Annotated in this window: 49 protein-coding genes and 1 pseudogene (2 of these 50 only partly in view); 27 read left to right on the plus strand and 23 right to left on the minus strand. The window is 71.3% G+C overall.

Features of this window, described 5'->3' with window-relative positions; translation table 11 throughout:
* Positions 1-2,096: the 5' portion of an ALF repeat-containing protein gene (locus tag QQY66_RS30220; RefSeq protein ID WP_301983414.1), read on the minus strand. The gene continues 1,222 nt to the left of window position 1, outside the view; 2,096 of the gene's 3,318 nt are visible here — the first part of the coding sequence; it begins with the start codon at positions 2,094-2,096; its stop codon lies off the left edge, out of view.
* Positions 2,097-2,264: 168 nt separating this feature from the next.
* On the opposite strand from QQY66_RS30220, the gene QQY66_RS30225 reads away from it, so the two are divergent.
* Complete coding sequence (locus QQY66_RS30225) at positions 2,265-2,741, plus strand: hypothetical protein (protein WP_301983415.1); 477 nt, start codon at positions 2,265-2,267, stop codon at positions 2,739-2,741.
* A 37-nt stretch (positions 2,742-2,778) separates the two neighbouring features.
* Positions 2,779-4,887, plus strand: coding sequence for an FG-GAP-like repeat-containing protein (locus QQY66_RS30230; protein WP_301983416.1), 2,109 nt, complete (start codon positions 2,779-2,781; stop codon positions 4,885-4,887).
* 73 nt (positions 4,888-4,960) lie between these two features.
* Here QQY66_RS30230 and QQY66_RS30235 read toward each other — a convergent pair whose 3' ends face one another.
* The 4 genes from QQY66_RS30235 to QQY66_RS30250 form a co-directional block, all read right to left on the minus strand.
* The gene (locus QQY66_RS30235; protein ID WP_301983417.1) at positions 4,961-5,341 is read right to left on the minus strand and encodes a peptidase inhibitor family I36 protein; all 381 of its coding nucleotides are present in this window, start codon (positions 5,339-5,341) and stop codon (positions 4,961-4,963) included.
* A gap of 97 nt (positions 5,342-5,438) precedes the next feature.
* Positions 5,439-7,007, minus strand: a complete 1,569-nt coding sequence (locus QQY66_RS30240; protein ID WP_301983418.1) for a protein kinase — start codon at positions 7,005-7,007, stop codon at positions 5,439-5,441.
* A complete protein-coding gene (locus tag QQY66_RS30245; protein ID WP_301983419.1) occupies positions 7,004-7,750 on the minus strand; it encodes an FHA domain-containing protein in 747 nt (248 codons plus the stop codon). The genes QQY66_RS30240 and QQY66_RS30245 overlap by 4 nt, the downstream gene beginning before the upstream one ends.
* Before the next feature lie 114 nt (positions 7,751-7,864).
* Positions 7,865-8,590 (minus strand): RDD family protein, encoded by a 726-nt coding sequence (locus tag QQY66_RS30250; protein WP_301983421.1) that lies wholly within the window; start codon positions 8,588-8,590, stop codon positions 7,865-7,867.
* A 242-nt stretch (positions 8,591-8,832) separates the two neighbouring features.
* Here QQY66_RS30250 and QQY66_RS30255 point away from each other — a divergent pair, with 242 nt between their 5' ends.
* From QQY66_RS30255 to QQY66_RS30275, 5 genes are all read left to right on the plus strand, one after another.
* Positions 8,833-9,687 carry a bifunctional methylenetetrahydrofolate dehydrogenase/methenyltetrahydrofolate cyclohydrolase gene (locus QQY66_RS30255; RefSeq protein WP_301983422.1) on the plus strand — a complete coding sequence of 285 codons (855 nt, stop codon included), beginning with the start codon at positions 8,833-8,835 and terminating at the stop codon, positions 9,685-9,687.
* A gap of 10 nt (positions 9,688-9,697) precedes the next feature.
* Positions 9,698-10,186 carry a DUF3017 domain-containing protein gene (locus QQY66_RS30260; protein WP_301987546.1) on the plus strand — a complete coding sequence of 163 codons (489 nt, stop codon included), beginning with the start codon at positions 9,698-9,700 and terminating at the stop codon, positions 10,184-10,186.
* Between the two features lie 151 nt (positions 10,187-10,337).
* On the plus strand, positions 10,338-10,787 hold the full coding sequence (locus QQY66_RS30265) for a helix-turn-helix transcriptional regulator (protein ID WP_301983424.1): 450 nt from the start codon (positions 10,338-10,340) through the stop codon (positions 10,785-10,787).
* Between the two features lie 330 nt (positions 10,788-11,117).
* Positions 11,118-12,356, plus strand: a complete 1,239-nt coding sequence (locus tag QQY66_RS30270) for an XRE family transcriptional regulator (protein WP_301983425.1) — start codon at positions 11,118-11,120, stop codon at positions 12,354-12,356.
* Between the two features lie 370 nt (positions 12,357-12,726).
* Entirely contained in the window at positions 12,727-13,716 is a 990-nt protein-coding gene (locus QQY66_RS30275; RefSeq protein ID WP_301983426.1) for a malate dehydrogenase, read from the plus strand.
* A gap of 49 nt (positions 13,717-13,765) precedes the next feature.
* Here QQY66_RS30275 and QQY66_RS30280 read toward each other — a convergent pair whose 3' ends face one another.
* The 6 genes from QQY66_RS30280 to QQY66_RS30305 form a co-directional block, all read right to left on the minus strand.
* The gene (locus tag QQY66_RS30280) at positions 13,766-17,089 is read right to left on the minus strand and encodes an SAV_2336 N-terminal domain-related protein (RefSeq protein WP_301987547.1); all 3,324 of its coding nucleotides are present in this window, start codon (positions 17,087-17,089) and stop codon (positions 13,766-13,768) included.
* A 114-nt stretch (positions 17,090-17,203) separates the two neighbouring features.
* Complete coding sequence (locus QQY66_RS30285) at positions 17,204-18,154, minus strand: MoxR family ATPase (RefSeq protein ID WP_301983427.1); 951 nt, start codon at positions 18,152-18,154, stop codon at positions 17,204-17,206.
* Positions 18,151-20,295, minus strand: coding sequence for a trypsin-like peptidase domain-containing protein (locus tag QQY66_RS30290; RefSeq protein ID WP_301983429.1), 2,145 nt, complete (start codon positions 20,293-20,295; stop codon positions 18,151-18,153). The genes QQY66_RS30285 and QQY66_RS30290 overlap by 4 nt, the downstream gene beginning before the upstream one ends.
* Before the next feature lie 2 nt (positions 20,296-20,297).
* Positions 20,298-20,702: a CU044_2847 family protein gene (locus tag QQY66_RS30295; protein WP_301983430.1), complete on the minus strand. Its 405-nt coding sequence runs from the start codon at positions 20,700-20,702 to the stop codon at positions 20,298-20,300.
* Between the two features lie 177 nt (positions 20,703-20,879).
* Entirely contained in the window at positions 20,880-21,785 is a 906-nt protein-coding gene (locus QQY66_RS30300; RefSeq protein ID WP_301983431.1) for a helix-turn-helix domain-containing GNAT family N-acetyltransferase, read from the minus strand.
* Positions 21,786-21,957: 172 nt separating this feature from the next.
* Entirely contained in the window at positions 21,958-22,644 is a 687-nt protein-coding gene (locus QQY66_RS30305; RefSeq protein ID WP_301983432.1) for a hypothetical protein, read from the minus strand.
* A gap of 202 nt (positions 22,645-22,846) precedes the next feature.
* On the opposite strand from QQY66_RS30305, the gene QQY66_RS30310 reads away from it, so the two are divergent.
* The 5 genes from QQY66_RS30310 to QQY66_RS30330 are packed head-to-tail and all read left to right on the plus strand — an operon-like array spanning position 22,847 to position 30,012.
* Entirely contained in the window at positions 22,847-24,358 is a 1,512-nt protein-coding gene (locus QQY66_RS30310) for an aldehyde dehydrogenase family protein (protein WP_301983433.1), read from the plus strand.
* A gap of 42 nt (positions 24,359-24,400) precedes the next feature.
* Positions 24,401-25,930, plus strand: coding sequence for a GMC family oxidoreductase (locus QQY66_RS30315; RefSeq protein ID WP_301987548.1), 1,530 nt, complete (start codon positions 24,401-24,403; stop codon positions 25,928-25,930).
* A complete protein-coding gene (locus QQY66_RS30320) occupies positions 25,930-27,114 on the plus strand; it encodes a glycine betaine/L-proline ABC transporter ATP-binding protein (protein ID WP_301983435.1) in 1,185 nt (394 codons plus the stop codon). Before QQY66_RS30315 ends, QQY66_RS30320 begins: the two co-directional genes overlap by 1 nt.
* The gene (locus tag QQY66_RS30325) at positions 27,114-29,051 is read left to right on the plus strand and encodes a proline/glycine betaine ABC transporter permease (protein ID WP_301983436.1); all 1,938 of its coding nucleotides are present in this window, start codon (positions 27,114-27,116) and stop codon (positions 29,049-29,051) included. The genes QQY66_RS30320 and QQY66_RS30325 overlap by 1 nt, the downstream gene beginning before the upstream one ends.
* A 1-nt stretch (position 29,052) precedes the next feature.
* Positions 29,053-30,012: an ABC transporter substrate-binding protein gene (locus QQY66_RS30330; protein WP_301983437.1), complete on the plus strand. Its 960-nt coding sequence runs from the start codon at positions 29,053-29,055 to the stop codon at positions 30,010-30,012.
* Positions 30,013-30,052: 40 nt separating this feature from the next.
* On the opposite strand, the gene QQY66_RS30335 is transcribed toward QQY66_RS30330, so the two are convergent.
* Positions 30,053-30,550: a carboxymuconolactone decarboxylase family protein gene (locus QQY66_RS30335; protein ID WP_301983438.1), complete on the minus strand. Its 498-nt coding sequence runs from the start codon at positions 30,548-30,550 to the stop codon at positions 30,053-30,055.
* Positions 30,551-30,597: 47 nt separating this feature from the next.
* On the opposite strand from QQY66_RS30335, the gene QQY66_RS30340 reads away from it, so the two are divergent.
* Positions 30,598-31,983 (plus strand): PLP-dependent aminotransferase family protein, encoded by a 1,386-nt coding sequence (locus tag QQY66_RS30340; protein WP_301983439.1) that lies wholly within the window; start codon positions 30,598-30,600, stop codon positions 31,981-31,983.
* A gap of 69 nt (positions 31,984-32,052) precedes the next feature.
* Here the strand turns inward: QQY66_RS30340 and QQY66_RS30345 are convergent, their stop codons facing one another.
* Entirely contained in the window at positions 32,053-32,925 is an 873-nt protein-coding gene (locus QQY66_RS30345; protein WP_301987549.1) for a hypothetical protein, read from the minus strand.
* Between the two features lie 150 nt (positions 32,926-33,075).
* Here QQY66_RS30345 and QQY66_RS30350 point away from each other — a divergent pair, with 150 nt between their 5' ends.
* A complete protein-coding gene (locus tag QQY66_RS30350; RefSeq protein ID WP_301983440.1) occupies positions 33,076-33,432 on the plus strand; it encodes a hypothetical protein in 357 nt (118 codons plus the stop codon).
* 20 nt (positions 33,433-33,452) lie between these two features.
* On the plus strand, positions 33,453-34,652 hold the full coding sequence (locus tag QQY66_RS30355; RefSeq protein WP_301983441.1) for a glutathionylspermidine synthase family protein: 1,200 nt from the start codon (positions 33,453-33,455) through the stop codon (positions 34,650-34,652).
* Here QQY66_RS30355 and rocD read toward each other — a convergent pair.
* Entirely contained in the window at positions 34,649-35,854 is a 1,206-nt protein-coding gene (gene rocD / locus QQY66_RS30360; protein ID WP_301983442.1) for an ornithine--oxo-acid transaminase, read from the minus strand. The two genes, QQY66_RS30355 and rocD, sit on opposite strands and share 4 nt — an antisense overlap.
* 245 nt (positions 35,855-36,099) lie before the next feature.
* Between rocD and QQY66_RS30365 the strand changes: the two genes are divergently transcribed.
* Positions 36,100-37,551 (plus strand): glycine hydroxymethyltransferase, encoded by a 1,452-nt coding sequence (locus QQY66_RS30365; protein WP_301983443.1) that lies wholly within the window; start codon positions 36,100-36,102, stop codon positions 37,549-37,551.
* 327 nt (positions 37,552-37,878) lie between these two features.
* A complete protein-coding gene (locus tag QQY66_RS30370; protein ID WP_301983444.1) occupies positions 37,879-39,177 on the plus strand; it encodes a transposase in 1,299 nt (432 codons plus the stop codon).
* On the opposite strand, the gene QQY66_RS30375 is transcribed toward QQY66_RS30370, so the two are convergent.
* The 4 genes from QQY66_RS30375 to QQY66_RS30390 form a co-directional block, all read right to left on the minus strand.
* Entirely contained in the window at positions 39,174-39,464 is a 291-nt protein-coding gene (locus tag QQY66_RS30375) for a hypothetical protein (RefSeq protein ID WP_301983445.1), read from the minus strand. The genes QQY66_RS30370 and QQY66_RS30375 overlap by 4 nt on opposite strands.
* A 105-nt stretch (positions 39,465-39,569) precedes the next feature.
* Positions 39,570-40,229, minus strand: coding sequence for a hypothetical protein (locus QQY66_RS30380; RefSeq protein ID WP_301983446.1), 660 nt, complete (start codon positions 40,227-40,229; stop codon positions 39,570-39,572).
* A gap of 141 nt (positions 40,230-40,370) precedes the next feature.
* A complete protein-coding gene (locus tag QQY66_RS30385) occupies positions 40,371-41,261 on the minus strand; it encodes a hypothetical protein (protein WP_301983447.1) in 891 nt (296 codons plus the stop codon).
* Positions 41,254-41,814 (minus strand): RNA polymerase sigma factor, encoded by a 561-nt coding sequence (locus tag QQY66_RS30390; protein ID WP_301983448.1) that lies wholly within the window; start codon positions 41,812-41,814, stop codon positions 41,254-41,256. Before QQY66_RS30390 ends, QQY66_RS30385 begins: the two co-directional genes overlap by 8 nt.
* A 142-nt stretch (positions 41,815-41,956) precedes the next feature.
* Between QQY66_RS30390 and trpS the strand changes: the two genes are divergently transcribed.
* The gene (gene trpS, locus QQY66_RS30395; protein WP_301983449.1) at positions 41,957-42,970 is read left to right on the plus strand and encodes a tryptophan--tRNA ligase; all 1,014 of its coding nucleotides are present in this window, start codon (positions 41,957-41,959) and stop codon (positions 42,968-42,970) included.
* Positions 42,971-43,119: 149 nt separating this feature from the next.
* Positions 43,120-43,698, plus strand: coding sequence for a 2'-5' RNA ligase family protein (locus tag QQY66_RS30400; protein ID WP_301983450.1), 579 nt, complete (start codon positions 43,120-43,122; stop codon positions 43,696-43,698).
* Positions 43,699-43,707: 9 nt separating this feature from the next.
* On the opposite strand, the gene QQY66_RS30405 is transcribed toward QQY66_RS30400, so the two are convergent.
* Both QQY66_RS30405 and QQY66_RS30410 read right to left on the minus strand, forming a co-directional pair.
* Positions 43,708-44,463, minus strand: a complete 756-nt coding sequence (locus tag QQY66_RS30405) for a decaprenylphospho-beta-D-erythro-pentofuranosid-2-ulose 2-reductase (protein WP_301983451.1) — start codon at positions 44,461-44,463, stop codon at positions 43,708-43,710.
* Between the two features lie 19 nt (positions 44,464-44,482).
* Complete coding sequence (locus QQY66_RS30410) at positions 44,483-45,832, minus strand: FAD-binding oxidoreductase (RefSeq protein ID WP_301983453.1); 1,350 nt, start codon at positions 45,830-45,832, stop codon at positions 44,483-44,485.
* Between the two features lie 130 nt (positions 45,833-45,962).
* On the opposite strand from QQY66_RS30410, the gene QQY66_RS30415 reads away from it, so the two are divergent.
* From QQY66_RS30415 to QQY66_RS30430, 4 genes are read left to right on the plus strand one after another with little or no spacing between them, the layout of a single operon-like run.
* Positions 45,963-46,472: a phosphatase PAP2 family protein gene (locus QQY66_RS30415; protein WP_301983454.1), complete on the plus strand. Its 510-nt coding sequence runs from the start codon at positions 45,963-45,965 to the stop codon at positions 46,470-46,472.
* On the plus strand, positions 46,465-47,451 hold the full coding sequence (locus QQY66_RS30420) for a decaprenyl-phosphate phosphoribosyltransferase (RefSeq protein WP_301983455.1): 987 nt from the start codon (positions 46,465-46,467) through the stop codon (positions 47,449-47,451). The genes QQY66_RS30415 and QQY66_RS30420 overlap by 8 nt, the downstream gene beginning before the upstream one ends.
* Positions 47,412-47,876 carry a GtrA family protein gene (locus QQY66_RS30425; RefSeq protein ID WP_301983456.1) on the plus strand — a complete coding sequence of 155 codons (465 nt, stop codon included), beginning with the start codon at positions 47,412-47,414 and terminating at the stop codon, positions 47,874-47,876. Before QQY66_RS30420 ends, QQY66_RS30425 begins: the two co-directional genes overlap by 40 nt.
* The gene (locus QQY66_RS30430; RefSeq protein WP_301983457.1) at positions 47,864-48,781 is read left to right on the plus strand and encodes a YihY/virulence factor BrkB family protein; all 918 of its coding nucleotides are present in this window, start codon (positions 47,864-47,866) and stop codon (positions 48,779-48,781) included. Before QQY66_RS30425 ends, QQY66_RS30430 begins: the two co-directional genes overlap by 13 nt.
* Here QQY66_RS30430 and QQY66_RS30435 read toward each other — a convergent pair.
* Positions 48,729-50,009, minus strand: coding sequence for a D-alanyl-D-alanine carboxypeptidase family protein (locus tag QQY66_RS30435; RefSeq protein WP_301983458.1), 1,281 nt, complete (start codon positions 50,007-50,009; stop codon positions 48,729-48,731). The genes QQY66_RS30430 and QQY66_RS30435 overlap by 53 nt on opposite strands.
* Before the next feature lie 91 nt (positions 50,010-50,100).
* Between QQY66_RS30435 and QQY66_RS30440 the strand changes: the two genes are divergently transcribed.
* The 3 genes and pseudogenes from QQY66_RS30440 (at position 50,101) to QQY66_RS30450 (ending at position 52,223) form a co-directional block, all read left to right on the plus strand.
* Positions 50,101-50,343, plus strand: a complete 243-nt coding sequence (locus tag QQY66_RS30440; RefSeq protein ID WP_301983459.1) for an SCO4848 family membrane protein — start codon at positions 50,101-50,103, stop codon at positions 50,341-50,343.
* 45 nt (positions 50,344-50,388) lie between these two features.
* Positions 50,389-51,672, plus strand: a complete 1,284-nt coding sequence (locus QQY66_RS30445; RefSeq protein ID WP_301983460.1) for a metallophosphoesterase — start codon at positions 50,389-50,391, stop codon at positions 51,670-51,672.
* A 153-nt stretch (positions 51,673-51,825) separates the two neighbouring features.
* A pseudogene (locus QQY66_RS30450) lies at positions 51,826-52,223 on the plus strand (ATP-binding protein).
* A 3-nt stretch (positions 52,224-52,226) separates the two neighbouring features.
* On the opposite strand, the gene QQY66_RS30455 reads toward QQY66_RS30450, so the two are convergent.
* On the minus strand, positions 52,227-53,687 hold the full coding sequence (locus QQY66_RS30455) for a HAMP domain-containing sensor histidine kinase (RefSeq protein WP_301983461.1): 1,461 nt from the start codon (positions 53,685-53,687) through the stop codon (positions 52,227-52,229).
* Positions 53,684-54,373, minus strand: a complete 690-nt coding sequence (locus QQY66_RS30460; RefSeq protein WP_301983462.1) for a response regulator transcription factor — start codon at positions 54,371-54,373, stop codon at positions 53,684-53,686. Before QQY66_RS30460 ends, QQY66_RS30455 begins: the two co-directional genes overlap by 4 nt.
* A 169-nt stretch (positions 54,374-54,542) precedes the next feature.
* Between QQY66_RS30460 and QQY66_RS30465 the strand changes: the two genes are divergently transcribed.
* Positions 54,543-56,922, plus strand: partial view of an MMPL family transporter gene (locus QQY66_RS30465; RefSeq protein WP_301987550.1) — the 5' portion only. It continues 32 nt past the right edge of the window; the window shows 2,380 of its 2,412 coding nt (coding positions 1-2,380); the start codon lies at positions 54,543-54,545; the stop codon falls past the right edge of the window.

A 56,922-nucleotide genomic window follows, 5' to 3' on the forward strand; every position in this document is an offset into this window, starting at 1 on the left:
GCCGCCTCGATCGCCCCGGTGCTGAGGAACGCGGTGGCGGCATCGGTGTCGTCGCTGGTCAGGGCGGTGTGTGCGGCGTAGGCGACCTTCGAGGTGGACATCTTGGCGAGGGCCAGCACGGTCTCCCGGTCGTCCTGCCGCTGGGCGAGCGTCCGGTCCGCGTCGATCCAGTTCAGGACGGACTCGTCGGCGCCGGAGAGGGCGAACTCGGCGGCCTCCCGGGTCCATGTCCCCGTCGAGTCGAGGAGCTTCACCGCTGCCTTCCGGCCGGTCGTCGCCGCCGTGGCGGCATCCCCGCCGCGCAGGGCGGACTCGGCCGCCGCGATCAGATCCCGGGTCTCGGCCATGACCCGGTCCGCCTGCGTCCGCTGGCGGTTGGCCTGCTCCGCCTCCCGGATCTCCTCCTGGGCGAGCAGCCGGGCCAGTTTGGTGCCGATGTCCATGTCCTCGGCCAGCCGCGCGGTCTCCGCCGACCGCGCCGCCGCCTCGACCTCTTGGGCTTCCTTCACCGCGTTCGAGGCCGTCGTCGCCGCCACCACCGCGGCAGCCGCGTACGCGGTGGAGCGCTTGGCGTACTCGATGGCCTTGCCCGCGTTCGCCGCCGCCTCGTCCGCCGCGTCTGCCGCGGCATCCGCATGGTCGGCCGCACTGTTCGCGGCGTCGCGGGCCACGCGGGCCGCTGCTGCGGCGCGGCCGGCCAGGGTCTGGGCCGTGTTCGCCGCGCGGGTGGCCCGTGCCGCCGCCGCGTCCGCCTCGGCCGCCGCCTGCCGGGCCTTCGCGGCCTGGGACTGGGCGGCACCCGCCGAGGCGGCGGCGTCGGCGGCGGCGTTCGCGGCAGCCGCGGCGTTGTTGGCCGCGCTCGCGGCGGCCGAGCCGGCGGCGGAGGCCTGCGCGGAGGCGACGGCGGCCTGGTCGGCGGCAGCCGCCGCGGTGCGTGCTTGGCCTGCGGCGGCCCGCGCGCCCTCGGCGGCCGCACGTGCGGCGCCGGCCTTGGAGGCGTCCGCGGAGGCGGCGATGGCGGCGTTGTAGGCGCGGGAAGCGGCGTTCCCGGCAGCGGCGGCTGCGGCGGCAGCCGCCTGTGCGGCCCGCGCCGCGCGCCCCGAAGCGGCCTGGGCCGTACGGGAGGCAGCGATCGCGGTGTTGGCGGCGCTCGCGGCGCCGCGCGCCGCGCTCGCCGCGTCGTTCGCCGCCTTGGCCGACTTCGCCACGTCCTCCTTGGCGGCCAGCGCCTCCGCCGCCGCCTTCTGGGCCGCGGCCTTGGCCTTCTCCGCGGCGTCCTTCGCACGCGCGGACGCGGCGAGGGCCTGTTCCGTCTGGAGCTTGGCCCGCCTGCCCTCGCGCTGCACGATGGCGACCAACTGGCCGATCGTCGCGGCCTCTTCGTCACGGGCGCGCGCGATGTACTGGCCGGAGGACAGGAAGCCGGCGATGGCCTCGGGCGATCCGTCGTTCAGGGCGCGCTCGGCGTACTTCTTCACCTCGGGGGAGGCGGTGCCCAGCAGGGTGAGCACCGCGACCCGGTCGTCCTCCCGCTGCGCGGTGTACTGCGTGTCGGTCAGGAAGGTCCGCAGCGCCGCCCACGTGCCGGTCTCCAGCGCCTTGGCGGCCGCCTTCCTGACGGCGGAGGCGCCGTGGTTCGACACGGTGAGGACCGCGACCCGCAAGTCCTCCAGTACGGGGGCCCGGTGGCCGTCGCTGAGGAACGTGGCGACCGCGTCATCCCCGGTGTCCATGGCCGTGTTGACGGCCTGGCTCGTCGCCTTCCCCGCATACGCCAGGCTGGCGATGACCGCGACGCGGTTGTCCTCCGCCCGGGCAGCGGGCAGTCGGTTCGTGAGGAAGTCGGTGACGGCGGTCGGTGTACCGGCGGCGAGCGCGGTCACCGCCGCCTCCCGCACGGCACGTCCGCCGATCTTGTACGCCCATACCGCCCGCCCCCGTTCGGTGTCGGGCAGGCCGTTGTACGTGCCGTCCGGGCCGGTCTCGGCGGCGTACGCGGGGGCGGCGGTGAGGATGAGGGCGGACGGCAGGGCGGAAGCGGCGGTGGCTCCCGCGAGGGACGCCAGTAGGTGGCGTCTGCTCCACAGTGAAGGCAACAAAGCGGACATCCTTCTCGTGCGAATACGGGCATGCGGCTTGGGTGTCGCACGCTAACCACCGGTACGGAAGGACACACCCTGGAACTTTTCAGGGCCAGCAGGAGTAAGTCCGTTGATACGTGTATGGGGCTCGCACAACGTCAACTTCCTTACCGAGGAGCCCCAGTGAGACGCTGGCTTCCCTTGAGCCTCGCCGCCACGGCCACGGCCGCCGTCGCCGCCGTATCCCTGCTGTTCACGCCCGCCTCGCCGGCCGCGGCCGATGACATACCCCCGGTCGCCGTCGAGGACTTCGCCTATCCCAACGCCGACCAGATCTACGCCGACACCGGCATCCGCCTGACCGGCGGCGACGGCAACATCCTGCTCGCCGACTGCGGCGCCACCGGGCTGATCGAGGTCTTGGCGCGCGACCTGGACAAGTTCTGCTTCTCCGTGAAGGGCGATTCCGGCCGGCTCGCCATGGAGGTGCCGAGCGTCCACGGGATCAAGGGCAACGGCTACGAGATCGTCGCCGACATGACCGTGGACGGCACTGAGACCTCGTACGACATCACGCCGAACAGCTGGACCCCCGTCGGTGAGAGCACCGACGAGGGCGAGCGCGAGTACGCCCTCGTGGAGCTCCGCGCCACCAAGTAGGCCGTCCCGCACGATCGTTCAGCTGAGAGGGATCCCCATGTTCTCGCCACGCCGCCTCAGACCCGCACTCGCCCTGCTCGCCGCCGGCGCCTTCCTGACCGCGCCCCTGCCCGCAGCACACGCCGTCGTCGGCACCCCGACCCCGGCCGGCACCCACGCCTTCACCGCCCACCTCGACATCGGCGGCAACGGCACCCGCTCCTGCTCGGCCGCCCTGGTCGACCCGGAGTGGCTGGTCACCGCCGCCTCCTGCTTCGCCGACGATCCGCAGTCCGGCACCGCTCCGGCGGCCGGGAAGCCCAAGCTGAAGACCGTCGCCACCATCGGCCGCACCACCCTGACCGGCACCGGCGGCCATGTCGCCGAGGTCACCCAGATCGTGCCCCGGGCCGGCCGCGACCTGGTCTTCGCCCGCCTCGCCGCCCCGGCGACCGGCATCACCCCGGTGAAGCTCGCCGCCACCGCGCCCGCCGCCGGAGACGCCCTGACCGTCCTCGGCTACGGCCGCACCAAGACCGAATGGGTGCCCGGCAAGCTCCACCAGGCGAACTACACCCTGGACGCGGTGGCCGACGGCACCCTCGCCATGACCGGCAAGACCGCCGACGACTCCGTCTGCAAGGGCGACACCGGCGGCCCGGTCCTGCGCGCGACGAGCGGTGGTTCGTACGAACTGCTCGCCGTCAACTCCCGTGCCTGGCAGGGGGGTTGCTACGGCGGCACCGAGACCCGCACCGGCGCGATCGCCGCCCGCGCGGACGGCAAGCCGGGCGGTGCGAGCATGACCGCCGGACAGACCCTGGCCTCCGGCGACTCGCTGCTGTCGAAGTCTGCCAAGGTCACCATGGGCACCGACGGCAACCTGACCGTCGCCTCCAACGCCGGCAGGACCCTGTGGTCCTCGGGCACGGGCGGCAACGCGGGCGCCACCGCCACCCTGAGCGCGGCCGGCAACCTGTCCGTGAAGTCGGCCGCGGGCGCCACCCTGTGGCAGTCGAGGACCTCCGCGGCGAACGGCAGACTGCTCCTCCAGGACCGCGGCAATCTGGTCGTGCGGACCGCCTCCGGCGATACGGTCTGGTCCAGCAACACCGTCGTACGAGGCGACCTCAGTGGCGACGGCCGTTCCGACTACGCCGTCTGGTACGACAACGCGGACGGCCGGGACGCCATCCACCGCTTCACCACGGCCCCGGACGGCACCTTCCAGACACCCGGCAACGGCTACCTCTCCACCGCCGACACCTGGAACGCCGCCAACGCGAAGACGGTGACCGGCGACTACAACGGCGACGGCCTCGCCGACGTCGCCGGCGTCTACGGCTACTCCGACGGCACCCTGGCCATCTGGACCTGGCTCGCCAAGGGCGACGGCACCTACGCCACGCCGTTCCGCACCGCCGACGTCAGCGGCTGGACCTTCACCCGCACCACCTTCTTCAGCGGCGACTTCGACGGCGACGGCCGCGACGACATCGGAGCCTGGTACGACTACGCCGCCGGCCACGACCGGCTCTTCACCTTCCGGTCCGCCGCGAACGGCGGCTTCACCGCACCCACCTCCTCCCTCACCATCACGGCGGGCAACTGGACGGCGGGCGACGCCGAGCTGGTCACCGGTGACTACAACGGCGACGGCCGCGACGACCTCGCCGCCTTCTACGCCTTCGACAGCGGCATGGCCCGCATCTGGTCCTTCTTCGCCACCGCCGACGGCGGATTCGGCTCCGGCGTCAAGAGCTGGGAGGCCCCGAGCTGGGGTGCCCGCGACCGCACCACCGCCTACTCGGGCGACTTCGACGGAGACGGCCGCGACGACCTCGCCGCCTGGTACGACTACAGCGACGGCAGCGACGGCGTCCACACCTGGCTGGCCGGCACCGACGGCCTCCTCAGCACCCACAAGGCCTCGGCCCGCATCGCCGCCGGCAACCTCACCCGCGCCACGATGAAGCTCGCCGCGGGTGACTACAACGGCGACGGCCGGGACGATCTGGGCTTCCTGTACGGGTACGGCGACGGCTCGGTCAGGATGTGGACGATGCCCTCCCTGACGGGCGGCACCTTCGGCGCGTACACCGGCGGCTGGAGGGGGACGACCTGGAACTTCTCCCGCGCCGACGTCATCGAGCGCTACCCCTCCTGACGAGGCGGAACGGCCTCCGGCCCTCCCCCGAGGGGGCCGGAGGCCGCGGCCGTGTGAGCGGCCTGCCGGCGTACTAGGTGGTGACGCGGTAGGCGCTGACCCACGGGCCGATGTCGCCGTAGCCGCTGTCGTCGATGGTGATCGACCACCCGGTGCAGTCGGCGTGCTCCCACAGCTCCACCCTGGCGCTGCTCTCGGTGCGGGCGGATCGGATGTTGTCGTTCCAGTTGTCGCCGACGTATGTGCAAGCCCCCGTGGATCCGGAGAACCACCCGTCCAGACCCTCGAAGCTCGACTCGGCGAAGGCGTGCCAGCTGGCGTCCGCCAGACGGGCATTGCCGGTGGAGGAGTCGGACGACGCGTCGGCGGCTGCGGTACCGGCCGACAGCAGCCCGACCGCGGCGAGCGCGGCGGCAGCGGCGGTCACCCGCTTGAACCGGATTGACTTCTTCATGGTGTGTCCTTCCTTGAGACGTTCACCCACCCCCGTAGGCGGACGTCCTCACCCTCGCGTGGAAGGGACAGGGAGAGGTACCTCGGAACTCTCAGGGTCACTTCTTGCCAGGCGGCGTGTACTCCTTGAGGTAGTGGGCGACGCGGGCGGCGTAGTCGCGGTACTTCGGGGGAACACCGCCCGCGTTGTTCACCACGTCGGTCGACGTCCGGTAGGCGGCGGCCAGCAGGACCTGGCGGTCGCCGGACAGACCGGACGACTTCAGGCGCGGTTCCATGAAGCAGAGGTAGCGGCCCACGGCCGGGATGGATTCGGCGGGGGTGAGGGGAGGCTTGGGGGTTTCCTCCGCCGCGACGCCGTCCGCGCGGATCCACCAGCGCAGGATGCTGGGTGTCCAGCGGGCGATGCCGTACTCGCCCTCCTTGCCCGCGCCCGGATCGGAGAGGTTCGGGTCGAAGTTGCTCTCCGCCTTCAGCAGGGCGGCGATCAGCGCCGGGGTGACCTCCGGCTGGACGCAGTCGTGGGCGGAGTCGACGATCAGGCGGCGGTAGGCGACCGGGACGCCTTTGTCCGTACGGAGTTCCGCGGCGCCGTATGCGGCGGCCGTGACCTTCTGGGGCTCGCCGTCCGGGGTCCCGCCCCCGTCCGCCCAGCCGCTGATGCCGTAACCGAGCGCCGCCACGCCGACGGTGGCGATCGCGGCGGCCAGGGCGGTCGTACGGCGGGAGCGGCGGCCGGGGAGGAGGGCGCGGGGCAGGCGGGGGGAGCGGGCGGTGCCTGCGGCGGTCTCGACGCGGCGCAGCAACGTGTCCGTGCCGATCCGGTCGGCGTGCGTCCGGGTCAGGCAGTCCCGCACGATCTCCCGCCAGGCCTCCGGGAGTTCGGGCGACAGACGCAGCTCGTCGGTGCCGCGGGCGTAGGCGGCGGCCGCGTCGCGGCGGGCCGTCGGGGTGCCGCCGGGCAACGGGAAGGAGCCGGTCAGGACCAGATGTGCCAGCACACCGAAGGCCCAGACGTCGGCCGACGGGCGGATACGGCGGCCCCGTTCGCCGATCTCCGACCAGAGCAGCTCCGGCGGCGTGTAGTCGGGCGTCGAGAAGGCGGGCGTGTACGCGTGCGTGCCCTCCAGCTCCGCCGCCATGTTGAAGTCGGCGAGCCGGGCCGAACCGTCCCGCATCAGCAGGACGTTGGCCGGCTTCAGATCTCCGTGCACCCAGCCGGCGTGGTGCAGTTGCGCCAGGCCCTCGCAGATCTGCGCGAGCAGGGCGGGCCCGGCGGCCGGGCGGGGGTCCGCGGCGAGCAGGGCCGACAGCGACCCCTCCGCCTTCTCCAGTACGAGGACGGTGGCGCCGTCGAGCGCGGGCACGGCCGGATCGTCGACGGTGAAGGTGTCGTACATCCGGATCAGCCGCGGCTGCTTCAGCCTGCGGTGCAACTCGACCTCGCGCTCGATCAGTTCGCGCAGATGGGCGAGTTGGCGCGGGGTGCCGGTGCCGGTGGGCAGGAACTTCAGGGCTGCCGCACGGGGCAGGTCGGCTCCGGTGTCGGGGCCGGTCCGCCGCGCCTCGTAGACACTCCCGAACGCCCCCGTCGCGATCGGCGCCCGCACCTCCCACGGTCCCACCCGGTACCCCTTCGGCACCGGCACGGCGTACGGCTCGGTCACGGAGCCACCCGGCCGGGGGAGGGGTCGGCCAGGACCACGAGGTCGTCCTCGCGGACGAGGTCGAAGCGGAGGGCGAGGGAGACCAGGGACTCCTTCTTGCCGTTGAGGCGCGGGCCCGTGTCCGCCGTGTCCGGGGCGGGCTTGAGGCGCAGCTTCACGGCCAGGTAGTCGATGTTCCACTGCACCGAAGTGCGGGACGCGGCGGGCCAGTTGGGACGCAGGCGTTCGACGACCTGGTCCATCGTGGGCAGCGGGGCGTGCGGTTCGCCGCGCAGGCGGGGTTCGCACAGGGCCGCGAGGACCGCGAAGTAGCGCTTGGTGCGGTCGACGGAGAACGCCGGGGCGGTGGTCGCGCCGTCCAGGCCTCCCGCGGTGCTGAGGTAGTCGTGGCGCGGCGCCCACACGTCGACCGACAGCAGATCGCCGGCCGCGGGCAGCACGATCCGCGAGAACTCGAAGGGGACGGGCGCGTCCAGTCGCCCGGGTCCCACCTTGATGTGCTCGCCTGCGCCCTCCGGGTTCTCCACGACGTACGTCTGACTCGAACTGAGGTTGCTCAGCACCCAGAAGGCGCCCTGCGCGGCGATGGCGCCCGCTCTGCGCGAGACGCCGTCGTGGGCGATCTCCAGGTCGTTGTCGGCGCCGCGCCCGAAGGTGAGCCGTTCACCCGGGGCGAGTCGGATCTGAGGGTGGTCGAGCTGGTCCTCCGCGCTCGGCGGCGGTACCACGATGATGCTGTACAAGGTGCGTCTCCCCGTGCCTGGCGGCTACCGGTTCAGAGTAGGGCGACGCGGCAGGGCCGTGCCTTCCCCTGCACGGGTGAGACACGGCCCTGCCACATGATTGGCGCGAAAGCGTCAGTTCTGGACGACCATCGTGCTGGCCGCCTTGTCGTGCCAGCCCTGCTGTCGGCCCGACTTGTCCCAGAACGGGGACAGGTAGACCACGAGCTGGCCGATACCGCAGGCGAAGCTGCCGACGAGCGGGATGATCCAGCGGATGAAGGAGGAGCCCAGGCCCGGCTTCTGGCCGGTGTCCGCCTTCAGCACGCGGATGCCGACGGCGAGCTTGCCCAGGGTGGCGCCCATCAGGCCGACCATCAGCCACTCGTAGAGCAGGCTCGCGATGGCCAGCACGCCGAACACCGCGCCGAACGACGCCGCGATGTCCGAGGAGGCGTCGTTGATGCAGCTGTTGTAGTTGGCTGCGTTCGGGTCGCAGTCCTGGGCCGCACCGATGGAACCGGCGATGCCCGCGAACGCGAGGACGCCGTAGATCACGCCGATGATCAGGGCATCGAGCAGCCGCGCACCGAGTCGGCGGCCCATCGACGCGACCTGCGGATACCCCGGACCGCCGGGAACACCCGGAACACCGGGACCGCCCGGGTACTGCGGGTAGCCGTAGCCGCCCTGCGGAGGGACGCCGCCTTGCGGTGCCTGCGGGTAGCCCTGCGGCGCCTGCGGATAGCCGTAGCCGGGCTGGCCCTGCTGGGGATAGCCGTACCCGGGCTGCTGTGGCTGTTGCGGCTGCTGCGGGTTCTGTGGCTGACCGTAGGGGTTGTTGGGCGAGCCGAAACTCATACTGGGTTTCCTCCGTTGTGCAGGTGGGGACGGGGCGGAAGCGCGGAGGAACATCAGATCTGAGCGGCTTGCCCCCCAACACGGACCGCGATATGGCGCCGCTCATCGTTCTTTATGGATGACTTATTTGTCCAGCCGTGTTCGCTGTGCGTTGTGCAAGTGCAACATCCACGAGCGGCCAGGGCCGACGGCGGCGGGACCCGGATTGGAACCAGGGCCCGGTCATCCGGGAGGATGGAGCCATGACCGCCCAGATTCTCGATGGCAAGGCCACCGCAGCCGCGATCAAGTCCGATCTGACCGCCCGCGTGGCGGCGCTGAGGGAGAAGGGCATCACGCCCGGCCTCGGCACGATCCTGGTCGGGGAGGACCCCGGCAGCCAGAAGTACGTCGCCGGCAAGCACCGCGACTGTGCCCAGGTCGGCATCGCCTCCATCCAGCGCGAACTGCCCGCGACGGCGACGCAGGAAGAGATCGAGGCGGTGGTGCGGGAACTGAACGAGGATCCCGCCTGCACCGGTTACATCGTCCAGCTGCCCCTCCCCAGGGGCATCGACGAGAACCGCATCCTGGAACTCATGGACCCGGACAAGGACGCGGACGGACTGCACCCGATGAACCTCGGCCGGCTGGTGCTCAACGAGCCCGCGCCGCTGCCCTGCACCCCGAACGGCGTGCTCACCCTGCTGCGCCGCTACGGCGTGGAGATCAAGGGCGCCGAGGTCGTGGTCGTCGGCCGCGGTGTCACCATCGGCCGCCCGATGCCGCTGCTGCTGACCCGGCGCAGCGAGAACGCGACCGTGACCCAGTGCCACACGGGCACGCGGGACCTGTCGGCGCATCTGCGGAACGCCGACATCATCATCGCCGCCGCAGGCTCCGCCCATCTGATCCGCCCCGAGGACGTCAAGCCCGGCGCCGCCGTCCTCGACGTCGGTGTCTCGCGCAGCGCCGAGGGCAAGATCGTGGGCGATGTCCACCCGGATGTCGCGAAGGTCGCCGGCTGGATCTCCCCCAACCCCGGCGGCGTCGGCCCGATGACCCGGGCGCAGCTGCTCGTCAACGTGGTCGAGGCGGCGGAGCGCAGTGTCGACTGACGGCAGCGAGGTGGAGAAGGCGACGACGCCTGCCGTCGCCGGCGAGACGTCCGAGGATCTCCAGGTGCGGGACGCGGTCAGCGCGCCCGATACCGAGGGCAGGGCACGGCGGGTCACTCGCCGCTTTCCGCTGTTCACGAGGGACACGGCACGTCCGGAGGGTGGCGGGCGCGCCGCACGCGGTGACGCTCCGGCGCCTGCCCGGCAGTGGCCGATGCTGGCGGTGCTGTCGCTGGTGGGGGTGGGGCTGCTGGTGACGGCGCTCGATGCGTTCCGTGTCGGCACGATGCTGATCGGCGTTGCTCTGCTGGGTGGAGCGGTGCTGCGGTTTGTGCTGCCGGGTGTGGGGATGCTGGCGGTTCGGTCGCGGTTCACGGATATCGCCACGTATGGGGTGTTGGGGCTTGCGATTGTCCTGCTGGCGTTGATGGTGCAGCCGAATCCTTGGCTGGAGATTCCGTTCTTGAAGGACACGCTGCACTTCACTGTCGACACGTAGGTTGTCCGTTTTCTGCGGTGCCGTCGTGGCTTGTCGCGCCCACGCGGCGGAGCCGCATATCGATACAGCCCCGCGCCCCTAACGGGCGCGGCAGGAGCCGTCTCTGGAACCGGTCTGTCTCTGACGTCGTCATTTGCAGCGGAGGTGTGTGATGGGCGGGTGGCAGCCGCTGCCTGATGATCTGCCGTCGGAGGTACGGCACTTCGTGGAGCAGCTGCGGCAGGTGAAGGACCAGACCGGCCTCAGCCTGGTCGCGCTCGGCGCGCGTACCGCGTACAGCAAATCCTCCTGGCACCGCTACCTCAACGCCACCCAGCCGCCGCCCCGACAGGCCGTGGTCGCCCTGTGCCGGGTCGCGGGCGTGGACGCGGAACGCCTGAGCGTGCGCTGGGAGATGGCGGTGGAGGCGTGGCCGCGACCGGCGGGGTCGCAGAAGGACGACGGGGGCGAGGAGTACGAGGACGACCCCACGCGCCCGTGGTGGGACACGCCGGACGAGGTGCCGACCGCGGATCCGTCGCGTCGGCTGCTGGTGGTGGCCGTCGTGCTCGTACTGGTTCTGCTGGCGTTGACGGTGATCGGCGTCGTCGTCTTCGGATAGGGTCATGTGCGCTTTCGGTGACCGCGTATGTGCGTTCTGTGTGTCGATGTGTTGACAAGTTCGGGGATTTACGACGAAGTCGCTCAACAGTCGGGCTAGCGTGGTCAATCGGGACGGTCCGGGACGTCTTGAGTGTCTGCCAGGAGCACTGCGGTCCGGTGGGCGTGTGAACGTGCATGCCCGCGGCCCCGATGCACCCGTGCGCCCCCACCCCGGGAACTGAGTTCCTGACTGGGCGCATCCCTGTGGGTAGCCAGAACGGGGACTCGGCAGAGGGCACCATGCGCGGGGGCAAGAAACAGCACGAACCGGGGGGAAGAGGGGGAAGCAATGCCTCGTTGGAGGGCCTTGCCGGATGAACTCGATCCGCAGGTCAGGGAGTTCGCGAGCCAGTTGCGGAGACTGGTGGACCGCAGCGGCCTGAGCGTCGCCGCGGTGGCCGACCGCACGGGCTACAGCAAGACGTCCTGGGAGCGTTATCTCAACGGCCGGCTGCTCGCGCCCAAGGGTGCGATCGTCGCGCTGGCCGAGGTGACCGAGACCAATCCCATTCATCTGACGACCATGTGGGAGCTGGCCGAGCGTGCCTGGAGCCGTTCGGAGATGCGTCACGACATGACCATGGAGGCGATCCGGATCTCCCAGGCGCGTGCCGCGCTCGGGGAGTTCGGGGCGCCGCCCGCCAACGCGAAGAGCGGCAAGACGGCCCGCAAGAGCGGCAGCGCGACGGCGACGCCGGGGATCGCGGGACCGGCGGGGGTGGCGCCGACGGTGCCGCCGCAGCCGACGGGGCCGGATGTGCGGGACGCGGAGCCCGGTGCGCCCGGTCGCTCCGGTGGGGGCAACTCGTGGGGGATGGCCGGGTATGCGGGGCCTTCGCAGGGCGGGGGGTCGCGAGCGGCGGGTACGGGTGCGGGTGCGGGTGTGCCTGCGGGTTTGGGTGGTGCCGTGCCGGGAGCCGCTGTGCCAGGTGCCGCGGCGCCGGGTGCTGCTGTTCCGGGGGCTGCCGTGCCGGGGGCGTTCGGTGAGCCGCCGCAGGGGCCTCGTCCGGGGGACGGTTCGCCGTCCGGCGGGGCGTCGGGGAAGCGCAAGGTGACGATGTTCCTGGCGGGGGTCGTCGGAGTTCTCGTCGTGGTCGCCGCCGTGTTCTTCTTCATGGAGCGCGGCGACGACAAGCCCGAGGACACCGCCAAGTCGCCCTCGCCGTCCGCCAGCTCCGATCCCGCGCTGCCCGCCGGAGTCAAGTGCAGTGGCGCCGACTGCACGGGCAAGGACGCGGAGGCCATGGGGTGCAGCGGGGACCTTGTGACCACCGCGAAGACGGCGACTGTCGGTACGACGGTCGTCGAGGTGCGGTACAGCGAGACCTGTGGCGCGGCGTGGGGACGTATCACCGCCGCCGCGCAGGGCGATGAGGTGCAGGTGACGGTGGGGAAGGCCGAGCAGACGGGGTCCATCACCGCCGCCGGGGACACGATCGCGTACACGCCGATGGTGGCCGTGAAGGATGCGGGCGAGGCGGAGGCGTGCGTGACGTTGGCCTCCGGGGAGCAGGGCTGCACGGAGTAGTTGGGTTGCCGTGCGCTGGTGCGGGCGGGTGGGACCCCCATCGCCCCAGGCGGCACGACTGCCCGCGGGCTGAGCCAAAAGAATTCCCGTACAGCAGGAATGGCCGACCGCATCTGGGGCAGGCGGAAAACTACCCCCACGGGAGTCCGGCTGTGTCGGTACCCCCACCTGGCGGCCGCTGTTGTCCCCCCTCTCCCGGGCATGGCGGCCGCCTCTTTTTGGAGGCTGTGGGGTGGGCCACAGGGGGCCGGACGTCCGGGATCCCGGATGCGCGATAGCCTGACGCTGATCTCTCTTGACGCCAAGAGATCGATCATTCGGACCCCCGGGGCAGGGACGCCCCACCGCCAGCTGTCATACGGAGAACGCCATGACCCGCACTCCCGTGAACGTCACCGTCACCGGCGCGGCCGGCCAGATCGGTTACGCCCTGCTCTTCCGCATCGCCTCCGGCCAGCTGCTCGGCGCGGACGTGCCGGTCAAGCTGCGCCTCCTGGAGATCACCCCGGCGCTGAAGGCCGCCGAGGGCACCGCCATGGAGCTGGACGACTGCGCGTTCCCCCTCCTCCAGGGCATCGAGATCACCGACGACCCGAACGTCGCCTTCGACGGCGCCAACGTCGCGCTGCTCGTGGGCGCCCGCCCCCGCACCAAGGGCATGGAGCGCGGTGACCTCCTGGAGGCCAACGGCGGCATCTTCAAGCCGCAGGGCCAGGCCATCAACGCCCACGCCGCGGACGACATCAAGGTCCTGGTCGTCGGCAACCCGGCCAACACCAACGCCCTCATCGCGCAGGCCGCCGCGCCCGACGTACCGGCCGAGCGGTTCACCGCGATGACCCGCCTCGACCACAACCGCGCGCTGACCCAGCTCGCGAAGAAGACGGGCTCGACGGTCGCCGACATCAAGCGGCTGACCATCTGGGGCAACCACTCCGCCACCCAGTACCCGGACATCTTCCACGCCACGGTCGCCGGCAAGAACGCCGCCGAGGTCGTGAACGACGAGAAGTGGCTGGCCGAGGACTTCATCCCGACCGTCGCCAAGCGCGGCGCCGCCATCATCGAGGCCCGCGGCGCGTCCTCCGCGGCCTCCGCCGCCAACGCCGCCATCGACCACGTCCACACCTGGGTCAACGGCACCGCCGACGGCGACTGGGTGTCGATGGGTATTCCGTCCGACGGTTCGTACGGCGTCCCGGAGGGTCTCATCTCCTCCTTCCCGGTCACCACCAAGGACGGCAAGTACGAGATCGTCCAGGGCCTGGACATCAACGAGTTCTCCCGCGCCCGTATCGACGCCTCCGTCAAGGAGCTCGAGGAGGAGCGCGAGGCGGTCCGCGGCCTCGGCCTCATCTGAGCCGACGCTCTCTCTCGATCCCCGGGCCGCGGTGCGCGTGGCCCGGGGATCAGTGCGTTGAGGTGGGGACGACGCGTTCCGCGAGTTCCAGGTACGCGTGCGTGGTCGCGGGGCGCAGCTTGTCCAGGCTTTGAAAGCGGTTGTTCCGCAGGTATGTGTCGTACGGGATGCGGACTACTTGCGAGGGACTGATCCGTTGGCGCTCCGCCAGGTCGGAGGACAGGTCGGGACGCCTGCCGTCCCTGTTGCTGATGACAATCAGCGCGTCGTCGACGAGGCCTGCGTGCCGGGTGGCGCGCAACTCGTCGAGGATGTTCTCCGCGATCTGCACGTCCCATGGCGAGGGGCCGCAGCACAGCAGCAGTCGGTCCGTCAGATCCAGCACCACCTCTGCGGAACGGGTCGGCCAGCGCCCTCCCCAGTCGGTGAGCACGAACGCGTAGTACGGATCGGTCTGCTGCAGCACACGTGAATACTCCTGCGCGTGCGCGGGATTGGGTCCGGCCCGGCCCTTGCGATGCGCGGCCAGCTCCAGACCGGAGCCGAGGCGTGTGGTGCGGCTGCGGATCTGCTCGTACGAGGCGTCGCCCGGCAGCAGCGCGAGATCGCGCGGCGTGCCCGGCTCGCGGTTCTCCAGGAAGCGGTGGAGTGACCCCATGGTGGGCGCCCCGTCCAGGGCGAGCACGGGCTCGCCGCGGACCGCGGCTAGGAGCGAGCCGAGGACGACCGTCGTGGTACGGCGCCCGCAGCCGGAGTGGACGCCGAGCAGGGCCAGCCGTACGCCGTAGCGCAGCGGTACGCGCAGCCGATCCAGTCGCTCCTCGGTCTCCTGTCGGGCCGCACGGGAGCGGGGCAGCCGCAGGGGGGCTTCAGTCGGCTTCCAGCTGTTGAGCAACAGTCTCAGGGGCTGCCGGGGCGGAGGGCCGGACGGATCCGGGTCGGGGCCGGGCGCGTCCCTTGTCGCCCGTTTCAGGTCGATGTACCGGGCCAGCACATCCGCCACCTCACCCGCCGCCGGACGCTCGTCGGGATCGTCGTCGAGGCAGCGCAGGACCAGGCGCCGCAGCTGCCCCCAGGTGTCTCCCTGCCACAGGTGCATGCCCTCCGGCAGGCCGGGCAGATGCACGCCGGCCTTGCTGCTGATCAGTTGCAGCAGCTCGCCCAGCGCGCGCACGCTGTCCGCCTTCGTCGGCACCGGACCGGTGCCCGCGTACCGCCCGTCGATGGCGCAGTCCGACAGATCGGCGAGCACCACCGAGCGGCGCAGCACGATCACACTGTCGGCTCCGAGGTCCGCGGGGACGATGTCGTTGGTGTGGCAGACGCTGAGCGCGCTCGCCAGATGCCAGGCGACGAGCAGCCCGGCGAGCACGTCGAAGGGTGCGGTGCCGTCCGCGACGGACCGCTCCACCAGGTCCGCGAGGCGCGGCGGCTGCCGGGCGGGCGCGTCGGCGTCGGCGACCGGAGCCATCGCCAGCCAGGGCGGGCTGTCGTCGAGTCCGGTGCCGAGCAGGCTGGGTGCGTACCGTCCGTGCAGCCGCGCCAGTACCTTGGCCTCGACCTCCAGCAACCGGGCGTTCGCGGCGGGCAGATCGGGCCGTGGGGTGCGCAGGACCGCCCATCGGCCGTGTTCGTCGACGGCCCGGTATGCCACGGTCCGCCGGCCGCGGCGCCGACCGCGCAGCTCGTACGGGCCGAGGCGGCGCGGGTCGGTGTCGGTGAGCGGGCTCCAGTCGTCGTCGGCGGGCGGCTGCGGATCGGGCGGTGTCGGTCCGCCGGTCCGCCGTCCGACCGGCACCCCGAACCGCTCCAGCAGCCGCCGCTCCACGCTGGTGAACGGCCGGTGCGAGACGGGGAGTTCGGCGGAGCCGTCCGGGTGGGCGAGCCAGGCGGGGAAGTCGGGGGAGTTGCCCGCCAGTTGCTCCAGGCGGCGGCCGATGCTGCGGCTGGTGCTGAGGAGTTCGGCCTGCGGTACGGCGTCAAGGAGCACCGACTTGGCGTCCTCGCTGAAGTCGAAGACCCGGTGCTTGGCGGGCAGCGGGCCCGGCACCGGCGCCGGATGCGGCCGGACCAGGCCGCCCAGGAACACCTCCGCGAGATGCGAGGTCCGGGCCGGCCACGGCACCGCCGTCTGCACCAGCCGCATCACCGGCACCGACAGCGGTGACACGGCGGCGAGATGGGCGGCGAGCCGGTACGCCTCCGGGGTGGCCGCGTCCCGGAAGTGCTGCGCGCTGTGCAGATCGCCGGCCGCGGTGACGGCGGCGTACGGGCTGGGCCGGGACAGCAGCGGCAGCTCCATGGTCGTGCCCGGCGAGGCGAGCAGCCGCGCCCAGTCGCCGAGCGCGCGGGCGGTGGGCTCCAGGACCGGCACCGGGACGCCCTCGAAGCGGGCCAGGCCGGGCAGGACCGGGTCGGCGATCTGCCAGGAGGTGTTGGCGCCGCCGATGTGCCGGGTCGTGGCCTGCCAGCGCTCGGCGCGGATGCCGGACGCCTCCCACATGTCGGGCGGCAGGGTGTGCAGCAGGGCGACGGGGCCGCGGTCGGCCCACGTCCGCAGCAGCTCGTACAGCGCGGGGTGGCGCCAGGCCGTGCCCATGCCGTCGCTGACGACGAGGACGAGGGTGCGGCCCGTCGGGTCGTTGACCGTGGTCGTCGGCAGGGACGTGCTGTGCTGCTCGAACGGCCGGGCGTGCAGCCGGGGTCCGCGGGCGGAGCGGGTGTCCAGGCCGAGGACGCGGGTGGTCGCGAAGGCGCCGAGGCGTTCCAGCAGGACGCGCAGTTCGGCGCCGAGCCGGTGCCACAGCAGCATCGACAGGCCGTCGTCGACGAGGAGTACGAGGTGCAGCCAGCGTTCCTGCACGGGCCGCTGCACCACGTCCGGCAGCCCCGTCTCGGCGAGCTCGGCCGCGGTGCGCTCCTCGTCGATCTCCCGCCGGTGCCGGCTGGCGTGCCGGCGGCGCAACGGCCGTAGCGCACGGCCGAGTTCCAGCTCGTTGCCCAGCGCCTTGCTCTCCGGGACGCGCACCGGCATCGCCGACCGCGGCCGGGGCTCGGGCCGCCGCTCGGGGGGCGGGATCCGCGCCGGCGCGGAGCGGGCCGACGCGTACAGCGAGGGCGCGGTGAGGTCGGGCAGGTCGTCACCCTCCGGACGCGGCGTGGGCGCCGGCGGCGTCTCGGTGTCCGATGCGGTGGCGGAGGCCTCGGGCGGGGCGGGGCGGGGGGCGTGCAGGTCCCGGGTGAGCGGGGCGACCTTTCCCGCGGGCAGCCGGCGGGCCAGCCAGAGCACGTCGAGGACCTGGTCGGCGTCCAGATCGTGGCCGCATGCGCGAAGCACCCGCAACGCCTCGCCGAGCCGCTCACCTCCGGCCATGGTCACCGCGCCCTCAGTCCACGCGGGGCGGCGTCGGGGCCGGCTTCCTCGGTGCGGCGATCCCCCTCGGTACGACCCTTCCCGCCGGCGATACGAGACTGTCCCCCGGCCATCTCACAGCGCCCCGGTGAGCTGATGCAGTACCGCGTCGAGCAGGCCCTCCGCGTCGAGGTCGACCCCGCCGGCCCGCAGGAAGACGGCGTTGAGGAGTTGGTCGGTGGCCAGTTCGCCCGGTGCCCGGCGGCGCAGGAATGCCTCCAGGAGGTCGTCGGCCTCGCGCAGCGCCTCCTCGCCGAGGTGCGCGGCGACGATCGCGCGCAGCCGCTCCTCGTCGGGCACGGGCAGGTCGAGGCGGATACAGCGGCGCAGGAACGCGGGCGGGAAGTCGCGCTCGCCGTTGCTGGTGATGACGACGACCGGGAACTCCTCGCACTGGATCCGGCCCTTGTGCACACCGACCGTGCCCCGGTGGTCGGCGGTCTGCACCTCCACCTCGGTGACGTCCTCGGGCAGCCGGGTCAGCTCGGGTATCTCGAAGACGCCCTCCTCGAACACCGTCAGCAGATCGTTGGGCAGGTCCACATCGCCCTTGTCCATCTCGTCGATCAGCAGTGCACGCGGCGTGGGACTCGGCACCAGCGCCGTGCCGAGCGGACCCAGCCGGATGAACGTGCCGATGGACGGCTCGTGTTCGCCCCGGTCACGACTGAGCGTGGTCTCGCGCAGCCGCCCGATCGCGTCGTACTGGTAGAGCGCCTCCCGCACGGTGGAGCGGCTGTTGATCGGCCAGCGCAACAGGGCACCGAGGCTCAGTTCATGTGCGACGGCCCGCGCCAGCGAGGACTTGCCGGTCCCGGCGGGGCCGGTGACCAGCAGCGGGCGGCGCAGATGCAGCGCGGCGTTGACGACGTCCGCGTGCTTGGGCTCGATCAGATACGGCAGCTCCGGCCGCCCGCCCGCGCCGGGAGCGAAGCGGCGCCACGGCGGGGCCGGCGGAAGGGCGACGGCACGGGGCACGCCGTCGCCGCGGAAGAGGTGCCAGTCGGCCTCGGCAGCGGGGGTCATGCGCTCTCCTGGGGTTCGGTCAGGTGCAGTCGGGGCACGGTACGGTCGGCGTCGGCCCAGGCGAGGACGGGTCGCCCGGGGTATTCCCGCGGGTGGAGCACGGTGTTGGCGCGGTAGGAGCGGACCTTGTCGGGCAGCTCCCGGGTGGCGGCCTCGGCCAGCCGCTCGACGGCGTGCGAGTCCTGGTCCCGGGCGCGGTCCCACACCACCACCGGTATGCCCATGGCGAGACAGATCTGCACGATGCGGTCCCGGTGTTCCGCGGGCACGTCGACCAAGACGCGGACCGCGTCGAGACGGTCCATCAGCTCGGCGTAGAGGGTCTTCGGGTCGAGGGACGCGCCCGAGACGACGAGGGTTGCTCCGGTGTCCAGCAGCCGCCAGCGGCGCCGCCAGTCGGGCTGGAAGCGCTCGTGCCTGCGCAGCAGATCGGGGCAGTGCACGACCAGCGGGTACTCGACCCCGAGCACGCCCGGCACGATCTGGCCGGGGGCCTGCGCCTCCCATTCGTCGACGGGCAGGTTGAGGCTCTTGTCGTCCACGAGGACTTCGACGAGCGGGCGTTCGGCGTCCTCGGTGGCCGGGGTGAGGGTCTCCAGGACCCGGATCAGCTCGCGGGCGGCCTCCCGAGCCGTGTACGACGGGGAGGTGTCCGTCGAGACCTGGCGGGGACCGGTGCCCTCGTCGCACCAGATCCGCAGCCGGTGCCGCCCGGGCTCCGCCGCTCTCACCTGCACCAGCACCCGTACCCGCGACCGGCCGCGGACGGCGCGGGCCCACTCCAGGCCGTCCGAGCGCCGTTCGGCGAGCGCGGAGCGGGGGATGCCCAGCCGTTTCGCCACCCCGTCCGACCAGATGCGCAGCCGCGCGCGATGCTCCTGGGCGCAGAGCGCACCGACGTACTCCAGCACCCGCAGCAGTGCCGGGACCCGGGGTTCGCCGTCCTCGGAGCGGCCGTCGCCGGGCAGGGTCTCCAGGTGGTCGATGAGCGCGTCGAGCGTCTCGCCGCCGGGGAACGCGGCGGCCAGCGGCAGTGCGGCGCGCACCGCCTCGGCGAACCGCGCGAGCACGCCCGGGTCCAGGTCGCGCAGCCGCGCGTGCAGTTGGTGGTGCTCCCGCGGGGAGAGCAGCCGCGGCACCCGGGAGAGCTGTCCGGCGGCCAGGATCCGGTCGGCCGCCTCGGGGTGGTTGTTCCGCAGCAGTCCGGTCAGCACGGGTAACGCACGCGGGTGCTGAAGGAGGAACGCCGCGAACTCCTCGACGGCCGGGGGTGTCACGTCACCGCCGTGTCCGACGCCGCATTCCGTGGCCAGCCGCCTGGCCACGTCGCCGAGTTCGGACCCGGTGGGCAGCGCGTCGCCGATCGCCTCGGCGAGCAGCCCGAAGGCGGCTTCGTCGGGGCCGGCGGACGCGGGCCCGGTGAGGTCGGGGACGCCCGCGGTGCGCAGCTCGGCCTCGATGCGCTGCCAGGGGATGCCCCAGCTGCGGCGGATCAGATGCTGGGGGTCGGGCGGGACGGGTCGCCCGTTCGTGGCGTCGCGGGGCGGCATGAAGTGGGCGGCGACCAGGCCGACGACCGCCTTCTCGTGCAGGCACCACAGTGGGCCGCCGCTGTAACCGGGCCCGACGGCCATGCCGGTGGCCTCCCCGTCGAGGTAGGCGATCGGCCCGTCGTCGGTCTTGACCTTCAGGTCGGCGAACGTGGCGTCGTGCCCGCTCGCATGCCAGGCGCGCACCTCCTGCCCGGCACGCAGCGCGCTCCGGTGGGGCGGCGCCGGGGTGCTGCCGGGCGGTGCGTCGACCCGCAGCACGGCGAGGTCGCCGAGCCATTCGTCGGCGCTGTGGTGCACCGGGCCGCCTTCCTTGGCGCGCGGCGGGATCCAGTGGGCGACGCGCGCGGGGCAGCGCTCATATCTGCCGTACGGCATCCGGATGGCGACGTGCAGCTCACCCGGGCCCGGTGTGCGCACCTCGAACGGATGCCGGCCGAGCGCGTCGTTGACGACATGGGCGCAGGTCAGCACGGTGTCCGCGGCGAGCACGAGACCGGCCCCCGCCCATCGGCCCTCCGGGCCGCCGACGGACACCGAGTACGGGGCCGGATCGTGGAACGCGGGCAGCGGGGCTCTGAACCACCCCACGCTCACTCCAGGCCCGGAGCCGGCGCGAGGGCCGTGGCTCCCGTCGGGTTCCAGGTGGCCGTCACGGTGAGGTGGGCCTGCCCCTTGGCGCCGACGATGCCGAGCTTGAGATCCTGCCCGACCTGGACCCCGAGGGTCACGCTCAGCTCGGTCGGCGGCTGCGGCGCGGCCCGTACGGCGTCGTGGACCTCCTGCAGCAGCGGCCCGAGCGGCCGGAGCGCCGCCCGCAGCGTGCCCGCCGCCAGGGAGGCCACGGCCCCGCCGCCGGAGGACACCGGCACCGCCCGTCCCATGCCTTCCGGAAGCGCCCCGCCCGGCTCGGGCGGCCCCTCCTGAGGGGCGGCGGGCGCCAGCAGGAACCTGACCGGTGTGCCGTCGTCGAACTGCAACTCCGCTGAGGTGGACATGGTCACATTGTGACCGACGGCGGGGACCATGACAGGAGCACGTGTCATCAACTCGGCTGAAAATCCCGGTCGTTGCTGGGTGCTCGACAGGGCGGGGGGCACCTCAGAAACCTGCTCGACTCGGTGGCCGCCCCGGCCTGGAGCGGGCCGTCGCGGGATACCGGGGACCGGCCTCCGTCAGTCCCGTAGCCGCTTCTCGAACCAGTGGTGGGCGTAGACGTGGTCGACGTACGCCGGGATCTCCCGGTATCCGCACGCCCGGTACATCGCCTGCGCCTCCGTGAGCACCGCGTGCGTGTCCAGTCGTACGACGTCGAAGGCGCGGCGTCGGCCCTCCCGCTCCAGGGCGTCGAGGATCCGGCGGGCGAGCCCCAGGCGCCGGGCGTCCGGATGCACCCACACATGGCGGATCTCGCCGACGCCGTCCTCCAGCCGCCGCAGCGCACCGCATCCCACCGGCCTGTCCTCCTCGTACGCCACGAAGAACGCCCCGGCGTCCCCGGACACCTCCTCGGGCCGTACGAGGTCGGACTTGTCGAACCCTTCCGGGAAGCGGTCGTCGATGTCGGCGGCGTAGGCGTCGAGGCAGGCCCGGGCGTCCTCGGAGGCGCCGTCGACGAGGTCGACGGTGATGGCGGCGAGGCGCAGCAGGCGGCGGGTGGTGGTCATCGCCTCCGTGAGGTCGGCGCGCTGCCGGTCGGTGAGGCCGCCGAGGAGGTGGGCCACGAGGGCGTTGGCCCGGCGCTGCTGTTCCTTCAGCTCGACGTGCCCGGCCGGGGTCAGCTCGACCATCCGCAGCCGGTTGTCGTCGGGGTGCACGGCGATACGGACCATGCCCTGCGCCTCCAGGGCCTTCGCCATCCGGCTCAAGTACCCGGCGTCCAGGCCGAGCCGGCTCCTCAGCTCGCGCAGGGGCACCCCCGCCGCGCTCTCGGAGATCTCGAACAGCAGCCGGGCCTCGCCGAGCGGACGGTCCTGGCCGAGGTAGTGGTCGTCGAGCGCGCCGATACGGCGCGTGAAGTAGCGGTTGAACCGGCGGAAGGCCGTCACGTGTTCCGTTGAGACTGGTGAGACTGGCTCCATATTTCTTTGACTTTAGTCAAAGGATGCGGGCTCGTCCACCGTTGGGCGAGACAGCCTCTTCACCTGGTTCTTGCGGGGAGGGGAGGATTCAAACGCTCTGCAACTCCTCCTGGAGCTTGCCGATGTCGACCGTCTCGTCCGGTGACGGCGTCTTCGACGGGACCGGCTTGTCCTAGTCCGTGAACGTCAGGGTCGTGTCGGCACCGTCACCCTGCTGCGTGGCCTCGACCAGGTGGTGCGGGGAGTCGGCGGTGACGTAGAGGGTGGCCCGCGTGCCGGCCTCCTCGCCCTTGAGCGGGATCACCTTGGTGCCGTCGCGGGTCGTCTCCTCGCCCTTCGTCAGGGAGACGGGGTCGGCCGTGGAGCCGGAATCCGTGCCGATGTCCTTCTGGAAGTTGTTCAGGTCGCAGATGTCGGCCATGCCCTTGAGCACGGCGTCGTCGGTGGAGCCGTGGATGTAGCGGTTCTTGAAGAGCTCGGCGACCGCGTCGCCCTGGCTGCCGGGCACCTGCGCCTTCCAGGACGCGGTGTCGGGCTTCATCCACACCTCGTCGCCCTGCTTGACGATCTCGACGCTGCCGCCGCCCCTGCTCATCCTCATCGTGCCGACGCAGTTGCCGTCGCGGTCGAGGGAGAGGTCCATCGAGGTCGGCTGGGTCTTGCTCGTGCTCGCCGCCTTGCTGCGGTCCGTCAGTTCCAGATGGACGGACTTCGCGTCGAGGAGGTTGTCCTTCGCCTGCTCGGCGAGCTGCTGTGCGGTGAGGTCGTCGCCGTCCGACGCCATGGCCGTCGAGGCCACGGCGGGGGAGAGGACCAGGGCCGCGCTCGCCGCCACGCAGGTCAGCGTCCTCCTGGCCATGGCGTCACCTCCGGATCCGCCGGATCCGCTACCACCCCAGGCCACGTTTCGCCCTATTTGCCCGCATGTTCAGTGACGCGGCCCACTTTCGGCCATGAATTGCGCATGCATCAGCGAGGCCGGGGGCATGCGCTCACGGTCCCCGAGGGTGACACTTCTGTGACTCAGGGGAACTGAACAGGAACGGAAGGCAATACCGATCATGGCAAGGCAGCGGGCGCAACGGACGATCCACGTCGACGGCCAGTGGCTGGAAGCGGTCTCCGGCGCCACCCGAGAGATCCTCGACCCGGCAGACGCCCTGCCCTTCGCCGTGGTCGCGGAGGGTGACGAGAAGGACACCGATCTGGCGGTCGCCGCGGCCCGCCGCGCCTTCGACGAGGGGGACTGGCCGCACACGCCCGTCGCCGAGCGCGCCGCGCTGCTGCGCCGCGTCGCCGACCTCCTCGTCCGCGACCGTGAACCGCTCGGGCTCCTGGAGAGCCGTGACGCGGGCAAGACCGTCGAAGAGGGCCGGATCGACATCGACTGCGTCGCCGACGCCTTCCGCTACTTCGCCGATCTGGTGGCGGCAGAGGGCGCGGGCCGGGTGGTCGACGCGGGCTCGCCCGACATCCACAGCGTCGTGGTGCACGAGCCGGTCGGCGTCTGCGCGCTGATCACGCCCTGGAACTACCCCCTGCTGCAGGCCAGCTGGAAGATCGCCCCGGCACTCGCGGCCGGCAACACCTTCGTGATCAAGCCGAGCGAGATCACGCCGCTGACGACGATCGCCCTGATCGACCTGCTCGCGGAGGCCGGTCTGCCCGCCGGAGTCGCGAACATCGTCACCGGACCCGGCCACTCGGTCGGCGCCCGCCTCGCCGAGCACCCCGACGTCGACCTCGTCTCCTTCACCGGCGGCCTGATCAGCGGCACGAAGGTCGCACAGGCCGCCGCCGTGACCGTCAAGAAGGTCGCCCTCGAACTCGGCGGCAAGAACCCCAACGTCGTCTTCGCCGACGCCTGTTCGACCGACGAGGACTTCGACACAGCCGTCGACCAGGCCCTCAACGCCGCCTTCATCCACAGCGGTCAGGTGTGCTCCGCGGGCGCCCGGCTCATCGTCGAGGAGTCGGTCCGCGAGCGTTTCGTCGCCGAACTCGCCCGCCGGGCAAGCCGGATCCGCCTCGGCCGCGGCACCGAGGACGGCGTGGAGTGCGGCCCGCTGGTCTCCGAGCAGCAGCGCACGAAGACCGAGTCGTACGTCGCCTCCGCGCTGGAAGAGGGCGCGGTGCTGCGCTCCGGCGGCAAGCGCCCCGAGCCGAGCGCCGAACGCCCGGCCACCGGCTACTTCTACGAGCCGACGGTGCTCGACCAGTGCCAACGCGAGATGAGGGTCGTACGCGAAGAGGTCTTCGGCCCGGTCCTCACCGTCGAGACGTTCCGCACGGAGGACGAGGCGGTCGCCCTCGCCAACGACACGGAGTACGGGCTCGCCGGCGCCGTCTGGACCACCGACGCGGGACGGGCCCGCCGGGTCGCCGCCCGCCTGCGGCACGGCACCGTCTGGATCAACGACTTCCACCCCTACCTCCCCCAGGCGGAGTGGGGCGGCTTCGGCAAGAGCGGGGTGGGGCGCGAACTCGGTCCCGCCGGACTCGCCGAGTACCGCGAGAGCAAGCACGTGTACCAGAACCTGGAGCCGAAGCCCGTTCGCTGGTTCGCCGGCTGACCCCCTCCCCGCACCTCCCTGGAGTAACCCCTCATGTCCCCTCTGCCTGAGAACACCCACGTCTACGACTACGTCGTCATCGGCGGCGGCACCGCGGGCTCCGTCATCGCCTCGCGCCTCACCGAGAATCCGGATGTCACCGTTGCCGTCATCGAGGGCGGTCCCAGTGATGTCGGCCGGGACGACGTGCTGACGCTGCGCCGCTGGATGGGGCTGCTCGGCGGTGAGCTGGACTATGACTACCCGACCACCGAGCAGCCCCGCGGCAACTCGCACATCCGGCACAGCCGTGCCCGGGTGCTCGGCGGGTGTTCGAGCCACAACACGCTCATCGCCTTCAAGCCGCTGCCGTCCGACTGGGACGAGTGGGAGGCGGCCGGTGCTCAGGGGTGGGGCGCGGTGCCGATGGAGGCGTACTACGCCCGGCTGCTGAACAACATCGTCCCGGTCGACGAGAAGGACCGGAACGCCATCGCCCGCGACTTCGTCGACGCCGCCCAGGCCGCACTCGGCGTTCCGCGCGTCGAGGGCTTCAACAAGAAGCCGTTCAGCGAGGGTGTCGGTTTCTTCGACCTCGCCTACCACCCGGAGAACAACAAGCGGTCGAGCGCGTCGGTGGCGTACCTCCACCCTGTGATGGACGAGCGCCCGAACCTGACGATCCTGCTGGAGACCTGGGCGCACCGGCTGGAGCTGGGCGGCACGCGGGCGGAAGGCGTGCACGTACGGGACAAGGACGGCGCGGAGTTCGTCGTACGAGCCCGCAACGAGGTCCTGCTCTGCGCCGGCGCCGTGGACTCGCCGCGCCTGCTGCTCCACTCGGGCATCGGGCCCCGCAAGGACCTGGAAGCACTCGGTATCCCGGTCGTCCACGATCTGCCCGGCGTCGGTGAGAACCTGCTCGACCACCCCGAGTCGGTGATCGTCTGGGAGACGGACGGCCCCATCCCGGAGAACTCCGCGATGGACTCCGACGCGGGCCTGTTCGTGCGCCGCGACCCCGAACACGCGGGCCCGGACCTGATGTTCCACTTCTACCAGATCCCCTTCACGGACAACCCGGAGCGACTGGGCTACGAGCGCCCGGAGTTCGGCGTCTCGATGACCCCGAACATCCCCAAGCCGAAGTCCCGTGGCCGCCTGTACCTGACCAGCGCCGACCCCGCCGTGAAGCCCGCCCTCGACTTCCGCTACTTCACGGACGAGGACGACTACGACGGCCGGACCCTGGTCGACGGCATCCGCATCGCCCGCGAGATCGCCAGGACCGAGCCCCTCGCCGGCTGGCTCAAGCGCGAGGTGTGCCCCGGCCCGGAGATCCTCGGCGACGCGGAACTCAGCGAGTACGCCCGTAAGGTCGCGCACACCGTGTACCACCCGGCGGGCACCTGCCGTATGGGCGCGGAGACGGACGAACAGGCGGTCGTGGATCCACAGTTGAGGATCCGCGGCCTGGAGGGCATCAGGATCGCCGACGCGTCCGTGTTCCCGACGATGACCGCCGTGAACCCGATGATCGGGGTGCTCATGGTCGGGGAGAAGGCCGTCGACCTGATCGGTGGTGGTGCGTGATGAGCACGACCCCGAACACGCCCGTCTTCTCCGTCCAGGGCCTGTGGAAGGTCTTCGGCCCGAAGGCGGACCGCGTCCCCGCCGACCCGGAACTGGCGGCCCTCGATCCCGCCGACCTCCGCGCCCGCACCGGCTGCACGGCCGCCGTCCGTGACGTCTCCTTCGACGTCCGCAAGGGCGAGGTCTTCGTCGTCATGGGCCTGTCCGGCTCCGGCAAGTCCACCCTGGTCCGCTGTCTGACCCGCCTCATCGAGCCCACGTCCGGCACGATCGCCATCGACGGCGAGGACGTCCGCGCGATGGACAAGCCTCGCCTCCGCGAACTCCGCCGCCACCGCGCCGCGATGGTCTTCCAGCATTTCGGCCTCCTCCCGCACCGCACGGTCCTCGACAACGTCGCCTACGGCCTGGAGATCCAGGGCGTGGGCAAGGCGGAGCGCCGCGCGCGGGCCGCCGAAGTCGTCGCCAAGGTCGGCCTGGAGGGCATGGAACAGCGCAAGCCGAGCCAGCTGTCCGGCGGCCAGCGTCAGCGGGTGGGCCTGGCCCGGGCACTGGCCGTGGACCCCGAAGTCCTCCTCTTCGACGAGCCGTTCAGCGCGCTCGACCCCCTCATCCGGCGCGATATGCAGGATGAGGTGATCCGCCTCCACCGCGAGGAGGGCCGCACGATGGTCTTCATCACCCATGACCTCAGCGAGGCACTGAAGCTGGGCGACCGCATCGCCCTCATGCGCGACGGCCGCGTGGTGCAGCTGGGCACACCGGAGGAGATCGTGGGGTCCCCGGCCGACGAATACGTGCGGGAGTTCGTACGGGATGTGCCGCGGGAGCAGGTGATGACGGTGCGGACGGCGATGCGGGCCGCGTCGACGGACGACGCGGGCAACGGCCCTGCGGTCGCGCCGGATGCCACGGTGTCGGAGGCGATCGAGGCGGTGGCACGGGCCGGGGCACCGGTGCGTGTGGTGGACGAAGGCCGGTGTGTAGGCGTCGTGGACTCGGACACCCTGCTCGGCGTGGTAGCCGGCGCAACCGCCGTAGCTGCGGGCAGTCGTGCCGCTGGGGCGATGGGGGTCCCCCCGCTCGAGCGAAGCCGAGAGTGGGGGAGGGTGGGCGCAGCGGCACCCGCCCAGCGCGGCCAAGCGACCCAACCCGACGCCGGCCCTCACGCGGAGTCCGTCTGATGGCAACGATCACCGCACCGACCCCTCGCACACTCCCCGCGATCCTCAGAAACCGCGCAGTCGCCAAGCTCACCCTCCTCGCCCTCGCCGCAGCGATCCTCGTCCCCCTCGCCAACGCCCGCTGGGCCGGCGGCGCCTGGCCCGACGCGCTCACCGTCGACGTATCCGACCCCCTCACCAAGACCAGCGACTGGATCATCGACAACCGGGACAGCCACCCCCTGTTCCTCTACTTCTTCGGCCACGTCAGCAACGCCGTCGTCGTCTCCGTACGCGCCGTCTACCTCCTCCTGCTGGCCGCCGGCTGGGCAGGCGTCACCGCGTTCGGCGCGCTGATCGCCTGGCGAGTCGCCGGCGTGCGCCTCGCCCTCGGGACGGCCGCCGCGTTCCTCACCTGCGGCCTGCTCGGCATGTGGATCCCGACCATGCAGACGCTCGCCCTGATGGTCGTGGCGGTCCTCGCGTCGGTCGTGGTCGGCGCGCTGCTCGGACTGGCCGCGGGCCTGTCCCCTCGTACGGACCGCGCCCTGCGCCCGGTCCTGGACACCATGCAGGTGCTGCCCGCCTTCGCGTACCTCCTCCCCGTCGTCCTGGTCTTCGGCATCGGCGTCCCCGCGGCCGTCCTCGCCACCGTCGTCTACGCCGCCCCGCCCATGGCCCGCCTCACGGCCCTCGGCCTGCGCGGCGCCGACAAGGAGGTGCTGGAGGCGGTCGAGTCGCTCGGCACCACCGCACGCCAACGCCTGCTGACCGCCCGTATCCCGCTGGCCCGCAAGGAACTCCTGCTCGGCCTCAACCAGACGATCATGATGGCGCTGTCGATGGCGGTCATCGCGTCGGTGATCGGCGGCGGCGGTCTCGGTGACCGCGTCTACCAGGCGCTGGCCTCGGTCGACGTGGGCGCCGCGCTCGCGGCCGGGATTCCGATCGTGCTGATCGCGGTCGTACTGGACCGCGTGACCGGTGCGGCAGGCGAGCAGCGGAGCGGGGACGGCCGTAAAACGCTGTGGGCGTACGGGGCCGTCGCCGCCCTCGTCATCGCCCTCGCCGCCCGGTTCGCGGGCCGTGCCGACTGGCCCGACGCCTGGACGGTCGCCATCGCCGAACCGGTCAACCGGGCCGTCGACTGGATGACCGCGCACCTCTACTCCGGCGTCCCCGTCATCGGCGGCACCGCCGACTGGGCCGCGCACTTCACCACCTGGGTCCTGGACCCGGTCCGCGACGGACTGCAGTGGCTGCCCTGGTGGTCGGTCCTGCTGATCGTCGCCGCACTGGCCTGGCTGATCGGCACCTGGCGCACCGCGCTGACCGCCGTTCTCGCCATGGCCGCGATCGGCGTACTCGGCGTCTGGGACTCCTCGCTGGACACCCTCTCCCAGGTCCTCGCAGCCGTGGCCGTCACCCTCGTCCTCGGCTTCGCGACCGGTATCGCGGCGGCCCGCAGCGACCGCGTCGAGCGGCTGCTCCGTCCCGTCCTGGACGTCTTCCAGACGATGCCGCAGTTCGTCTACCTGATCCCGGTCGTCGCGCTGTTCGGCGTGGGCCGTGCCCCTGCCGTCGCCGCGGCCGTCGTCTACGCGCTTCCGGCCGTCGTCCGCATCACCGCGCAGGGCCTGCGCCAGGTCGACCCGGCCGCGCTGGAGTCTTCGAACTCACTCGGCGCGACGACCTGGCAGCAACTCCGTCAGGTCCAACTCCCTCTCGCCCGCCCGGCGTTGCTGCTCGCCCTCAACCAGGGCGTGGTCCTCGTCCTCGCCGTCGTCATCATCGGCGGCCTGGTCGGCGGCGGAGCCCTCGGCTACGACGTCGTGTTCGGGCTCGCGCAGGGCGATCTGGCGACGGGCCTGGTCGCGGGCGCCGCGATCGTATGCCTCGGCCTGATGCTCGACCGGGTGACCCAGCCGACCGAACGCCGCGCGAAGAAGGGAGCGTGACATGCGACTTCGTACGACATCCGCGGTGGCCGGCGTTTCGGCACTCCTGCTGCTGACCGGCTGCGGCGCCGCCGACATGACCAAGCAGGCCTCGCCCTTCGCCAATGCGCAGGGCGCCAAGACCGTCACCCTGTCCGTGCAGTCCTGGGTCGGCGCGCAGGCCAATGTCGCCGTCGCCCAGTACCTGCTCGAACACGAGCTGGGCTACCGCGTCGACACCGTCCAGATCGACGAGGTGCCCGCCTGGGACGCGCTCAGCCAGGGCCGCGTCGACGCGCTCCTGGAGGACTGGGGCCACCCGGAGGAGGAGCAGCGCTACGTCGCCGACAAGAAGACGATCGTGAACGGCGGCGGACTCGGCGTCACCGGGCACATCGGCTGGTACGTCCCGACGTACTTCGCCAAGCAGCACCCCGACGTCACGGACTGGGAGAACCTCGACAAGTACGCCTCCCAGCTGCGCACCGCCGAGAGCGGCGGCAAGGGCCAGCTGATGGACGGCTCCCCGTCCTACGTCACCAACGACAAGGCGCTGGTCAAGAACCTGAAGCTGAACTACCAGGTGGTCTTCGCCGGTTCGGAGGCCGCGCAGATCACCCAGATCAAACAGTTCGCCAAGGAGAAGAAGCCCTTCCTCACCTACTGGTACGCCCCCCAGTGGCTCTTCAAGAAGGTCCCCATGACCGAGGTGAAGCTCCCGGCGTACAAGGAGGGCTGCGACGCCGACCCGGAGAAGGTCGCCTGCGCCTATCCGCACACCCCGCTGCAGAAGTACCTCAACGCCGACTTCGCGAAGAACGGCGGCAAGGCGGCCCGGTTCCTGAAGAACTTCAAGTGGACCACCGAGGACCAGAACGAGGTCTCCCTGATGATCGCCGACCAGAAGCTCAGCCCGGAGGAGGCGGCGAAGAAGTGGGTGGACAGCCACGAGTCGACGTGGCGGGGGTGGCTGTCCCGGTAGTACCGCCCCCGGGCGCCCTTGCGGAGGGCGCCCGGTGTCCTCACCCGTGGTCTCCCGGCGTGTAGTGCCCCGGCACCATCCGGCAGGTCACGCCGAACCGGTTCCAGGCGTTGATCACCGTGATCGCGGCGATCAGCTGCGCCAGCTCGGCCTCCTCGAACTGCTTCGCGGCCGTCTCGTAGACCTCGTCCGGCACGAAGCCGTCGGTCAGGACGGTCACGGCCTCCGTCAGCTCCAGCGCCGCCAGCTCCTTCTCCGTGTAGAAGTGCCGCGACTCCTCCCAGGCGCTCAGCTGGATGATCCGCTCGACGCTCTCACCGGCCGCGAGCGCGTCCTTGCTGTGCATGTCGACGCAGAGCGCGCAGTGGTTGATCTGCGAGGCACGGACCTTCACCAGCTCCAGGAGCCCCGGGTCGAGGCCCTTCCGGGAGGCCGCGTCGAGGCGGACCATCGCCTTGTAGACGTCGGGGGCGTGCTCGGCCCAGGCCAGGCGGGGGGTGTGCTCGGGGGCGTACTGAACGGTTTCGTGTGTGGTCATGCCCTCGACCCTAGGAGCGAAGCAGCCCAGGAGTATGGTCCATTTCCATGGCGGAATCATGGGCCACTCTGGGCGTCGACCTGCATCTGGAACCGACCGGCTCCGGCCTGCGCCGGGGCCTGACCGACGCCCTGCGCGAAGCGGTCCGCACCGGCCGCCTCGCCCCCGGCACCCGGCTGCCCTCCTCCCGCACCCTCGCCGCCGACCTGGGCATCGCCCGCAACACGGTCGCCGACGCCTACGCCGACCTCGTCGCGGAGGGCTGGCTCACCGCCCGCCAGGGCTCCAGCACCCGCGTCGGTGGCCGTACGGTCGTCCCGCCGGCCGACACGTCCCTCTCCCGCCGAGAGCAGCACCGTCCGACGTACGACCTCCGCCCCGGCACCCCCGACCTCGCCTCCTTCCCCCGCACCGAATGGCTCAAGGCCGCCCGCCGTGCCTTCACCGCCGCCCCGAACGACGCCCTCGGCTACGGCGACCCCCGTGGCCGCGTCGAACTGCGCACCGCACTCGCCGGCTACCTCGCCCGGGCCCGCGGCGTGCGCACCGACCCCGACCGCATCCTGATCTGCTCCGGCTTCGCCCACGCCCTGGGACTCCTCGGCACGGTCCTGCGCTCGCGCGGCACACGGACGGCCGCCGTGGAGTCGTACGGCCTTCCCCCGCACCGGAACCTGCTCACGGCCGCCGGCCTGCGCATCCGCCCCCTGCCCTTCGACGAACTCGGCACGGATCCGGGCGAGTTGGGCGGCGTCGGTGCCGTACTCCTCACCCCCGCCCATCAGTTCCCCATGGGCGTGCCCCTGCACCGCGACCGACGGACAGCCGTCGTGGACTGGGCGCGGCGCACCGGCGGGCTGGTACTGGAGGACGACTACGACGGCGAGTTCCGCTACGACCGCCAGCCCGTCGGCGCCCTCCAGGATCTCGACCCGGACCGCGTGGTCCACCTCGGCACGGCCAGCAAGTCCCTCGCCCCCGCGCTGCGCCTGGCGTGGATGGTCCTGCCGCCAGGGCTCACGGACGAGGCGGTGGCGGCGAAGGGCGGCCACGACACCTGCGGGGTGCTGGACCAGCTGACGCTGGCCGAGTTCATCACGTCCGGGGCCTACGACCGCCATGTGCGCGCCGCCCGGCTGCGCTACCGGCGCCGCCGTGACGCCCTGGTCGCGGCCCTGGCGTCGCGGGCGCCGGAGGTGCGGGTCACTGGCATCGCGGCCGGCCTGCACGCCGTCCTGCGCCTCCCGCCCGGCACCGAGAAGTCGGTGCTCCAGGCCGCCACCTGGCAGGGCCTCGCCCTGCACGGACTGTCCTACTTCCGCCACCGGGAGGCCGTGGCCGAGCCCTTGGACGCGCTGGTCGTCGGGTACGGCACACCGCCGGACCACGCGTGGGCGGGGGCGCTGGACGCGCTGTGCAGGGTGCTGCCGTAGGACGGGCCCCGTCTCGGCCGACGATCCGCCGATCTCGCCCCGCCGTACAGCGGAACGCCAGGGAGCCCCTCACCCCCCTGACCTCCGTGAAGAACTCGGGACATTCCCGGGGCCGGCCGGCTCAGGCGCCTCCTCCGTCACCTCCCCGAACCGCGCCAGCGCCAGCGCCCCCGCCACGGCCACCAGAAACCCCAGCACGGCGAGCCACGCCAGCCCTTCCCGCGTACGGTCGCCCAGCCACACCACGCCCACCAGCGCGGGCCCGACGGTCTCCCCGATCACCATCCCGGCGGTGGCGGTCGTCACCGACCCGCGCTGGAGGGCCGAGGTCAGCGACAGGAACGCGGCACCGCCGCCCAGCAGCAGCGCGTACGTCGCCGGATTCGCGAGGAGGTCCGAGGGCACGAGCGAGTCGATCAGCCGCACCGCCACCTCGACCACGCCGAAGCCGAACCCGGCACCCAGACCCAGCAGCAGGGAGCGCCCTCGCTCCGGCAGCCGCCCGCCGCTCAGCCCGAGCAGCAGGACGGCCACGGCCATGGCGAGCATCGCGTACTCCAACGCCGCCGGCCCGCCCCGGTCGCCCTCCGTCCCCGACGCCACCCCCAGCATCGCGAGCCCGGCACACACGACCCCCACCGCGCCCCACTCGCTCCCGGTGAGCCGTACCCGCAGCAGCCGCGCCGCGACCACCGCCGTCACGGCGAGGCTGGAGGCCAGCGCCGCGCCGACCGCGTAGATCGGCACCGAGCGCAGCGCGGCGACCTGGAACAAGAACCCCAACCCGTCGAGCGCCAGTCCGGCCAGATACCGCCACTGCCGGACCGCCCGCAGGAACAGCGCGGCCTCCCCGCCCCGGCCGGTGTCCGCCGTCCGCGTCGCCATCGCCTGCAACACCGTCGCCGTACCGAAGCAGACCGCGGCACCAAGGGCGCACACCATTCCAAAGAGCACAAAGTGACTGTAGGGGAGGGAACGAGGGGCGGCCCGACTGCGGGGCTTCTCTTACCGATCTCTAAGCTGACCGCCGAAGATCACGCATCTACGGATCGCACCACCAGCGGATCGCAACATCAACGGGGAGACATGGACATGGCGGACACGCGCCGGCAACTGCGCTCAGGCACGGTCGTACTGGGCGGCATGGGACTGCTCGCCGCAGCCCTGACCTCCTGCTCCTCCGCCCCCGACAAACGCTGCGTGGACCGCGACAGCTACCGCCTCGGCAAGGGCTACACCATCGTCGCCGACAAGAACTGCAAGTCGGCCACGACCGTCGACGGCGCCTACTACTACGGCGGCAAGAAGAAGGGCGACTGGGTCAAGGGCGGCTCCTTCACCAAGTCCGGCAAGGGATCCGGCAGTTCTTCGGGCAGTGGCGGGAGCAGCGGCGGCAGCGGAGTCGACCGGGGCGGCTTCGGCAGCGACAAGGGCAGCTCCGGCGGCTGAACGGGAACGTACCGACACCCATGGAACGCCGCATCATCGAGCCCCGCCCCGGCTGGCAGCAGACCGTCGAGGAACAGGGCCTCATCTATCCCCTCACCCGCCACCCCGACGACTCCCTGCGCCCCTACTGGGACGAGAGCGCCTACTACGTCTTCTCCCTCCCGGAAGTGGAGGCGCTGGAGCAGGTCGTCGAGGAACTGCACGGCATGTGCCTGGCAGCGGCCGAGCACATCGTGCGCGAGGACCGCTTCGCCGACCTCGGCATCACCGACCCGCGCATCGTCGAGGCGGTCACCGAGGCTTGGCGCCGCCGCACCGAACTCCCCTCCGTCTACGGCCGTTTCGACCTCCGCTACGACGGCACGAGCCCGGCGAAGCTCCTTGAGTACAACGCGGACACCCCCACCTCCCTGGTGGAGGCGGCCTCGCCCCAGTGGTTCTGGATGGAGGAACGCTTCCCGGGCGCCGACCAGTGGAACTCTCTCCACGAACGCCTCATCGACGCCTGGAAACAGCAGTCCGCGCTGCTCCCGCCCGGCAGCCCGCTCTACTTCGCGCACTCCTCGGCCGACGAACTCGGCGAGGACCTGATGACGGTCGCCTATCTGAAGGAGACGGCGGAACAGGCAGGTCTGGACACCGCCTGGATCTCCATGGAGGAGATCGGCTGGGACCGCCTCTCCGGCCGCTTCGTCGACAACCGACTCCGCTTCATCCGCAGCTGCTTCAAGCTCTATCCCTGGGAATGGCTCACCACCGACCGCTTCGCCGGCCACGTCCTCGACACCCTCGACAGCGGCGGCGGCACCGGCAGCACCCTGTGGATCGAACCGGCCTGGAAGATGCTGCTCAGCAACAAGGCCCTGCTGGCCATCCTCTGGGAGCTCTCTCCGGGCCACCCCAACCTGCTCCCCGCCTACCTCGACGGCCCCCGCGACCTGGCCACCACCACGGGCTACGTCGCCAAGCCCCTGCTGGGCCGGGAGGGCGCGGGCGTGACGATTCACGAGCCGCGCCCCTTGGACACCGACGCCGATCCCGCCGTACGCGAAGAGCCCTGCTGCTACCAGGAGTTGGCCCCCCTTCCCGACTTCGACGGCAACCGGGTCGTCCTCGGCGCCTGGGTCGTCGGGAACGAGTCGGCGGGCCTCGGCATCCGGGAGTCGTCCGGCCTGATCACGGACGAGTACGCACGCTTTCTGCCGCACGTGATCCTCTAGACCTCCAGTACGCCCCGCAGCTGGGCCAGCCCCCAGTCCAGGTCCTCCTTTCCGATCACCAGGGGCGGCGCGATGCGGATCGTCGCCCCATGGGTGTCCTTCACCAGGACACCCCGGTCCATCAGCTTCTCGGACACCTCCCGCCCCGTCCCGTACGCCCGGGCGATGTCGATGCCCGCCCACAGCCCGCGCCCCCGCACCTCCGTCACGTGGCCCGTGCCGACCAGCGCCGCCAGCTCCCGCTGCAGATGCTCGCCCAGCTCCGTGGCCCGCGCCTGGAACTCGCCCGTCCGCAGCATCGCCAGCACCTCCAGCGCCACCGCACAGGCCAGCGGATTCCCGCCGAACGTCGACCCGTGCTCCCCGGGCCGGAACACCCCCAGCACCTCGGCACTCGACACCACGGCCGACACGGGCACAACGCCACCGCCGAGGGCCTTGCCCAGCACATACATGTCGGGCACCACCCCCTCGTGCTCGCACGCGAAGGTACGTCCCGTCCGCCCCAGCCCCGACTGGATCTCGTCGGCGACGAAGAGAACATTCCGCTCCCGCGCCAGCTCCCGCACCGCCGGCAGATAACCGGGCGGCGGCACGATCACCCCCGACTCGCCCTGGATCGGCTCCAGCAGCACCGCCACGGTGTTCTCGGTCATCGCCTCCCGCATCGCCGTCAGATCCCCGTACGGCACGATCGCGAAGCCCGGTGTGTACGGCCCGAAGTCCGCGCGCGCCTCCGGGTCCGTGGAGAAGCTGATGACCGTCGTCGTACGGCCGTGAAAATTGCCGCCCGCGACCACGATCTTCGCCATCTCCGCCGGCACGCCCTTGACCCGGTACCCCCACTTCCGGGCCGTCTTCACGGCCGTCTCCACCGCCTCCGCGCCGGTGTTCATCGGCAGCACCATCTCCATGCCGCACAGCTCGGCCAGCTCCGCGCAGAACGCGGCGAACCGGTCGTGGTGAAACGCCCGCGACGTCAGCGTCACCCGCTCCAGCTGCGCCTTCGCCGCATCGATCAGCCGCCGGTTGCGGTGACCGAAGTTGAGCGCCGAATATCCGGCCAGCAGATCCAGATACCGCCGCCCCTCGACATCCGTCATCCAGGCGCCGTCCGCCGTCGCCACGACGACCGGCAGCGGGTGGTAGTTGTGCGCGCTGTGGGCGTCGGCGGCTTCGATGAGGCTTTCCGTAGCGGTCACGGCAACTCCCGAACATGAGGCGGATCCCCTTCCTATCGTCGCTCGGATGCCGGACGCGGGAGCCAAGCCGACTCATGCGCCCGGTAGGCTGATCGCGGGCCGTGACTGGCGCGCTGGGATGGGACCGACCATCGGGGAGCGGCCCTCGACGGCCTGACCCTCGGGCCCGACGAGCGAGTGCCGTGCGCCTGGGCCGAACCGTGAACCGTGACCGCTTCAAGCCACGCCGCCCGGAGGCCGACCACATGTCAGACCAGCAGCCCCTCTCCACCGAGTCCACCGCCTTCCGTGCCGCCCTCGACGTGATCCGCGCCGTCGAGCCGCGCGTCGCCGACGCCATCGGCCAGGAGGTCCACGATCAGCGCGAGATGCTCAAGCTGATCGCCTCCGAGAACTACGCCTCCCCGGCCACCCTGCTCGCCATGGGCAACTGGTTCAGCGACAAGTACGCCGAGGGCACCATCGGCCGCCGCTTCTACGCCGGCTGCCGCAACGTCGACACCGTCGAGTCCCTCGCCGCCGAGCACGCCCGCGAACTCTTCGGCGCCCGCCACGCCTACGTCCAGCCGCACTCCGGCATCGACGCCAACCTCGTCGCCTTCTGGTCCGTCCTCGCCGCCCGCGTCGAGGCCCCCGCCCTGGAGAAGGCCGGCGTCCGCCAGGTCAACGACCTCTCCGAGGCCGACTGGGCCGAGCTCCGCCAGGCCTTCGGCAACCAGCGCATGCTCGGCATGTCCCTGGACGCCGGCGGCCACCTCACCCACGGCTTCCGCCCGAACATCTCCGGCAAGATGTTCGACCAGCGCTCCTACGGCACCGACCCGCAGACCGGACTGGTGGACTACGAGGCCCTGCGCGCCTCCGCCCGAGAGTTCAAGCCGCTGATCATCGTCGCCGGCTACTCCGCCTACCCCCGTCTCGTGAACTTCCGGATCATGCGGGAGATCGCCGACGAGGTCGGGGCGACCCTGATGGTGGACATGGCGCACTTCGCGGGCCTGGTGGCCGGCAAGGTCCTCACCGGTGACTTCGACCCGGTCCCGCACGCCCAGATCGTCACCACCACCACCCACAAGTCCCTCCGCGGCCCCCGCGGCGGCATGGTCCTGTGCGACGACTCCCTCAAGGACCAGGTCGACCGCGGCTGCCCGATGGTCCTCGGCGGCCCGCTCCCGCACGTCATGGCCGCCAAGGCCGTCGCCCTCGCCGAGGCACGTCAGCCCTCCTTCCGTGACTACGCCCAGCGCATCGTCGACAACTCCCGCGCCCTCGCCGACGGCCTGATGCGCCGGGGCGCGACCCTGGTGACCGGCGGCACCGACAACCACCTCAACCTGATCGACGTCGCCTCCTCCTACGGCCTCACCGGCCGCCAGGCCGAGGCTGCCCTGCTCGAATCCGGCATCGTCACCAACCGCAACTCCATTCCGGCCGACCCCAACGGCGCCTGGTACACCTCCGGTATCCGCATCGGCACCCCCGCCCTGACCACCCGCGGCCTGGGCACCGCCGAGATGGACGAGGTCGCCGCCCTCATCGACCGAGTCCTCACCACCACGGAACCCGGCACCACCAAGTCGGGGGCCCCCTCCAAGGCCGCCCACATCCTCGATCCCAAGGTCGCCGACGAGATCTCCCACCGCGCGACCGACCTGGTCGCCGGCTTCCCGCTGTACCCGGAAATCGACCTGGGCTGACGCCTGGCCCGACGTATGCGGAACTTCAAGGATCGATGCTCAAAGATCCATACTCAAAGATCGATCAGTTCCTGTCGTGGCTCCTCCCGCGGCGGCCCGGCCCCGTGCCCGGCCGCCGCGCGGCGTATCAGCAGCGTGCCGGCGCCGCCGGCAGCGAACCCGACGGCCAGCCCCGGCACAGGACGACCACAAACAGGCGGTGGTGAGGGAGAGTTGAGAGCCTTATGGCCGGTGGCGGCCGGGTCGGCGGCCGGGAGCGGTCACTCACACAGGTGATGTTGATCGATAGCCTGCCCGGTCGGTGAACGTGGGGTCTAGGTTCACGACATGTCGCGCTTCCGGATGTACCCGACGAGCGAGCAGGCGAGCATCATGCTTGACCACTGCGCGCACGCCCGCTACGTCTGGAACCTTGCCGTCGAGCAGCACTCGCACTGGTACAAGGGGCGCGGGGCCGCGCCCGGTTTCGCTGAGCAGTGCCGCCAGCTCACCGAGGCCCGGCGTGACTACGCATGGCTGCGCGCTGGTAACGCGGACGTCCAGCAGCAGGCTCTGAAGGACTTCGCCAAGGCCAAGAACGCCCGGTTCGCCTCCGGGTTCGGTGAACCGACCTGGCGTAAGAAGTTCCGGCATGAAGGCTTCCGTGTCATCGGCACCGACCGCGTACCGGAGTTCGAGGCGGACGGTACCCCGAAGCTGAATGCCAAGGGCAAGCAGGTCATGGGCCGCTGTGTCGTGGTGCAGAAGCTGAACCGGCGCTGGGCGCAAGTGAAGGTGCCCGGCTGCGGCTGGGTGCGCTTGCGCCTGTCCCGCAAGGGCAAGGGCGCCTGCCTGCCCGCCGCGAAGACGTTCCGGGTCACCTTCCGTAACGGGCAGTGGCATCTCGCGTTCGCCGTCGTTCCCGTGCCAGCTGACGCACCCGGCACGGGTGAGGTCATTGGCATCGACCGGGGTGTGAAGATCACCGCCGCCCTCTCGGACGGGCGGAAGCTGAACTGCCCGCAGCTCACGGTCAAGGAGCGCGCGCAGATCCGTAAGCACCAGCGGCGTGCTGCCCGCGCCCCGAGGGGCAGCGAGGCCAAGGCCGCCGAGTACGCCAAGGCCGCCAGACTCAAGGCGCGCGAAGGCGCCCGGCGCAAGGACTGGTGCGAGAAGACCAGCACCATGCTCGCCAGGTCGTACGGTCTGGTGCGGTTCGAGAAGCTGAACATCAAGAACATGACCCGCTCGGCAAAGGGGACTGTCGAGCAGCCCGGCACGAAGGTGGGGCAGAAGGCAGGGCTGAACCGGGTGATCCTCGCCCAGGGCTGGGGGCTGCTGCGGCGACGCACGCAGGACAAGGCTCCGGGCCGGGTCGAGGACGTCCCCGCACCCTTCACGTCTCTGCGTTGCTCCGCCTGCGGATGGATCGAGAAGAAGTCGCGCAAGAGCCAAGCCGACTTCGTCTGTGTGTCCTGCGGGTTCACCAGCAACGCCGACGAGAACGCAGCGAACAACGTCGCGGCAGGACAGGGCGGGATCCCCCGCCCCCGGCGCTCAGCCGGTGCCGGAGGGGTGACAGCGGCCACCGGCCGTTCGAGCGCCCGTGAACCTCAACCCACCTGGGTTGGAATCCCCCTCTTTTAAGAGGGGGAGGATGTCAAACCACGATGATCCGCACCGGCGGATACCGGCCGGCCCTCGAACCAGCCCTCCGGTACCTGCTCCGTCCCGGTGTAGGTGGGCTGCAGCAGCTGCCAGAGACGGGCGAAGTCCTGCTCGCCGGAGCGCAGCACTGTCGTCCGCCCTGTGCCGGCCGCCGTCACGATCGCCAGATCGGGGATGTCCCCGTCCGGTCCCGGTGCGGCGACCGCGGGCGCAGCGAACAGGGCCATCGCCAATGGCACCGGCGTCAGCACGGCGAGTCGCCTCATCGTGCGTCTGCGACGGTGTGCCATTCCTCCCCCTCCCGATCTCACAGCGGTCCCCCCTCTACTGAACTCCCGGCCTGTCTTCTGATCCACCGACCTCAGATGACCTCAGATGTCGCGCAGCTCCTGCCGCGGCCCTCGCTCCGCGTCGCGTAGATGTGGCAGAGGCAGCTTCCGCGCGGCGAACGGTCGCAGCACCAGTGCCAGCACGGCTCCGGCCGCCGCACCCGGGAGCGCCCACCACCAGTCGGTGTCATCGGAGGCGCCCGTGGTGGCTGCCCGCGTCGTGGTGGCAGCGGTGTCCGCCGTGCTGCCCTTGTCTGCTGTGCCGCCCTTGTCCGCAGCACCGGCGGATCCCGGGTTCGAGACCTTGTCGATCACACCGAGCTGTGCGAGCAGGGTGTGCAGCTGAGCAGGCCGCTCAGCCTTCTTCCACTGGTCGTTTCCTTCGGGCGGTGTGCCCAATGCCGTGTTGATCCATATGTCCTCGGCGTCGCTCACGATCACGGAGTCCTGCCGCCAGGGCGCCACATCGTGGACCATCCACGTGATGTTGACGTACTCGCCCGAGGCGGAGGCAAGCTCACGGGCCCGCTTGTCCGCGTCGAGACCACGGTTCGTCCGATCGAGCAGTGTCTGCAGCCGGTTGTACTCCGGGGCGGTGGAGTAGAGCCCCGTGGCCTGCTGGGTGGTCGGCGAGGCCAGGAGCACGCTCGTCGGCCCGCCGGCGGACGCGGGAGGCGCGCCCAGGAGAGCCAGAGTCAGCATCGTGGCCAATGCCCCTGCGGTAGCGATCAGTTGACGCATCCTCACCATGAGGTCCCCCACCGGTCCGGTGCGGCCCGTCCGTGGGCCGCGTGTCACTTCTGGTACACCGCCCGACCCGCCGGGGTTCCCACCTTTGCCGCTCTATTCGGATCCGGATTTCGAGGATTTCTCGAGCGACTTCGCGATCTCCATCGCCCGCTCCCTCGACGCCACTCCCTCCAGCCGCAGCGTCACGTCCTCGCCGTCCGTCCGGTGCATCCACAGCAGCGTTGGACCCGCTGTCCGTTCCTTGCGGGTGTAGCGGTCCCCGTTCTCGTCGACCAGCCAGAAGCTGAGCAGGTGTGGCCGGGGGAACCACAGGGCCAGGTCCGAGCCCGACGTGCCGCCCCCGCCCAGTTGCAGCCACTCCGGCTGTTCGCGCACGGTCTTGGCGAAGGAGACGTCCAGGCGGGCCGGGTACTCGTCCAGCCGGATCGTGCGCCCGTCCTCCTGACGGCACAACGTCACCAGGAACCGCCCCTGCGGCTCGGCCGTCACCGCCACGGCCTCCGGCGTGCCGAACGCCTTGGGCACCAGCGGCGCGAACCCGGCCCGCCGCTCCGCCTGCGCCAGCGACACCGACCTCCCGCAGCCGGGCACCTCGGCACCCGGAGAAGGCTCCGCCGACGGGTCGTACCGCACCTCGACCCCGCCGAAGCCGAACCAGTCGAAGACCGTGGCCCGCACCGGAGGCGTGAGCACCAGCACCGTCAGCAGACCGCACAGCGCCGCGGTCAGCGCACGCCATCGCACCCGCGTCCACCGCCGGACCACCCGCAGCCGCTCACCGGTGCCCGACGGCTCGGCCACCGGTACGGGCACCTGCTCGGCGAGTATCTGCTGCAGCACCCGCTCGACCATCGTCTCGGAACCGTCGGCCCCGGGCCGGTCCAGCGACCGACCCAGCGCCCTCAGTTCCTCCGGCAGCCGCGAGGCCTCGCCGCGACGCCGGCCGCCGTCCTGGTCGTCGTACGACTCCTGGCCGTCACTCATGCTCATCACCCCCTTCCCGAGGCTGGAAATCCGGCAGCAGCCTGCTCAGCTTCCGCAGGGCGCGGTTGAGCCGGGACTTCACCGTGCCCCTGGGCCAGCCCAGGGCCTGGGCCGTCTCGGACTCGTCCATCTCCAGCAGATAGCGGTAGGTGACGACCAGACGGTGCTCCTCGCTCAGCTTCTCCAGAGCGGTCTGCAGCGCGACCCGGCGCTCTATCTCCAGGGCCGCCACCGCCGGGTCCGCCGAAGCCGGTATCAGCGGCTCCGCCTCCACGAACGCCGCCTCGCGGCCGGCGAGCGTGCGCTGGCGGGCCGCCGTGCGCACTGTGTTCCTCGTCTCATTGGCGACGATCGACAGCAGCCAGGGCTTGAACGCCGCGCCGTCCTTGAACCGGCCCAGCGCGCAGTACGCCTTTACGAAGGCCTGCTGCACCACGTCTTCCGCGTCCGCACCCGCCCCGAGCGCCGCGGCCGCACGCAGCGCGATGCCCGTATGGGCCCGCACCAGCTCCGCATACGCCTCCGGCTCTCCGGCGCGTACGCGTGCGATCACCGCGGCCTCATCGACGATGCGGCCCCCCTCCCGCGTCCTCACACTCTTGTTACACCGCCGGGGCCAGATCGGTTCCCACCTGTTCCCGGCCAGTTCTCAGCCCGTTCCGGATCGCCCTCTGAGACCTGAGAGAATGGTGGACATGGCCCTTGATCGTCCTCGCGTGCTCTCCGGAATCCAGCCCACCGCAGGCTCGTTCCACCTCGGCAACTACCTCGGCGCCGTCCGTCAGTGGGTGGCCCTGCAGGAGACCCACGACGCGTTCTACATGGTCGTCGACCTGCACGCGATCACGGTTCCGCAGGACCCGAAGGAGCTGCGGGCCAACACCCGCCTCGCCGCGGCGCAGCTGCTGGCCGCGGGACTCGACGCGGAGCGCTGCACGCTCTTCGTCCAGAGCCATGTCCCCGAGCACGCCCAGCTCGCCTGGATCATGAACTGCCTCACCGGCTTCGGCGAGGCCTCCCGCATGACCCAGTTCAAGGACAAGTCCGCCAAGCAGGGCGCCGACCGTGCCAGCGTCGGCCTCTTCACGTACCCGGTCCTCCAGGTCGCGGACATCCTGCTCTACCAGGCGAACGAGGTCCCGGTCGGCGAGGACCAGCGCCAGCACATCGAGCTCACCCGTGACCTCGCCGAGCGCTTCAACGGCCGCTTCGGCGCGACCTTCACGATTCCGAAGCCGTACATCCTCAGGGAGACGGCGAAGATCTACGACCTCCAGGAACCGTCGATCAAGATGAGCAAGTCGGCGTCAACCCCGAAGGGGTTGATCAATCTGCTCGACGATCCCAAGGCCACCGCCAAGAAGGTCAAGAGCGCGGTCACCGACACGGACACCGTGATCCGCTTCGACGCGGAGAACAAGCCGGGCGTCAGCAACCTGCTCACCATCTACTCGACCCTCACGGGCGAGGGGGTCGCGGACCTGGAGCAGAAGTACGACGGCAAGGGCTACGGCGCACTCAAGACCGACCTTGCCGAGATCATGGTCGGGTTCGTGACGCCGTTCCGCGAGCGCACCCAGCAGTACCTGGACGACCCGGAGACGCTGGACTCGATCCTCGCCAAGGGCGCGGAGAAGGCGCGTGCCGTCGCCGCGGAGACCCTGTCCCAGGCGTACGACAGGGTGGGCTTCCTGCCCGCGAAGCACTGACAGGCACTCAGGCGCACCACCGCACAGACGTACTACTGGGCAGAGCGCTGCACATCACTACGGTTGCGCCTGCCCACAACACACCCGTGGCCGTACAGTCGATAGCCGGACGGCTGGGAACGCACCCGAAAAAGACGACAGGAGACGACGTGGGGACCGTAACGATCGGTGTGTCGATCGCGGTCCCGGAGCCTCACGGCAGCCTGCTCCAGGAGCGGCGCGCGGGCTTCGGCGACGCCGCGGCGCACGGCATCCCCACGCACGTCACCCTGCTGCCGCCGACAGAGGTCGACGACGGCGAGCTGCCCGCGATCGAGGCCCACCTCGTCGAGGTCGCGGCCGCCGTGCGCCCCTTCCCGATGCGGCTGTCCGGCACGGGCACCTTCCGCCCCCTGTCCCCGGTCGTGTTCGTCCAGGTCGTCGAGGGCGCCGCGGCCTGCACCTGGCTGCAGAAGCAGGTCCGCGACGCGTCCGGCCCGGTGGCTCGCGAGCTGCAGTTCCCGTACCACCCGCATGTCACCGTGGCGCACGGCATCGACGACGAGGCGATGGACCACGCCTTCGAGGAACTCGCCGACTACACCGCCGCCTGGCCCTGCACCGGCTTCGCGCTCTACGAACAGGGCGCCGACGGCGTATGGCGCAAGCTGCGCGAGTTCACCTTCGGCAGCGCGGTCGTACCACCGCAGCCGGATCACGTGGAGCGGGGCTCCCTGCCGACTCGCTAGAACTCGGCCCTAGAGCGGCAGCCGCCGGAACACCGCCCGCGGCACATGCCGCAGCGCCGACATCACCAGCCGCAGTGCGCCCGGCACCCACACCGTCTCCGAGCGCCGCCTCAGGCCCAGCTCGATGGCCGTCGCGACCGCTTCCGGAGTCGTGGCGAGCGGTGCCTCTTCCAGTCCGGCGGTCATCTTCGACCGTACGAACCCGGGGCGTACGACCATGACGTGCACGCCGGTGCCGTGGAGCGCGTCGCCCAGGCCCTGGGTGAAGGCGTCGAGGCCGGCCTTGCTGGAGCCGTAGATGAAGTTGGCGCGGCGGGCGCGTTCGCCGGCGACGGAGGAGAGCACGACCAGGGAGCCGTGGCCCTGGGTCTGCAACGCGCGCGCGGCGACGAGTGCCGAGGACACCGCGCCCGTGTAGTTGGTCTGCGCGACCCGTACCGCGGCGGCCGGTTCGCGCTCGTCGTGCGCCTGGTCGCCGAGGATGCCGAAGGCGAGCAGCACCATGTCGATGTCGCCCTCCGCGAAGACCTTGCCGAGCACTGTTTCGTGGGAGTCGGGGTCGAGCGCGTCGAAGGGGACGGTGTGCACCTCGGCCCCGAGGGCGCGCAGTTCGGCGGCGGCCCCGTCGAGCGCGGGCGTCGGGCGGCCCGCCAGCCACACCGTGCGGGTGCGGCGGGCGATCAGGCGGCGCGCGGTGGCCAGCGCGATCTCGGACGTACCGCCGAGGACGAGCAGGGACTGGGGGAGGCCGAAGGCGTCCTTCACGACAGCTCCTAGAGGTTGCCTAGAGGGTGAGGCGGCGCGACAGGTCCGACACGAACACCCCGCGCGGGTCCAACTGCGCACGCAGGGCGCGGAACTCGTCGAGCCGGGGGTACATCGAGGAGAGCAGTTCCGGACGCAGCCGGGCGTCCTTGGCCAGGTAGACGCGCCCGCCCGCCGCGGCCACCTCCTCGTCCAGTTCGTCGAGGAGGGCGCCGAGGCCGGGCAGTCCGGCCGGGATGTCCAGGGCCAGCGTCCAGCCGGGCACGGGGAAGGAGAGCCAGCCCGGGTCGGCGTCCCCGAAGCGCTTGAGGACGGCGAGGAACGACGGGCAGCGGTGCTCGCAGATGCGCCGCACGATCCGGCGCAGGGCGTCCTCCTGGCCGTATCCGACGACGAACTGGTACTGCACGAAGCCGCTGCGGCCGTAGACGCGGTTCCAGTGGGGGACGCCGTCGAGGGGGTGGAAGAAGGTGGAGAGCTTCTGCAGCTGACCGGTACGCGCGCGTGGCGCCTTCCGGTACCAGAGCTCGTTGAACAGCCCCACGGTGGTACGGGTGAGCAGCCCCTCCGGGAGGAAGGCGGGGGCGGGCGGCAACTGGGCGGGGCGGAACGAAAGCGGGGCTCTACGCGCGCGTGCGGGCAGCGTGTCGAGCGGTGCGTGGTCGCCGCGGGTCAGCACCGCGCGGCCCGTCGCCGCGCCGCGTGCCAGGAGGTCGATCCAGGCGACCGAGTAGCGGTAGAGGTGGTCGGTCGCGGTCAGACGGGCCATCAGATCGTCGAGGTCCGTGGCGCGTTCGGTGTCGACGGACATGAGGGAGGTCTGTACCGGCTGGAGCTGGACCGTCGCGGTCAGGATGGCGCCGGTCAGGCCCATACCGCCGGCCGTCGCGTCGAAGAGGGGGGTGTCGCGGCCGACGGTGCGGATCTCGCCGTCGGCGGTGAGAAGTTCCAGCGACAGGACGTGCCTGCTGAAGGAGCCGGACACATGGTGGTTCTTGCCGTGGATGTCGGCGCCGATCGCGCCGCCGACCGTCACCTGGCGGGTGCCGGGCGTGACGGGGACGAACCAGCCGAGCGGCAGCAGGACTTCCATCAGGCGGTGCAGTGAGACACCCGCGTCGCACAGGACGGTGCCGCCCTCGGCGTCGATGGCGTGGACGCGGTCCAGGGCCGTCATGTCGAGCACGGTCCCGCCGGCGTTCTGCGCCGCGTCCCCGTACGCCCGTCCCAGCCCTCTGGGGATGCCGCCGCGGGCCCCGCAGCCCCGGACGGCCGCCGCGGCCTCCTCGTACGTCCGTGGGCGGATCAGCCGGGCGGCGGTGGGAGCGGTGCGGCCCCATCCCGTGACGGAAACGGTGTCGGCAGACATGCGGTGACCGTATAGCCGAGGTTTGTCGACCTGTTTCGTAACATTCCGTCACTCGCCGAAATGGGTGATTAATGGGATGTCGCTCAATATTGCCGTAATTCCGGCAGGGGTGGCGTGAACAGTGAGTCCAGTGGACGACTTCGACACCATGGACGACCGAATCCTTTCCGCATTCCATGCCTGCGGTGCGGACCCGCGCGTCGCGGGCGCCGCGCGTGCCCTGTCCTGGGCGGGTGAGCACGGTGCGCTGTGGATCGCGGCGGGTCTCGCCGGTGCGGCCGTGGACGGAGCGCGGCGCGGCGCCTGGTTGCGGGGCACAGCGCTCACCGCGGGCGCGCACGTCGCCAGCATGGGCGTGAAGCGTGTCGTATGCCGTGCGCGTCCCACGCATCTCGCGCCCCGCGTGCGCACCGCCGGCCGTCACTCCTTCCCGAGCTCGCACGCCACCTCGGCAGCCGCGGCGGCCGTCGCCTACGGCGCACTCGGCGCCCCCCTCGTCCCCCCGCTCGCCGTCGCCATGTGCCTCTCCCGCCTGGTCGTCGGCGTGCACTACCCCTCCGACGTCGCGGCGGGGGCCGCGCTCGGAGCGCTGACGGCGCGTCTCGGGGCGCGCTGGATGCGGGGGAGCAGGCATGACTGAGACGGCACCGATCAGGACCCCCGCCGAGGGCACGCGCCCCACCAAGGCCGCGCACTACCCGGACGGCGTGCGCCCCACCCCCAACGCGCCCCCGAAACGCCCCCTCCTGCGCGGTCTCCTCACGACCGCACGCCCCAAGCAGTGGGTCAAGAACGTCCTGGTCGTCGCCGCCCCCGCTGCCGCCGGGCAGTTGCTCGTGCCGGGCGCACTCACCCGCATCGCGCTGGTCTTCGCGCTGTTCACGGCCTGCGCCGCCGCCGTCTACCTGATCAACGACGCCCGCGACGCCGAGGCCGACCGCGCCCACCCCACCAAGTGCCACCGCCCCGTCGCCGCCGGCCAGGTCCCCGTACCGGTCGCGTACGCCGTCGGCGGCGCCCTCGCCCTCCTCGCGCCGGTCGCGGCGGCCTGGCTCACCACGCCCGCCGTCGCTGCGCTGCTGACCGCGTACATCGGCATGCAACTGGCGTACTGCATCAGCCTCAAGCACGTCCTGGTCGTCGACCTCGTCGTCGTCACCACCGGGTTCCTGATGCGGGCGATGGTCGGCGGGCTCGCGCTCGACATCCCCCTGTCGCGCTGGTTCCTGATCACCACCGGCTTCGGCGCGCTGTTCATGGTGGCGGCCAAGCGCTACTCCGAAGCCGTCCAGATGGCCGGCACCGCGGGCGCCACGCGCGCGTTGCTCACCGAATACACCACCGGCTACCTGCGCTTCGTATGGCAGCTGGCGGCCGGCGTCGCCGTCCTCGGCTACTGCCTGTGGGCCCTCGAGGAGGGCGGCGTCCCCAACACCAGCGTCCTGCCGTGGCGGCAGCTGTCCATGGTCGCCTTCATCGTGGCGATCCTCCGCTACGCCGTCTTCGCCGACCGCGGCACCGCGGGCGAACCCGAGGACGTCGTCCTCCACGACCGCGCCCTCGCACTCATCGCGCTGGCATGGCTGGCGATGTACGGCTTGGCGGTGGCCAACTGGTGAACCTGCCGCGCGGCCGTGAACTGCTGGGATTCGGCGGAGTGGGCCTCCTCGCCTACGCCGTCGACCTCGCCCTCTTCACCTGGCTGCGCGGACCCGCCGGAGTAGGACCGCTCACCGCCAAGACGATCTCCTTCCTGGCGGGCTGCTCCGTGGCGTACGTGGGCAACGCGTTCGGCACCTACCGGGCCACCAGACCGCGCGGTCTGCGCCCGTACGCCGTGTTCTTCGCGGTGAACGCCGCAGGGGCGCTCGTCCAGCTCCTGTGCCTCGCCGTCAGCCACTATGGCCTCGGCTTCACCTCGCAGCGCGCGGACACCGTATCCGGCGCGGGAATCGGCATGGCGATCGCCACTGTCCTGCGGTTTTGGGGCACTCGGACATTGGTCTTCCGCAACGAGGGCAGGGTCGGATCATGGACTGGCTGAAAAAGCTCCCTGTCGTCGGGCCGATGGTGGCCCGATTGATGACCACGCACGCGTGGCGGTCGTACGAGCGTCTGGACCGGGTGAAGTGGACGCGGCTGGCCGCCGCGATGACGTTCATCAGCTTCGTGGCGCTCTTCCCGCTGCTGACGGTGGCCGCCGCCATCGCCGCGGCGACCCTCAGCACATCCCGACAGAACGAGCTGGAGGACAAGATCGCCGAGCAGGTGCCCGGCATCTCCGAGCAGCTCAACATCGACGGCCTCGTCGCCAACGCCGGCACCGTCGGCCTCATCGCCGGCGCCCTGCTGCTGTTCACCGGCATCGGCTGGGTCGGCTCGATGCGCGACTGTCTGCGCGCGGTGTGGGAGCTGCCCGACAGCGAGGAGAACCCGGTCCTGAGCAAGGCCAAGGACGCGGGCATCCTCGTAGGCCTCGGCGGCGCGACCCTCGTGACGCTCGCCGCCTCCACCGTCGCCTCCGCGATGGTCGGCTGGATCACCGAGCAGATCGGCCTCAAGGAGGGCGGCTGGGGCGGGGTCCTGCTGTACATCGCCGCGTTCGCCGTCGCCGTCCTCGCGAATTTCCTCGTGCTCCTGTACGTCCTCACCCTGCTGCCCGGCGTCGAACCGCCGCGCCGTCGGCTGATGGTGGCCGCGCTGATCGGCGCGATCGGGTTCGAGCTGCTCAAGCTGCTGCTCAGTGGCTATATGCAGGGCGTGGCCGGGAAGAGCATGTACGGCGCGTTCGGCGTCCCCGTCGCCCTGCTGCTGTGGATCAACTTCACCTCGAAGCTGGTCCTGTTCTGTGCCGCGTGGACGGCGACGGGGAGCAAGGAGACCGAGATCGCCGGGGTCACGGACGAGTCCGGCGACGCACCAGATCAGGCAGCGGCCACCGGCGGTTGACCAGGAACGCGCCCGCCGCGAGCAGCACCAGCACCCCGCCGGTGATCGCGAACGCGACCCCGACCCCGCCGGAACCGCTCTCGGCCGCCGCGCCCGTCACCGGCTTCGCGGACGCCTCGCTGTCCCCGGCGCCACCGGCCTCACCGCCGTCGTTCGCCCCCGGCTGGGCGCCGGCCTGCGCGGCGCTCTTCGGGGGCACCAGCTCGCCCACCGGTTGCACCTTGCCGGCCGCCTTGAACCCCCAGTCGAAGAGCGCGGCGGTCTCCTTGTAGACCTCGTTGGGCGCGTCCTTCTCCGGGTTCATGACGGTGACCAGCAGCACCTTGCCGTTGCGTTCGGCGACGCCGGTGAAGGTGGAGCCGGCGTTGGTGGTGTTGCCGTTCTTGACGCCCGCGATGCCCTGGTACTGGGCGAGGCCGCTGTCGCCGGTCAGCAGCCGGTTGGTGTTCTGGATCTCGAAGGTCTCGCGGACCGTCTTGCCCTTCTTGTTCTTCGTCGTCTTGCCCGGGAAATTCGCGGACACCGTGGAGCAGTACTCGCGGAAGTCCTTCTTCTGCAGCCCGGAGCGGGCGATCAGCGTCAGGTCGTACGCGGACGAGACCTGCTCGGGGGCGTCGTAGCCGTCGGGGCTGACCACGTTCGTGTCGAGGGCCTGGAGCTCCTCGGCGTGCTCGTTCATCTCCTTGACGGTGTCCGCGACGCCGTCGTTCATCGCGGACAGCACATGCACCGCGTCGTTGCCGGAACGCAGGAAGACGCCGAGCCACAGGTCGTGGACCGTGTACGTCTCGCCCTCCTTGATCCCGACCAGGCTGGACCCGGTACCGATGCCGGCCAGGTCGCTGGGCACCACGGTGTGCTTCATGGCCTTCGGGAACTTCGGCAGCACGGTGTCCGCGAACAGCATCTTCAGCGTGCTCGCCGGGGGCAGCCGCCAGTGCGCGTTGTTCGAGGCCAGCACGTCACCGGACTCGGCGTCGGAGACGATCCACGACCGCGCGGACAGATCCTTGGGGAGCACCGGTACCCCGCTCGCGAGATTGACCTGCGCCCCCGCCTTCCCGAGCCGTGCGCCGCCCACGGTCGACATGTTCGCCGGGGGAGTGGCCGAGGGCGAGGGCGTTGGCTTGGGCGCCGCGAGAACCGGCGCGGCGGTCAGCGAAAGGGACAACAATGTGGCGGAAGTGACCAGCAGGGATCGCCTGGCGGTCTTCATGGGTGCGGGCACGGTCGAGAACGTACCTGTCGCGGGCCGGGAAGTCCCACCGCCCGCCCCACCCCGGCGACGGATCCGGACAGGCGGCGGCGATACTGAAGGCATGAAGCTCAGCCGCCCCGTCTCCTGGTTCCTGCTCGCCTTCGGGGTGTGGAGCTGGATCATCTGGATCACTTTCGTCAAGAACCTCGTCAAGGACGGCAGCGGGCTCGCGTTCGACGACGCGGGTGACCCGACCGCGTACTTCTGGGTGCACCTGCTGCTCGCCGTCGTTTCCTTCGTATTGGGGACGGTCATCGGCGGCATCGGGTTGCGCGGAATTCGCGCACTGCGCCGAACGTCATAGCTGACAAGCCGTACGGCACCGTCGACAACTGAGGGATACGACACCGTGGTCATCGTCTTCGCGCTCGTGGTGCTGCTCGTGCTGGGCGCATTGGTGGCGGGCAACTGGCTCGTCTGGCGCCGCCTGTTCCGCGACACGACGCGCGGTCCGGGCCTGGTGCGCCGTACGGGCGCGGTGCTGATCGCCGGCGGCTGGGCCCTGACGGTCGCGGCCTTCGTGGCCGAACGCTCCGGCGCCCCGTTCTGGCTCCAGCAGCTCCTGGCCTGGCCGGGCTTCCTGTGGCTGGCCCTGTCGATATATCTGCTTCTGGGTGTGCTGGCGGGTGAGGTCGTACGGCCACTGCTGCGGCGGTGGCTGGAACGGCGGGCGTCCGCCGAGACGGCCGTAGTGCGGGAGGAGCCGGTGCCGGTGGGAGCGGCCACTGGTGGATCCGGCCCCACGCAGGCCCCGGCAGCCGACGTGCCCGCCTCAGAGCCGGTGCCCGCCTCGGAGCCGGTGCGCGCCCCCTCCCGCCGCCTCTTCGTCTCCCGAGTCATCGGCGGCGCCGCGGCCGCAGCCGCCGTCGGGACGGTCGGTGTCGGCACGTACGGCGTCCTGAACGGCCCCAGTGTGAAGCGGGTCACCGTCCCGCTGGCCAAACTCCCGCGCGCCGCCCACGGTTTCCGGATCGCCGTCGTCAGTGACATCCACCTGGGCCCGGTCCTCGGCCGGGGCTTCGCGCAGAAGGTCGTCGACACGATCAACGCGACCCAGCCCGACCTGATCGCGGTGGTCGGCAACCTGGTGGACGGCAGCGTCAAGGACCTGGGCCCGGCGGCGGCACCCCTGGCGCAGCTGACGGCACGGCACGGCGCCTACTTCGTCACCGGCAACCACGAGTACTTCTCCGGCGCCGAGCAGTGGATCGACGAGGTGCGCCGGCTCGGCCTGCGCCCGCTGGAGAACGCCCGTACGGAACTGCCCCACTTCGACCTCGCGGGCGTCAACGACGTCTCGGGCGAGGACGAGGGCCAGGGCCCCGACTACGAGAAGGCCCTCGGCGACCGGGACACGACACGCGCGTGCGTGCTCCTCGCCCACCAGCCCGTCCAGATCCACGACGCCGTCGACCACGGCGTCGACCTCCAGCTCTCCGGCCACACCCACGGCGGCCAGCTCTGGCCCGGCAACCTCCTCGCCGCAGCCGCCAACCCGACCGTCGCGGGCCTGGAGCGCTACGGCGACACCCAGCTCTACGTCAGCCGCGGCGCGGGCGCGTGGGGGCCGCCGACGCGGGTGGGGGCGCCGTCGGACATCACGGTGGTGGAGCTGGCGTCACGCCAGGCGTGACGAGCGCTTCGCGGGTTGTGCCGGGTTGGGTCGTGAGTTGTCTGCGGGTCCGTTGTGGCTGGTCGCGCCCACGCGGCGGAGCCGCATATCGATAAGGCCCGCGCCCCTTCGGGGCGCCGCACGCGGCGAGCCCGCGACGTCCCGGGGAGAGAGGTGAGACGCAACTCCTTCCGGCTGCCCCGGCATCCGGCTTCCGTCGGTCTCGCCCGGCGGAGGGTGCGGGACCATCTGGCCGACTGGGGACACGGTCCTCAGGACCCGGCGCTGGCCGACGCGGTCCTGCTGGTGTCCGAGCCGGCCACCAACGTCGTACGCCACGGTCCTTTGCTGGAGCGGGAGTTCGAGGTGGCGGTGACCGCTCTCGCGGACGGCTGCTGTCTTATCGAGGTGTCGGACGAGGACCTGGCGGAGCCCCGGCTGCGGGTGGTGGGCGAGTGGGAGGAGACCGGCCGCGGGCTCCAACTCGTGAAGAACATCGCGGCGGCGTGGGGGTGTGGAGCCGCGGCAGACACGGCAAGACCGTATGGGCGCTGGTGCCGGCCGACTCCTAGACGCTACGACGGTATGGGCGCCCGCACCGGCAGGGTGACCGTCACCGCCAGCCCCTCACCCGGCGCCGTCCGCACCGCCACGTCGCCCCCGTGCGCCCGTACGACACCCTGCACGATCGCCATCCCCAGCCCGCTGCCCGCGCCGCCCCCGGCCCGGAAGAACCGGTCGAAGATCCGGGCCGCGTCCTCCTCGGCGAGCCCCGGCCCCTTGTCCTCGACGCGCAGCCGTACGACGCCGTCGCTCCGCTCCACACCCAGCCGGACCGGCACATCGGCCGCCGTGTGCGTGCGTACGTTGCCCACCAGGTTGCCCAGCACCTGACGCAGCCCCGACTCGTCGGCGTGCACCAGCAGGGAGCCGTCGGCGTCGACGCCGATCGGCCGGTCCGGCTGCTGCACCCGCAGATCCTCGGCCGCGTCGCGCACCAGGCGGCTCAAGTCGACGTTCCGGAAGCGCAGTTCGGGTTGCTGGTCGAGACGGGCGAGGGTGAGCAGTTCGTCGACGAGCCGCCCCATCCGGTCGGACTCCGCCATCACCCGCTCCCCGGCACGCTTCCGCTCGGCAGGGTCGGTCAGCATTCCCCTGTCGAACAGCTGGAGATAGCCGCGTATCGCGGACAGCGGGGTGCGCAGCTCGTGCGAGGCGTCGGCGACGAAGCGGCGCAGTTGGGCCGCGCTGCGTTCCCGCGTGAGATACGCCGACTCGACCTGGTGGAGCATGGAGTTGAGGGCGAGCCGCAGCTGCTCCACCTCCGTCGTGGCCTCCCGGCTGGACGGCACACGCCGGGTCAGGTCCCCCTCGGCGATCGCCGACGACGTCTCCACCATGTCCTCCAGTGGCCGCATCCGGCGGCTCACACTGATCATGGTGAGACAGGCGAGCAGCGCCAGCAGCAGCGCGCCGAAGGCGAAGTCGAGCTTGAGCGCCTTCGCCATGCCTTCGTGCAGGGCCTCGGTGGAGGTGGCGATCAGCACGATCGTGCCGTCGGACAGCTTCGCCCCGACCATCCGGTACGACTCACCCTCGACACGCACGTCCTGCGGCTCCGTCTCGGCGGTGACTGCGGCCGGGTCCCCCGCGGCCTCGGCGAACGCGCGCTGCCGGGACGTCGGAGCGAGCGGGCCGAGGGCCACCGGGCGTCCGGTGCCGTCGACGGCGACGAACACCGAGCCCGCCGTGTTGGGCAGGGCGTCGGTGTCATCGGCGTTGAAATTGTCGAGAGCGACGGCTATTTCGCCCAGCGACTCGATCTGCTCCATGGTGAACCCGGCGTTCTGCAGCGAGGCACGCTCGCTGACCAGCTCGGAGTCCACCTTGTCGAGGAGATAGTGCCGCGCGGCCATCAGGCTCACCGCGGTGGCCATGGCGATGCCGAGTGCCAGCAGCGCCACGTTCGCCAGCGTCAGCTTGGCGCGCAGCGAGTGGATCCCGCCGCGCTTGCACCGAAACCGCCCGAACGTCATGCCAGCCCGTATCCGACGCCCCGCCGCGTGGTGATCACCGGCGCGCCCAGGGCGTCCAGCTTGCGCCGCAGATAGCTGATGTAGGTCTCCACGACGGTCGATTCGGGCGGGGTGTGCTCGTACTGCCAGACGTGGCGCAGGAGTTGCTCCTTGGGGACGATCCGGCCGCCGTTGCGCACCAGGAAGCGCAGCAGGGCGTACTCGGTGGGGGTGAGCTCGACCGTCCGGCCCGCGCGGTGCACGCAGTACGTCGTCTCGTCCAGCTCCAGATCGCCGTACCGCAGTGGTGGGCGCTGCGGGAGGACGTCCGCCGAGCGGGTGCGCCGCAGGACCGCCGTGATCCGCGCGACGACCTCGTCGATGTTGAACGGCTTGGTGATGTAGTCGTCGCCGAAGCCGAGGGCGCCGACTATCTCGGCGGGCGAGTCGCGCGCCGTGAGGAACACCAGCGCCAGATCGGGCCGCGCGGCCCGCAGTTGGTGGCCCAGGGCCCGGCCGTCGCCGTCCGGCAGCATGACGTCGAGCAGGGCGGCGTCCGGACGCGTCCGCTCGGCGAGCGTGAGCGCCTCACGGACGGTGCCCGCGATCATCACCTCGAACCGGTGGTAGCGCAGCGCTATGGCGAGGACGTCCGCGATGCTCTCCTCGTCCTCAACGACCAGCACAGTGCCTGGAGCCTTCGACATGCCCCCAGTATCGGCGCGGGCACTGACAACGGGGCCCGTTCCGGTCTTTGGAGTTCCTTGAGAGTCATGGGCGGGTCATGTCCACGCACGCGTGCCGCCGCCAATCCTGTTGCCCAGGACCTGGGGGACCAACCGAACCGAGCGACGAAGGAGCTTGAGCGTGGCGGCATTGGCACGCTGGTGCTATCGGCACCGGCTGGTGGTCCTGTTGCTGTGGGTGGGGGCACTGTTCGGCGTGAGCTTCGCGGGTTCGGCCGCGGGCACGGACTACGCGAACGTCTTCTCCCTGCCCAACACGGACTCCAAAAAGGCGTACGACCTGATGGAGAAGGCCTTCCCGGAGAGTTCCGGCGACACCGACACGATCGTGTGGAAGGTGGACGGCAAAGACGGGGCCTCGGTGCGGGACGGGTCCGTACAGTCCCGGATCGAGCCGGCGCTGAACGAGATCGCGGGCATGGACGGAGTCGGCGAGGTCACCAGCCCGTACGCGGCTGAGGGCGGAGCGGCGCAGATCAGTGAGAACGGGCGGATCGCCTACGCCCAGGTCACCTTCACCGAGCAGGCGAACGCCGTACCCAAGGAGCTGGTGGAGGACGTCGTCGACACGGCGCAGGACGCCGAACGCGACGGCCTGCAGGTGGAGTTGGGCGGCCAGGCGATCACCCGGGTCCAGGAGGCGGCCCAGGGTACGTCCGAGCTGGTCGGCGTCCTGGCGGCGGCGATCGTCCTCTTCCTCGCCTTCGGCGCGTTCTTCGCGATGCTGCTGCCGATCGTCGTGGCGGTCGTCGCCCTGGGCATCGGCATGATGGGGACGGGACTGCTCAGCCATGTCACGAACGTCCCCGATGTCGCCCCGCTGCTCGGCTCGTTGATCGGCCTGGGCGTGGGCATCGACTACGCGTTGTTCATCGTCACCCGGCACCGGCGCGGCATCCTGCGCGGGATGAAGCCGGAGGAGGCGGCGGTGAAGGCCCTCAACACCTCGGGACGTGCCGTGTTGTTCGCGGGCGGCACCGTGGTCATCGCCCTCGCCGGCATGCTGGTGATGAATCTGCGCTTCCTCGACGGCGTGGTCATCGCGACGTCCCTGACCGTCGTGCTGGGCGTGCTGGCCGCGGTCACCCTGCTGCCGGCGCTTCTCGGACTGCTCGGCATGCGGGTGCTCAGCCGCCGGCAGCGGCGCAGGCTCGCCGCGGCGGGACCGGAGCCGGAGCACGTGAGCGGGCTCGCGGGGCGCTGGTCGGCGTACGTCGAACGACGCCCCCGCTCCATCGCCGCCGTGGCCATGCTCGTCATGGTGGGCCTCTCGATCCCCGTCCTGTCGATCCGGCTCGGCACCTCCGACCAGGGCAACCACAAGGAGTCGACGACGACCCGGCAGGCGTACGACCTGCTCGCCGAGGGTTTCGGGCCCGGCTTCAACGGGCCGCTCCAGGTGGTGGTGGACGGCGAAGCCACGACGGGGCTGGTCTCGCGCATCGAGTCGACCGAGGGCGTGGCGGCGGTCGCCGCACTGCCGCCCGCGAACGGCATCTCGGTGATCCAGGTGGTCCCGACCACGTCACCGCAGGATGTGGAGACCGACCGGCTGATCGACCGCCTGCGCGAGGACGTCATCCCCGCGGCCGACGTCGAGGCGCACGTGGGCGGGGTGACGGCGGTGTCCAAGGACTTCGCGTCGGTGACCGCCGACCGGCTGCCGTACTTCATCGCGGCGATCATCGCGCTGGGCTTCCTGCTCCTGATGGTGGCCTTCCGCTCCCTGGTGGTGCCCCTGACGGCCGCGGTGATGAACCTCGTCGCGGCAGCCGCGTCCTTCGGCGTACTCGTGGCGATCTTCCAATGGGGCTGGGGCACCGAAATCCTCGGCCTCGGCAAGGAGGGCCCGATCGCCGCCTTCCTGCCGGTGATCATGCTGTCCCTGCTCTTCGGCCTCTCGATGGACTACCAGGTGTTCCTGGTGAGCCGGATGCACGAGGAGTGGGTGCACACCAAGGACAACGCGCGTGCGGTCCGCGTGGGCCTGTCGGAGACGAGCCGCGTCATCAACTGCGCGGCCCTGATCATGATGTGCGTCTTCAGTGCCTTCATCCTCAGCGGTGAGCTGGAGGCCGCGATGGCGGGCATCGGCCTGGCGGGAGCGGTCGCCCTCGATGCCTTCATCCTCCGCACGGCCTTGGTACCGGCCGCGATGCATCTGCTCGGCAACGCCAACTGGTGGTTGCCGGCCGGCCTGGAGAAGCGGCTGCCGCATCTGGCGGTGGAGCCGCGTGAGGAAGAAACGGAGCTTGCCATGGAGGGTGGTGCCTCGGTCGTCCACGGCTTCATCCGCACGGCCGACGGCGAGCCGGTCCCGGGCGCGGCGGTGACGCTGCTCTCGAAGGGCGGCCGTCAGCTGGACCGGGTGACATCCCTGGCCGACGGCTCATACATCCTGTCCGTCCCGACGCCGGGGGCGTATCTGCTGGCGGCGACTGCGCCGTCGTACGGGTCGCGGGCACGGCATGTGGTCGTGGAGGACGGGCCGTTGGTGTACGACGTGGAGC

Source organism: Streptomyces sp. DG2A-72, assembly GCF_030499575.1.
Classification (GTDB): Bacteria; Actinomycetota; Actinomycetes; order Streptomycetales; family Streptomycetaceae; genus Streptomyces.

Excerpts from the sequence above, each read along its gene's own strand:
- QQY66_RS30230 (WP_301983416.1), top strand. The coding sequence starts at position 2,779 with ATGTTCTCGCCACGCCGCCTCAGACCCGCACTCGCCCTGCTCGCCGCC.
- QQY66_RS30235 (WP_301983417.1), bottom strand. The coding sequence starts at position 5,341 with ATGAAGAAGTCAATCCGGTTCAAGCGGGTGACCGCCGCTGCCGCCGCG.
- QQY66_RS30250 (WP_301983421.1), bottom strand. The coding sequence starts at position 8,590 with ATGAGTTTCGGCTCGCCCAACAACCCCTACGGTCAGCCACAGAACCCG.
- QQY66_RS30255 (WP_301983422.1), top strand. The coding sequence starts at position 8,833 with ATGACCGCCCAGATTCTCGATGGCAAGGCCACCGCAGCCGCGATCAAG.
- QQY66_RS30265 (WP_301983424.1), top strand. The coding sequence starts at position 10,338 with ATGGGCGGGTGGCAGCCGCTGCCTGATGATCTGCCGTCGGAGGTACGG.
- QQY66_RS30270 (WP_301983425.1), top strand. The coding sequence starts at position 11,118 with ATGCCTCGTTGGAGGGCCTTGCCGGATGAACTCGATCCGCAGGTCAGG.
- QQY66_RS30275 (WP_301983426.1), top strand. The coding sequence starts at position 12,727 with ATGACCCGCACTCCCGTGAACGTCACCGTCACCGGCGCGGCCGGCCAG.
- QQY66_RS30280 (WP_301987547.1), bottom strand. The coding sequence starts at position 17,089 with ATGGCCGGAGGTGAGCGGCTCGGCGAGGCGTTGCGGGTGCTTCGCGCA.
- QQY66_RS30285 (WP_301983427.1), bottom strand. The coding sequence starts at position 18,154 with ATGACCCCCGCTGCCGAGGCCGACTGGCACCTCTTCCGCGGCGACGGC.
- QQY66_RS30295 (WP_301983430.1), bottom strand. The coding sequence starts at position 20,702 with ATGTCCACCTCAGCGGAGTTGCAGTTCGACGACGGCACACCGGTCAGG.
- QQY66_RS30300 (WP_301983431.1), bottom strand. The coding sequence starts at position 21,785 with ATGGAGCCAGTCTCACCAGTCTCAACGGAACACGTGACGGCCTTCCGC.
- QQY66_RS30305 (WP_301983432.1), bottom strand. The coding sequence starts at position 22,644 with ATGGCCAGGAGGACGCTGACCTGCGTGGCGGCGAGCGCGGCCCTGGTC.
- QQY66_RS30310 (WP_301983433.1), top strand. The coding sequence starts at position 22,847 with ATGGCAAGGCAGCGGGCGCAACGGACGATCCACGTCGACGGCCAGTGG.
- QQY66_RS30320 (WP_301983435.1), top strand. The coding sequence starts at position 25,930 with ATGAGCACGACCCCGAACACGCCCGTCTTCTCCGTCCAGGGCCTGTGG.
- QQY66_RS30325 (WP_301983436.1), top strand. The coding sequence starts at position 27,114 with ATGGCAACGATCACCGCACCGACCCCTCGCACACTCCCCGCGATCCTC.
- QQY66_RS30330 (WP_301983437.1), top strand. The coding sequence starts at position 29,053 with ATGCGACTTCGTACGACATCCGCGGTGGCCGGCGTTTCGGCACTCCTG.
- QQY66_RS30335 (WP_301983438.1), bottom strand. The coding sequence starts at position 30,550 with ATGACCACACACGAAACCGTTCAGTACGCCCCCGAGCACACCCCCCGC.
- QQY66_RS30340 (WP_301983439.1), top strand. The coding sequence starts at position 30,598 with ATGGCGGAATCATGGGCCACTCTGGGCGTCGACCTGCATCTGGAACCG.
- QQY66_RS30345 (WP_301987549.1), bottom strand. The coding sequence starts at position 32,925 with ATGGTGTGCGCCCTTGGTGCCGCGGTCTGCTTCGGTACGGCGACGGTG.
- QQY66_RS30350 (WP_301983440.1), top strand. The coding sequence starts at position 33,076 with ATGGCGGACACGCGCCGGCAACTGCGCTCAGGCACGGTCGTACTGGGC.
- QQY66_RS30355 (WP_301983441.1), top strand. The coding sequence starts at position 33,453 with ATGGAACGCCGCATCATCGAGCCCCGCCCCGGCTGGCAGCAGACCGTC.
- QQY66_RS30365 (WP_301983443.1), top strand. The coding sequence starts at position 36,100 with ATGTCAGACCAGCAGCCCCTCTCCACCGAGTCCACCGCCTTCCGTGCC.
- QQY66_RS30370 (WP_301983444.1), top strand. The coding sequence starts at position 37,879 with ATGTCGCGCTTCCGGATGTACCCGACGAGCGAGCAGGCGAGCATCATG.
- QQY66_RS30375 (WP_301983445.1), bottom strand. The coding sequence starts at position 39,464 with ATGAGGCGACTCGCCGTGCTGACGCCGGTGCCATTGGCGATGGCCCTG.
- QQY66_RS30380 (WP_301983446.1), bottom strand. The coding sequence starts at position 40,229 with ATGCTGACTCTGGCTCTCCTGGGCGCGCCTCCCGCGTCCGCCGGCGGG.
- QQY66_RS30385 (WP_301983447.1), bottom strand. The coding sequence starts at position 41,261 with ATGAGTGACGGCCAGGAGTCGTACGACGACCAGGACGGCGGCCGGCGT.
- trpS (WP_301983449.1), top strand. The coding sequence starts at position 41,957 with ATGGCCCTTGATCGTCCTCGCGTGCTCTCCGGAATCCAGCCCACCGCA.
- QQY66_RS30410 (WP_301983453.1), bottom strand. The coding sequence starts at position 45,832 with ATGTCTGCCGACACCGTTTCCGTCACGGGATGGGGCCGCACCGCTCCC.
- QQY66_RS30420 (WP_301983455.1), top strand. The coding sequence starts at position 46,465 with ATGACTGAGACGGCACCGATCAGGACCCCCGCCGAGGGCACGCGCCCC.
- QQY66_RS30425 (WP_301983456.1), top strand. The coding sequence starts at position 47,412 with ATGGCTGGCGATGTACGGCTTGGCGGTGGCCAACTGGTGAACCTGCCG.
- QQY66_RS30430 (WP_301983457.1), top strand. The coding sequence starts at position 47,864 with ATGGACTGGCTGAAAAAGCTCCCTGTCGTCGGGCCGATGGTGGCCCGA.
- QQY66_RS30440 (WP_301983459.1), top strand. The coding sequence starts at position 50,101 with ATGAAGCTCAGCCGCCCCGTCTCCTGGTTCCTGCTCGCCTTCGGGGTG.
- QQY66_RS30455 (WP_301983461.1), bottom strand. The coding sequence starts at position 53,687 with ATGACGTTCGGGCGGTTTCGGTGCAAGCGCGGCGGGATCCACTCGCTG.
- QQY66_RS30460 (WP_301983462.1), bottom strand. The coding sequence starts at position 54,373 with ATGTCGAAGGCTCCAGGCACTGTGCTGGTCGTTGAGGACGAGGAGAGC.